At 54.6% G+C, this 57,671-nt stretch carries 51 protein-coding genes (2 of these 51 cut by a window edge); 28 read left to right on the top strand and 23 right to left on the bottom strand.

The window, feature by feature from the left end; genetic code table 11:
• On the top strand, positions 1-252 hold the final stretch of the coding sequence (locus AYI87_RS15770; protein WP_144203677.1) for a DMT family transporter. Its footprint begins 669 nt before the window's first position; only the last 252 of its 921 coding nucleotides appear in the window; the start codon falls outside the window, past its left edge; its stop codon occupies positions 250-252.
• Between the two features lie 7 nt (positions 253-259).
• Here the strand turns inward: AYI87_RS15770 and AYI87_RS15775 are convergent, their stop codons facing one another.
• The 5 genes from AYI87_RS15775 to AYI87_RS15795 all read right to left on the bottom strand — a co-directional run bounded on the left by AYI87_RS15775 (position 260) and on the right by AYI87_RS15795 (position 6,167).
• On the bottom strand, positions 260-1,699 hold the full coding sequence (locus tag AYI87_RS15775) for a methyl-accepting chemotaxis protein (RefSeq protein ID WP_144203679.1): 1,440 nt from the start codon (positions 1,697-1,699) through the stop codon (positions 260-262).
• A 143-nt stretch (positions 1,700-1,842) separates the two neighbouring features.
• Complete coding sequence (locus tag AYI87_RS15780; protein ID WP_260865157.1) at positions 1,843-2,505, bottom strand: phosphatase PAP2 family protein; 663 nt, start codon at positions 2,503-2,505, stop codon at positions 1,843-1,845.
• Positions 2,506-2,776: 271 nt separating this feature from the next.
• Entirely contained in the window at positions 2,777-4,783 is a 2,007-nt protein-coding gene (locus AYI87_RS15785; RefSeq protein WP_144203682.1) for a flavohemoglobin expression-modulating QEGLA motif protein, read from the bottom strand.
• Positions 4,770-5,804: a glutathione synthase gene (gene gshB / locus AYI87_RS15790; protein WP_011866696.1), complete on the bottom strand. Its 1,035-nt coding sequence runs from the start codon at positions 5,802-5,804 to the stop codon at positions 4,770-4,772. The genes AYI87_RS15785 and gshB overlap by 14 nt, the downstream gene beginning before the upstream one ends.
• A gap of 3 nt (positions 5,805-5,807) precedes the next feature.
• Positions 5,808-6,167 (bottom strand): DUF413 domain-containing protein, encoded by a 360-nt coding sequence (locus AYI87_RS15795; RefSeq protein ID WP_144203684.1) that lies wholly within the window; start codon positions 6,165-6,167, stop codon positions 5,808-5,810.
• 152 nt (positions 6,168-6,319) lie between these two features.
• Here AYI87_RS15795 and AYI87_RS15800 point away from each other — a divergent pair, with 152 nt between their 5' ends.
• Positions 6,320-7,204, top strand: a complete 885-nt coding sequence (locus AYI87_RS15800; RefSeq protein WP_144203686.1) for a LysR family transcriptional regulator — start codon at positions 6,320-6,322, stop codon at positions 7,202-7,204.
• A 43-nt stretch (positions 7,205-7,247) separates the two neighbouring features.
• Here the strand turns inward: AYI87_RS15800 and AYI87_RS15805 are convergent, their stop codons facing one another.
• From AYI87_RS15805 to AYI87_RS15820, 4 genes are all read right to left on the bottom strand, one after another.
• Complete coding sequence (locus AYI87_RS15805; RefSeq protein ID WP_144203688.1) at positions 7,248-7,364, bottom strand: MetS family NSS transporter small subunit; 117 nt, start codon at positions 7,362-7,364, stop codon at positions 7,248-7,250.
• Positions 7,361-8,872 carry a sodium-dependent transporter gene (locus tag AYI87_RS15810; RefSeq protein WP_144203690.1) on the bottom strand — a complete coding sequence of 504 codons (1,512 nt, stop codon included), beginning with the start codon at positions 8,870-8,872 and terminating at the stop codon, positions 7,361-7,363. The genes AYI87_RS15805 and AYI87_RS15810 overlap by 4 nt, the downstream gene beginning before the upstream one ends.
• Before the next feature lie 157 nt (positions 8,873-9,029).
• Positions 9,030-9,950 carry a ketopantoate reductase family protein gene (locus AYI87_RS15815; RefSeq protein ID WP_144203692.1) on the bottom strand — a complete coding sequence of 307 codons (921 nt, stop codon included), beginning with the start codon at positions 9,948-9,950 and terminating at the stop codon, positions 9,030-9,032.
• The gene (locus tag AYI87_RS15820; protein WP_011866691.1) at positions 9,947-10,327 is read right to left on the bottom strand and encodes a VanZ family protein; all 381 of its coding nucleotides are present in this window, start codon (positions 10,325-10,327) and stop codon (positions 9,947-9,949) included. The genes AYI87_RS15815 and AYI87_RS15820 overlap by 4 nt, the downstream gene beginning before the upstream one ends.
• Positions 10,328-10,748: 421 nt before the next feature.
• Here AYI87_RS15820 and AYI87_RS15830 point away from each other — a divergent pair, with 421 nt between their 5' ends.
• Entirely contained in the window at positions 10,749-11,234 is a 486-nt protein-coding gene (locus tag AYI87_RS15830; RefSeq protein WP_011866690.1) for a YajQ family cyclic di-GMP-binding protein, read from the top strand.
• A 120-nt stretch (positions 11,235-11,354) separates the two neighbouring features.
• On the opposite strand, the gene AYI87_RS15835 is transcribed toward AYI87_RS15830, so the two are convergent.
• The 4 genes from AYI87_RS15835 to AYI87_RS15850 all read right to left on the bottom strand — a co-directional run bounded on the left by AYI87_RS15835 (position 11,355) and on the right by AYI87_RS15850 (position 14,632).
• Positions 11,355-12,776, bottom strand: coding sequence for an AmpG family muropeptide MFS transporter (locus AYI87_RS15835; protein WP_186300651.1), 1,422 nt, complete (start codon positions 12,774-12,776; stop codon positions 11,355-11,357).
• 145 nt (positions 12,777-12,921) lie between these two features.
• Entirely contained in the window at positions 12,922-13,254 is a 333-nt protein-coding gene (locus AYI87_RS15840) for a hypothetical protein (protein WP_144203695.1), read from the bottom strand.
• A 207-nt stretch (positions 13,255-13,461) separates the two neighbouring features.
• Positions 13,462-14,046, bottom strand: coding sequence for a peptidylprolyl isomerase (locus AYI87_RS15845; RefSeq protein ID WP_144203696.1), 585 nt, complete (start codon positions 14,044-14,046; stop codon positions 13,462-13,464).
• Between the two features lie 19 nt (positions 14,047-14,065).
• Positions 14,066-14,632, bottom strand: coding sequence for a YajG family lipoprotein (locus AYI87_RS15850; protein WP_144203697.1), 567 nt, complete (start codon positions 14,630-14,632; stop codon positions 14,066-14,068).
• A gap of 209 nt (positions 14,633-14,841) precedes the next feature.
• Between AYI87_RS15850 and AYI87_RS15855 the strand changes: the two genes are divergently transcribed.
• Positions 14,842-15,894, top strand: a complete 1,053-nt coding sequence (locus AYI87_RS15855; RefSeq protein WP_144203698.1) for a DUF2804 domain-containing protein — start codon at positions 14,842-14,844, stop codon at positions 15,892-15,894.
• A gap of 75 nt (positions 15,895-15,969) precedes the next feature.
• A complete protein-coding gene (locus AYI87_RS15860; RefSeq protein ID WP_144203699.1) occupies positions 15,970-16,872 on the top strand; it encodes a sterol desaturase family protein in 903 nt (300 codons plus the stop codon).
• Positions 16,873-17,077: 205 nt separating this feature from the next.
• On the opposite strand, the gene AYI87_RS15865 is transcribed toward AYI87_RS15860, so the two are convergent.
• Positions 17,078-18,283 (bottom strand): methyltransferase, encoded by a 1,206-nt coding sequence (locus tag AYI87_RS15865; RefSeq protein WP_144203700.1) that lies wholly within the window; start codon positions 18,281-18,283, stop codon positions 17,078-17,080.
• 110 nt (positions 18,284-18,393) lie between these two features.
• Here AYI87_RS15865 and AYI87_RS15870 point away from each other — a divergent pair, with 110 nt between their 5' ends.
• The 18 genes from AYI87_RS15870 (at position 18,394) to AYI87_RS15955 (ending at position 38,938) form a co-directional block, all read left to right on the top strand.
• The gene (locus AYI87_RS15870; RefSeq protein WP_144203701.1) at positions 18,394-19,041 is read left to right on the top strand and encodes an alpha-ketoglutarate-dependent dioxygenase AlkB family protein; all 648 of its coding nucleotides are present in this window, start codon (positions 18,394-18,396) and stop codon (positions 19,039-19,041) included.
• Between the two features lie 129 nt (positions 19,042-19,170).
• Positions 19,171-19,674: an ACT domain-containing protein gene (locus AYI87_RS15875; protein ID WP_144203702.1), complete on the top strand. Its 504-nt coding sequence runs from the start codon at positions 19,171-19,173 to the stop codon at positions 19,672-19,674.
• A 125-nt stretch (positions 19,675-19,799) separates the two neighbouring features.
• Entirely contained in the window at positions 19,800-20,099 is a 300-nt protein-coding gene (locus tag AYI87_RS15880) for a BolA family protein (protein ID WP_144203703.1), read from the top strand.
• A 273-nt stretch (positions 20,100-20,372) separates the two neighbouring features.
• Positions 20,373-20,882 (top strand): S-ribosylhomocysteine lyase, encoded by a 510-nt coding sequence (luxS, locus tag AYI87_RS15885; RefSeq protein WP_144203704.1) that lies wholly within the window; start codon positions 20,373-20,375, stop codon positions 20,880-20,882.
• Positions 20,883-21,460: 578 nt separating this feature from the next.
• Positions 21,461-22,795 carry a Na(+)-translocating NADH-quinone reductase subunit A gene (locus AYI87_RS15890; RefSeq protein ID WP_144203743.1) on the top strand — a complete coding sequence of 445 codons (1,335 nt, stop codon included), beginning with the start codon at positions 21,461-21,463 and terminating at the stop codon, positions 22,793-22,795.
• Positions 22,795-23,994 carry an NADH:ubiquinone reductase (Na(+)-transporting) subunit B gene (locus AYI87_RS15895; protein WP_144203705.1) on the top strand — a complete coding sequence of 400 codons (1,200 nt, stop codon included), beginning with the start codon at positions 22,795-22,797 and terminating at the stop codon, positions 23,992-23,994. Before AYI87_RS15890 ends, AYI87_RS15895 begins: the two co-directional genes overlap by 1 nt.
• A complete protein-coding gene (locus tag AYI87_RS15900) occupies positions 23,987-24,781 on the top strand; it encodes a Na(+)-translocating NADH-quinone reductase subunit C (protein ID WP_144203706.1) in 795 nt (264 codons plus the stop codon). Before AYI87_RS15895 ends, AYI87_RS15900 begins: the two co-directional genes overlap by 8 nt.
• Entirely contained in the window at positions 24,781-25,413 is a 633-nt protein-coding gene (locus AYI87_RS15905) for an NADH:ubiquinone reductase (Na(+)-transporting) subunit D (RefSeq protein WP_011866675.1), read from the top strand. The genes AYI87_RS15900 and AYI87_RS15905 overlap by 1 nt, the downstream gene beginning before the upstream one ends.
• Before the next feature lie 5 nt (positions 25,414-25,418).
• Positions 25,419-26,027 (top strand): NADH:ubiquinone reductase (Na(+)-transporting) subunit E, encoded by a 609-nt coding sequence (gene nqrE / locus AYI87_RS15910; protein WP_011866674.1) that lies wholly within the window; start codon positions 25,419-25,421, stop codon positions 26,025-26,027.
• 48 nt (positions 26,028-26,075) lie between these two features.
• The gene (nqrF, locus tag AYI87_RS15915; RefSeq protein ID WP_144203707.1) at positions 26,076-27,323 is read left to right on the top strand and encodes an NADH:ubiquinone reductase (Na(+)-transporting) subunit F; all 1,248 of its coding nucleotides are present in this window, start codon (positions 26,076-26,078) and stop codon (positions 27,321-27,323) included.
• A 105-nt stretch (positions 27,324-27,428) separates the two neighbouring features.
• Entirely contained in the window at positions 27,429-28,445 is a 1,017-nt protein-coding gene (locus tag AYI87_RS15920; protein ID WP_144203708.1) for an FAD:protein FMN transferase, read from the top strand.
• A gap of 169 nt (positions 28,446-28,614) precedes the next feature.
• Positions 28,615-28,839, top strand: a complete 225-nt coding sequence (gene nqrM, locus AYI87_RS15925) for a (Na+)-NQR maturation NqrM (RefSeq protein WP_011866671.1) — start codon at positions 28,615-28,617, stop codon at positions 28,837-28,839.
• Positions 28,840-29,203: 364 nt separating this feature from the next.
• The gene (bfr, locus tag AYI87_RS15930; RefSeq protein ID WP_144203709.1) at positions 29,204-29,677 is read left to right on the top strand and encodes a bacterioferritin; all 474 of its coding nucleotides are present in this window, start codon (positions 29,204-29,206) and stop codon (positions 29,675-29,677) included.
• Between the two features lie 10 nt (positions 29,678-29,687).
• Complete coding sequence (gene bfr / locus AYI87_RS15935; protein WP_144203710.1) at positions 29,688-30,155, top strand: bacterioferritin; 468 nt, start codon at positions 29,688-29,690, stop codon at positions 30,153-30,155.
• Positions 30,156-30,365: 210 nt separating this feature from the next.
• Positions 30,366-31,445, top strand: a complete 1,080-nt coding sequence (gene dinB, locus AYI87_RS15940) for a DNA polymerase IV (RefSeq protein WP_144203711.1) — start codon at positions 30,366-30,368, stop codon at positions 31,443-31,445.
• 813 nt (positions 31,446-32,258) lie between these two features.
• Entirely contained in the window at positions 32,259-34,745 is a 2,487-nt protein-coding gene (locus AYI87_RS15945; RefSeq protein WP_186300652.1) for a TonB-dependent receptor, read from the top strand.
• Between the two features lie 229 nt (positions 34,746-34,974).
• Complete coding sequence (locus AYI87_RS15950; protein WP_144203713.1) at positions 34,975-36,906, top strand: CocE/NonD family hydrolase; 1,932 nt, start codon at positions 34,975-34,977, stop codon at positions 36,904-36,906.
• A gap of 217 nt (positions 36,907-37,123) precedes the next feature.
• On the top strand, positions 37,124-38,938 hold the full coding sequence (locus tag AYI87_RS15955) for an acyl-CoA dehydrogenase (RefSeq protein ID WP_144203714.1): 1,815 nt from the start codon (positions 37,124-37,126) through the stop codon (positions 38,936-38,938).
• A 330-nt stretch (positions 38,939-39,268) separates the two neighbouring features.
• On the opposite strand, the gene AYI87_RS15960 is transcribed toward AYI87_RS15955, so the two are convergent.
• Both AYI87_RS15960 and AYI87_RS15965 read right to left on the bottom strand, forming a co-directional pair.
• Complete coding sequence (locus AYI87_RS15960; RefSeq protein WP_144203715.1) at positions 39,269-42,553, bottom strand: carboxyl transferase domain-containing protein; 3,285 nt, start codon at positions 42,551-42,553, stop codon at positions 39,269-39,271.
• Positions 42,550-44,259, bottom strand: coding sequence for an AMP-binding protein (locus AYI87_RS15965; RefSeq protein ID WP_144203716.1), 1,710 nt, complete (start codon positions 44,257-44,259; stop codon positions 42,550-42,552). Before AYI87_RS15965 ends, AYI87_RS15960 begins: the two co-directional genes overlap by 4 nt.
• Before the next feature lie 523 nt (positions 44,260-44,782).
• Here AYI87_RS15965 and AYI87_RS15970 point away from each other — a divergent pair.
• Positions 44,783-45,511, top strand: coding sequence for a TetR/AcrR family transcriptional regulator (locus AYI87_RS15970; RefSeq protein WP_144203717.1), 729 nt, complete (start codon positions 44,783-44,785; stop codon positions 45,509-45,511).
• 175 nt (positions 45,512-45,686) lie between these two features.
• On the opposite strand, the gene AYI87_RS15975 is transcribed toward AYI87_RS15970, so the two are convergent.
• From AYI87_RS15975 to AYI87_RS16005, 7 genes are read right to left on the bottom strand one after another with little or no spacing between them, the layout of a single operon-like run.
• Positions 45,687-47,813 (bottom strand): 3-hydroxyacyl-CoA dehydrogenase NAD-binding domain-containing protein, encoded by a 2,127-nt coding sequence (locus AYI87_RS15975; RefSeq protein WP_144203718.1) that lies wholly within the window; start codon positions 47,811-47,813, stop codon positions 45,687-45,689.
• A gap of 32 nt (positions 47,814-47,845) precedes the next feature.
• Complete coding sequence (locus AYI87_RS15980; RefSeq protein ID WP_144203719.1) at positions 47,846-48,592, bottom strand: SDR family NAD(P)-dependent oxidoreductase; 747 nt, start codon at positions 48,590-48,592, stop codon at positions 47,846-47,848.
• A 14-nt stretch (positions 48,593-48,606) separates the two neighbouring features.
• Entirely contained in the window at positions 48,607-49,374 is a 768-nt protein-coding gene (locus AYI87_RS15985) for an SDR family oxidoreductase (protein ID WP_144203720.1), read from the bottom strand.
• Between the two features lie 4 nt (positions 49,375-49,378).
• Complete coding sequence (locus AYI87_RS15990) at positions 49,379-50,416, bottom strand: phosphotransferase family protein (RefSeq protein WP_186300654.1); 1,038 nt, start codon at positions 50,414-50,416, stop codon at positions 49,379-49,381.
• Positions 50,413-51,663: an acyl-CoA dehydrogenase family protein gene (locus AYI87_RS15995; protein ID WP_144203722.1), complete on the bottom strand. Its 1,251-nt coding sequence runs from the start codon at positions 51,661-51,663 to the stop codon at positions 50,413-50,415. The genes AYI87_RS15990 and AYI87_RS15995 overlap by 4 nt, the downstream gene beginning before the upstream one ends.
• Before the next feature lie 11 nt (positions 51,664-51,674).
• Positions 51,675-52,349, bottom strand: coding sequence for a histidine phosphatase family protein (locus tag AYI87_RS16000; protein ID WP_144203723.1), 675 nt, complete (start codon positions 52,347-52,349; stop codon positions 51,675-51,677).
• Between the two features lie 20 nt (positions 52,350-52,369).
• On the bottom strand, positions 52,370-53,554 hold the full coding sequence (locus AYI87_RS16005; RefSeq protein ID WP_144203724.1) for an acetyl-CoA C-acyltransferase: 1,185 nt from the start codon (positions 53,552-53,554) through the stop codon (positions 52,370-52,372).
• A gap of 187 nt (positions 53,555-53,741) precedes the next feature.
• Between AYI87_RS16005 and AYI87_RS16010 the strand changes: the two genes are divergently transcribed.
• From AYI87_RS16010 to AYI87_RS16025, 4 genes are all read left to right on the top strand, one after another.
• Positions 53,742-54,638: a LysR family transcriptional regulator gene (locus AYI87_RS16010; RefSeq protein WP_144203725.1), complete on the top strand. Its 897-nt coding sequence runs from the start codon at positions 53,742-53,744 to the stop codon at positions 54,636-54,638.
• A gap of 768 nt (positions 54,639-55,406) precedes the next feature.
• Positions 55,407-56,060: a DJ-1/PfpI family protein gene (locus AYI87_RS16015; protein WP_144203726.1), complete on the top strand. Its 654-nt coding sequence runs from the start codon at positions 55,407-55,409 to the stop codon at positions 56,058-56,060.
• A gap of 89 nt (positions 56,061-56,149) precedes the next feature.
• Positions 56,150-56,476 carry a hypothetical protein gene (locus AYI87_RS16020; RefSeq protein WP_144203727.1) on the top strand — a complete coding sequence of 109 codons (327 nt, stop codon included), beginning with the start codon at positions 56,150-56,152 and terminating at the stop codon, positions 56,474-56,476.
• Between the two features lie 532 nt (positions 56,477-57,008).
• Positions 57,009-57,671, top strand: partial view of a hypothetical protein gene (locus tag AYI87_RS16025; RefSeq protein ID WP_144203728.1) — the 5' portion only. 1,494 nt of this gene lie beyond the right edge of the window; 663 of the gene's 2,157 nt are visible here — the first part of the coding sequence; its start codon is at positions 57,009-57,011; its stop codon lies beyond the right edge, outside the window.

Consider the following 57,671-nt stretch of genomic DNA (forward strand, 5'->3'; position numbering starts at 1 on the left):
CAGACCCTGGCGGCCCTGTGGCGTCGGCCTAAGTTGACCTTGGCTATCAGTGTGACCAGTTGTCTTGGCTCCATCGGCTGGTTCAGCGCCATGGCCTTGCAGGCGGTGCCCTATGTGAAGACATTAGGCCAGGTAGAGGTGTTCTTTACCCTAATCGTGGCGGGGAGTTATCTGAAGCAGAAGGTGAAGCCGAAGGAGATGACCGCCTTGCTGCTTATCGCAGTGGCGGCCATCTTAGTCATCTGGGGATGATGCGGACTTAGGCTGTCTGGTAGCGGGCGAGGATCTTACCCAGGCTCTCGGAGGCCTGTGACAGCTGACTGACGCCGATCGAGGATTGGTTGGCCAGCTCCTTGATCACGTTGGCCTGCTGGCGTATCTCACTCAGCTCGGAGGCGATATCGTTGGCCACGGCGCTCTGCTCCTCCGAGGAGGCGGCGATTTGGAAGCTCATGTCGATAACCGATTGCGACGACTCGTTGATGGCGCTGACGTCTGTGCCTATCTCGGTGATCAGCGACTGGCTGGATTCGGCCTGCTTGACCGTGCGCTGGGTGATGTTATCTATGTTGTTGGTTTCCTGCTGCAGGTTCTCGATCATTGCCTGAATTTCCACCGTGGCCGACTGAGTGCGGCTGGCCAGGGTTCTCACCTCGTCGGCAACCACGGCGAAGCCGCGGCCCATCTCTCCGGCGCGGGCGGCCTCAATGGCGGCGTTCAGTGCCAGCAGGTTGGTCTGCTCCGAGATGGCGTTGATTGTGGTGATCACTTCGTTGATCTTGGTGGCATTCACCTTGAGGGTGCTGACCGAATCTGAGGTCTGCTCGATAAAGCCAGACAGCTGCTCGATATCCTTGATCGCCTTCTGTACGCGCTCATAGCTCTGACGGATTGACTGTGAGTTTTGCTCCACTTTCTCCACCGAGCTGTTGGATATGTTCGACACCTCACCGGCTGAGGCCGTCATCTCCTCCATGGCGGTGGCGACCGAGTCGAGAGAGAGGTATTGCTGCTCTATCTGGCGCTCGCTCTCCTGATTCTCCGAGGCGAAGGAGCTGGCGGTGTGATGCAGGGTTTCGGCATTATCTTTCACCGTGACCACAAGCTCGGTGAGCGTGTCCATGGCGTTGTCCAGGGCACAGCCTATGGTGCCAAATTCGTCGCGACCCGGGTGAAAGCCCAGGCGTGAGGTGAGGTCACCCTTGGCGATATTCTTGGTGGTGGTCCATAGCACCCAGAGGGCGCCGCCGATGAAGGTGGCGTTCCAGTAGAGCAGGACGGCAAACGGCAGTAACCAGAGATAGGTGAGCAGCAGGCTGTAGAGGGCCGATTGTTTGGCGTCGCGCTCGTGGCTGGCGACATTCTGCGTCAGCGACAGGTTTTGCCCCGCGGCGCTGCGCACCACGGCGGTGACGCTGTCTTGGCTGCGGCTTGAGCTTGCCTGGCCGCTGGGCTGGATATTCAGGCTGGCAAACTTATCGGTCTGGCCGCTGGTTTCCAGGGCGCGCACCATGCCCGATAGCTCACCTTCCAGCGCCGTCATCGAGGCTTGCTCTATGGCATCTATGCTGCCTTGATAGCGGCTGACGCCGATGCAGGTGATGGCGATGAAAAACAGCGCCCCAATGACCCAAAATTTATCGTTAATAGACATCTTGATGAAGAGTTTGTCTATGGTGCGAAAATTAACTTCTCTCATAGTTTTTTTCCGTCTCGAATTAAGGCTGAGGCCTTAGACAATAGTAGAATAAAATGCGGCGACATCCTTAAAATTACGCCTTTTTTACCAATAAATACAGGATGGTTTAACGTTTTTTTTACATAGATTGCGGCGCACCTGTTCTAGGTCAAGCTTGCCATTCGTCCCTTGAGGGAGTTGTGTAGCGTCAGCGCCAATTGGCTGGCCAGCAGACCAAAGCTAGCCCCAGCCAGCAGATCCCCGAGAAAGTGATAGTTGAGGCTCAACTGTCCGCTGATGACGGCAAGCATGCAGCCAAGCCAGAGGGGCAACAGCTTAGGCGTGTGGCGCCAGAAGGTGAAGGCGAGGGCGAAGGTCAGCAGGGCATGTCCCGAGGGGAAGGAATCATAGGCGAGTCCCTGGGCAAAAGGATGAAACGCCTCAATACGATCGGCTACCCAGGAGGGATTATGGCCATCGCCTAAACTTATCCAGCTCTCAGGCCAGGTGCGGCCAAAGAGCAGTTTGGCGACCCAGCGAATCGAGAAGGCCAGGGCCAGGGTGAGCACCAACTCAATGGCCAGGGCCTGGAACCTGGTGCGAAAGCGCTCGCTGATGCAGGCGAAGATGGTCAGCCCTGCCAGAAACTCCAGTAGCAAGGGCGTCTTACTCAGAAGCTTTAGTGCGGGGTGTGACAGCTGCTGGGCGTGCATCAGATCCGCCAGCTGGCGATCGATAAGGTGAACCGAGATAAGCACCAGGGTAAGCAGCAGGCCATAGAGGAGCAGGGCGCCCTTGACGCTACTGGGAAATAGATGTTTTAGCATGGAATTATGCATCTTTGGGAGAAAGCTCTAGCCTAAGGCAAATCCGAGTGCTTGCAAAGTTTGCTACCTCACACTCTGCTTATTTTGGGCTGCTTCTTGCAGCAGTTGTTGTAGCACTTGTTCACAGTGCTTGTCAGGGGATAAGAACGGGTGATGTGAGACGTGAAAACTGAGCATTGAGAGAAAAGAGAAAAGAGAAAAGAGAAAAGAGAGCAGAGGATAAGTAAGCGTCATGACGGCAGGGAGTTACCTTGCCGCCATGACGAGCGACTTAGAAAGGGGTCGCTAAGCTGCGCAGGCTCTCGATCAGGTAGTTGAGGCTAGGGCTCTCTTCTAAGTTACTGGTCGGGATGACGTTGTACTTAGGCGGAACCAGCCAGTCGCGCTGCACCAACTCATCGAGCAGATCCAGGTATTGCACGCTGGTCTTACCCACGAGCAGGTTGTCCAGGCTGCGGGTCTTGGAGAGGTGTAACATATCCAGGAAGCCGCTCAGGTAGAGGTGGTCCTTAGTGAAGCCGCCGCCGCGATAGACGCGGGCCGTGGTCACGAAGGCATCATCCTTGTCCATCTCCAGTTCATCGATGAGATAGCTGTAGGTGAGATAGAAGTCCTGCTCTTTGAGCATTGAGTCTACTGCCAGCACGCGCGCCGCCAGGGTGTTGAGGCGTGAGTGGGCCATGAAGCCCGCCTTAAGCTCGGCCAGAATCGCCAGGCCTTCCTGGGTATAGGTAGAGCCGGGCAGCCCCAGACGCAACACCTTAAGCGACTGCTGTTTGGCGTTGAGCGTGGTAGCCATATGCACCCCAAGCTCATGCTGGATCAGCCGCTGCACCTCGCTCTCATGGAACTGGGCATGGGTGCTGATCGCCAGCTGCGCCGGATTTGAGCTGACCATGGCGCGGGCAACGATGGCGCCGCTGAGGCCAATCTTACAGCGCATCTGCCACTGCTCGGCGCTCTGCTTCATCATCTCGCACACCTGATGGGCATCCAGGCTTTCCCCTCTCTCTTCGGGGATCTCCTTGGCGTACAGCAGGAACTTGGCGTTGGCGATGGCGCTCTTATCCGGGCGGCCATGGTAACGCAGCGAGTTGTAGACGAAGCCTTCCTGACCGACACTGGTCAGGAGATCTATCTGTTCGCCCAGCTTGTTAACGATATCCTTATAGAGCTGCTTGAGCGCGGGATCGGCAATATTGTCTATGGGCAGACGATAGAGACGATACTTGAACTCGTTGGCATCGATAGGGAGCTGACGATAGGCAAAATTTGGCTTGAAACGACTCGGCGCCTTCATGAAGCGTCGACGCTCGGCCGCCAGGTTGGTCGGGTTGACATACTTCAGCGTGTCGACCTTCTGTGCCAAGCGGAACAGGGCGGCGTCTATCTCCAGCACCTCGGGCTCGATGGCGCTGCTGAGCATGTCGGCGCTACGGGTCTTGCTCTGGCGATTGAGCTTACGCTGGAAGTAGGCGCTGGTGGCGCTAAAGGCGTTCTTCAGGCCCAGTTTGAGATCGTCCAGCACTATGGGGTAGACCTCGCCGGTCAACTCATCCATGAATACCTTCTTGATCTCCGTCGGCAGCACTAAGGTGCGGTCGAAGCGGGCGTTGGTGTGGGCGATCAGGTAGCCGCGGCCCTCGAAGGCCACGTCCAGCTCGGCGTCCACCTCTACGTTGGGCAGGGTGATGGTCTTGAGTTCACGTTGGAACTTGTGGACCACGGTGCCCCAGCGCTCCATATCGATCTGTGAGGTGCCTATGTTAAACACCGGCGTCGCCTTCTCGATACGCTTGTAGTTGTAGGAGTGCAGGTCGAACACGATCACCATGCCGAACATGCTCTCTAACTTGGCGATTAAGGCCTCGTAGAGTCGATAGAAATCCTGGTGTTTGGCGTGGCTGATGGCGCGCTGTTTGGCGCTTAGCGGCTTGCGCCACACTTGCTTCATCCAGGCGGACTTGTAATAGGTACTCAGGCTCTTAGGGCGATTGAGATCGTACTCAAAGCGCGAATCGCTGCCCGCCAGGGTAATGGGCTGGGAGGCGATCACCTCGTCGGTGAAGGGATCTTCCTCGAAGTAACGCTCCTCTGCGCTCAGCTGACATAATTTGATCAGCTCTGGGCGCAGGTTGTGCCCCGCGTGAATCGCGGTGCACACTACGGGCAGATACTCTTGGATGGTGATCACACAGCCGGAGGAGGCCAGCTGGCCTGAGAATGTCTCCCCGCGTTTAATCAGGGAGAGCATCTGATCGAGACTATAGATTTGCATTTTCTACCGCTTGACGATATGCACTCTTACGTTGCACCAATAGCTCTTTGGAGTTGATGATGTTTTCGGCGAAATCGATCACCTGCTTCTGCAGGCGGACGCGGTTAAGCTTGTTGATACGGGTGATGCCGCCCGGGCTGAGGACGTTAACCTCGACCAGCTTGTTGCCGATCACATCCAGACCGGTGAAGTAGAGACCGTCGCGCACCAGCTTTGGGCCGATGGCGGCGCACAGCTCGCGCTCTTCACGTGTGATTGTGTGTCTGACCACACTGCCGCCGGCATGGACGTTAGATCTGAACTCGCCAGAGGCGGGTACGCGGCGCATGGCGCCAATAGGCTCGCCGTTGAGCATCAGGATACGCTTGTCGCCTTCCTCGGCGCCTTCGATGTAATCTTGCAAGATCACATAGTTGCTCTGCTCGTCGGTGCCGATATAGAAGTCCAGCAGCGAGCTGAAGTTTTGGCGAGCGCTCTTTTCGATCACGATAACGCCATGACCGCCGAATCCGTTGAGCGGCTTGAGGATCATCTTATCGCTTTCGCTCTCTTCCAGCACTCGTTGCAGATAGTCGCGATTCTTCGACACGTGGGTGGCTGGAATGTACTGGCTTGCCGCACCGCTCATGCTGGCGGTGTAGAGTTTGTTGTTAGCGACTCTTAACCCTTCTAGATCGTTGATGATCAGGGTGTCACCCTTTACCGAATCCAGGAAGTTAAGCGCCAGGTTATCCAGCGGCGGATTGGCGCGCATAAAGATGCAGTCGAAGCCGGCCATGGGCAGGCGCGCCTTATGAAATTCGGCGGAGCGGTAAAAGCGGGGAATGTTGTCCGATATTTTCATCCCTTTCTTGATGATTTGACAAAACCCGTAGACACTACTGTCACGAATGGTCAGCCCACTGGTTGTGGTGATGGCAACGGTATGACCACGCTGCGCGCACTCATGAACTAATCTCAGGGTGGTATCGGTTTCAGGATCGATACGCTCCCACGGGTACATCAAAAAACAGATGTGCATTCTTTAAGCAACCTCATCTTCTGGGGGAGATTCCACATATTCATACTGTTCAACACGCTTGTTACTCGTGCTGTTTAGGGTGTGGAACTTTTTTGGTTCGCGGGTAAGCTTAGTGTATTTCAACCATACATGCTCAAGCTTGGTATTAGCCTTGTTGGGGTGTTTTAGTACCTTAACAAAGTGTTTTTCCTCTGCAGTTTCAGGCTCAAGATCGCCTGCTTCAAAGGCCTGCATAGTATCGCCATATAGGCTCAACAATTCAGCTTCAGACAAGGTGAACTCTCCGGACTTACTGAAGCCGCGGGGAAAGTTTTTGTCATCAAAAAAACGCTTTTGACCAAAACGAAATGAATCTTCTGACATAACAACCTCTCACTGTGATAGCAACGCTGTAACTACAGGGTTTTTCGATCGCGAAATTATGATTTTTGTCGTTAAAAGAGAAACAAAACTTTTTTATCGTCACCATTAGGATTAGTTGTTATTCTCTCGGTGAAATTGACTGAGAGAATAAAATGGACGTCAAAGTATTTAAGACCTTTTTAGAGGTGGCCAGAACCCGGCATTTCGGCCGTGCGGCGGAGAATCTCTATATCACTCAGGCGGCCGTGAGCGCCCGTATTAAGCAGCTGGAGTCCTTCTTCGACTCCGCCCTGTTTGTGCGCAATCGCAATAGCATTCAACTCACCACCTCGGGTGAGCGTCTGGTGCCCTATGCCGAGGTGATGGTGAGTACCCTGGAGCAGGCGAAGAACGAGTTGGCCCTGACCAACCATAAGGCGTTGCAGCTGACCATGGCGGGGACGCCCAATATCTGGGATGCCTATCTGCAGCACTGCCTGAGTAAGGTGACAGATGCCTTCGGCGGCTATGGCTTCCTGGCCGAGGCGCTGAGTCGCGAGCAGCTCAACCGTAATCTGCTGGAGCGAACCCTAGACATGGCCTTCGCCTTCGATCCGCTTAAGTCCGAGGAGCTGGTGTGTAAGCAGGTGGCCGACCTTATCCTGGTGTTGGTCTCGACTCGCCCCTGCGATCAGAGCGAGGCGCTGAGCGATAAGTATGTTTATGTGGATTGGGGCACACGTTTCGCCTCCGAGCACGCCGAGCGCCACTATCGTATGCCGCCACCTTATCTGCGTACCTCCACCGGGCGTATCGCCCTGGACTTTATTCTGGATAAGGCGGGAGCGGCCTATCTGCCGCTGTCGATAGTCGAGCCGTTTCTGCAATCTAAGCAGCTCTATCGGGTAGAAGGGGTGGAGCCCTGGAATCGTCCCATCTATCTCTCCTACCGTAAAGACAGCGGGTCACTGGAGGCGATCATCAAGATTGAGGAGCTGGTCAAGGAGATAGACCCTCTGACCGCCTTCAGCCTGCAGCAGATAGGTCAGTTGGGCTGATCTGCTTGAACTGACTCTTATTGAATGAGTAATAGGGGGCCGGCTAATCGTCGGCCTCCTCTTTTTGTTTGCGTTTGATGGCGATGGCGATACACAAGGCGGCGCCGCCCCAGGTCAGCGTCAATGCAAACAGCATCATGATAAGGGCGCTGTGACTCATGTTTTACCTCCTGGATGTTGGTCTGGATAGCCAGGCGACTTGCTGGTGAAGTTGATCAGCACGGCAAAGAAGAGCATGGTGCCCACCAGGCCCCAGCCTAAGAAGAGCTGATCGGCAATGGGGTAGTCGCCATAGCCGTTGACTAAGGTGTTGTAGAGGTTCTTCGCCAGTATGGTGGCCAGAATCGCCGGGCTGATGAAGCGCAGGCAGATCACAAACCAGCCGCCGACCCTAAACTCCGAATTTTCATTGGCATGCTGGTGGATCACTGTCACCTTGAGCAGCCAAGTGATGATCACCAGTTCCAGCAGACAGCTGAGCAGCAAGGCGATGTTGTTGATGAAGTAGTCCACCAGATCCAGCAGCAGTAGGCCACCATTGGTGGCAAAAGCCATGGAGACTAGATAGCCCAGGCTACACACCAACACGGCTGCGGGCTTGCGGCGCACATGAAACTTGTCGATCACCGCACTGGTCACCGCCTCTATAATGGAGATGTGGGAGCTTAATCCGGCGATCACCAGGGCGATGAAGAAGAGGGGGCCGAGAATATAGGGCGCCGGCATCAGGTTGATGGCCGTGGGTATGGTGACAAATGCCAGGCCTATGCCCGAGCTGACTACCTCGGTCAGCGGTTTCATCTGTTCCTCTGCCATATAGCCGAGCACACCGAAGATCAGAATCCCCGCCAGAATCGAGAAGCCGCAGTTGATCAATACCGTCATGAAAGCGTTGTTGTTGATATCCGCCTTGCTCGGCAGGTAGCTGGAATAGGCGAGCATGATGGCGAAGCCGACGCTGAGGGTGAAGAAGATCTGGCCGTAGGCGGCGGACCAGACCTGGGCATCCAGCAGGCGGCTAAAGTCGGGCTCGAACAGGTAGTTGAGCCCAGACAGGGCACCGGGCAGAAACAGGATGCGGCCGATAAGGACCAGCACCATGATAAACAGCATGGGCATCATGATCTTGTTGGCACGTTCGATCCCTCCTTTGACTCCGGTAAAGACCGCCATGAAGGTCATCAGCCAGGCGATGCTCATGGCGATCGCTATGCCGATTTGAAACTCGCCCAGGTGGGAGGGGGAGTTGTTGCCGAGTTTAAGGTAATGATTGAAGAAGAAGTCATTGGGATTGTCTCCCCAGGCTTGGCTGAAGGAAAAGCCGAGATAGGAGAGGGTCCAGCCTATGATGGCCACATAATAGACGGCGATCACCGCGGCGATAAACACCTGAAACCAGCCGAGCCATTCGAGTCTGAAGCCGAGGGTGTGGCCGAGCTGGGCGAAGATGCGCGGTGAGGTCTTCTTTATCTTATGGCCCAGGCTAAATTCCATGATCATAAAGGGGATGCCGGCGGTGATCATAGCGAATAGATAGGGGATGAAGAAGGCGCCGCCACCGTTGTCATAGGCCATGTAGGGGAACCGCCAGATGTTGCCCAGGCCGATGGCCGAGCCGACCGCCGCCAAAATAAAACCTACCCTAGAGTTCCACTGCTCTCGTTTCATCGATCACCTCGAGCCACGCGCCTTTTAAGAATAATTCTAGACGCTTATGTCGAGGTGGGGCAGAAATTGTCCTGCCCGGTATGGCTAGAGAGTTGGTTAGAGAGCTGACTAGAGAGTTGGTTAGCGAGTTGGCTAATGTGCAGGCTAGTGTATGGCGTTAGCTGCCCTGCTCAAGGGATTTTAGCTGGTGGTAGAGGGCCTGGTTGGCTGGTGTGGCTATGCCGTGCTCGGCGGCGCGGCTCAGTAGGTAGCCGGTGATCGCTTCGATCTCCGTCTGGCGGCCATGGTGGATATCCTGATGCATGGAGGAGTAATTACTAGCAGTAAGCTGGATCACCTGATAGACCCGCTCGGTCAGCTGCGTTTGGTTAAGTGCTATCCCATCGGCGTTTGCCACGCTAACTACCTCCTGGACAAGTGCATGTATGGTCGGCGTAAATTTAGCACCGGCCAGCTTGCCGTTGCGGCAATCGTTGATGGCGGTCAGCGGGTTGATGGCGATATTGATGGCGAGTTTCTGCCACAGCATGGGCAGAATGGGCTCGCACCACTCGCTGTTGTGAATCGCCCCAAGCAGCGCCCGGCGTAGATTGTCCGCAAGCCTTGGTCCCTGGGCGTGACCAACTTGTGTCAGCCCGGATCCGGTTTGTCTGATCTGCCACCTCCCCTGTTTCAGGGCGCCTTGGGAGGTGGTCCCCAGGCTTAGGCCACGACCAGCTAGATGGGGCGCCACGCTAAGGTGAGGGCCTAGGCCATTGTGCAGCAAGAGGATGTGGGCATCTGTCGGGAGGGCATCTAATAGTGGCAGCAGGGCCGTCTCGACTTGGTAGGCCTTGACGCAGACGATCAGCAGCTCGCAGTTGGCCAGCATCGATTTGTCGATAAACTTCGCCTGGCGTGTAACTGTCTCGCCATCGAGATTGGTAAATTCCAGCGTCTGGCTATCCGCGCTTGCGTCTCTACCAAGCAGCGCGGGCGAGAGTCCATAGGCTGATAGCTGCTGGAAGAGCAGCTGACCTATGGCGCCTGCGCCCAGGATCACTATCTTACCCGTATGAGTCATATCACTTGTCGTCATGACTGGGTCTTAGCCCGGGTTTTACCGATCACGGCGGCTTTAATATAGCGGCGGTAGAGCCAGAGGCCGAAATAGAACAGCAGCACACCCACCATGTCGGCGATGAAATCGGCGCTAGAGGCGCTGCGATAGGGCAGGCGCGACTGTACCAGTTCGATGAAGAGGGCATAGCCGGCCAGTATGCCTGCCAGGCTGTACCACTTAGGTTCGAAGGCGAGATGGGTTAATAGCGCCAGGCAGAAGAAGCTGCCCAGATGGCCAAGCTTATCCATGTGCGGGATCACTTGTGGGTAGTTAGGGCGGGAGAATACCAGGTAACTGATCACTATGATGGCAAGAAGAAGCGCTATCTTAAAAAAGGTTTTTCGAGAATTCACGGATCGCTTAGGTTGAGTGGTTTTGCCCAATCATAGGAAAATGTCATCTTAAAGTCATTAAGAAACGCCTGTTGTAACATTAAGAATTTTTGGCGCTCACAGGCCCGAGCGGGTAAACTAGCGGGCAGATAAAGTAGCTAGGGCCTGTTGAACTTTTAAGTTTAATTTTTGTTCATTCTAAACGCGTTTTGCGCGAGGCGAGAACCATGAAGCATAGTTGCTCTATGTGAATGGCGAACAACAAAGCGCGGTGTGCGTTTAGATGAACCCGTTGGGCAGCGTTTGTAGGCCATTTCTACAGCGTTATCGCCCGTTTGTGTAGAATACTACACGACACAGGCTCTGCCTTGTATAAATCACCTGCAAACTGCTGCAAAAACAAACAGCAAAGATCAACAGGCCCTAATAGAGGATGATAAATATGCCTTCGATGGATATCGTATCGGAAGTGAACGAAGTTGAACTGCGTAACGCCGTAGACAATACGCGCCGCGAACTGGATAGCCGTTTCGATTTTCGCGGTGTCGAGAGCGAAGTCTCCTATAAAGATCATCAGGTGACCCTGTCATCTGAGTCTGATTTTCAGTGCCAGCAGATGGTCGACATGCTGCGCAACCAGCTGAGCAAGCGTAACGTGGACCCAGCCTCTATGGACGTTGCCGAGAAGGCGATTCACAGCGGCAAGACCTTCTCGCTCAAGGTGACCTTTAAAGAGGGGATCGACAGCCTGGTGGCCAAGAAGCTGGTGAAGCTGATTAAAGACAGCAAGCTTAAGGTGCAGGCGGCGATTCAGGGCGACTCGATTCGAGTGACCGGCAAGAAGCGTGACGATCTACAGGCGGTGATGGCGATTGCCCGCGAATCGGATCTGGGCCAGCCGTTCCAGTTCAATAACTTCAGAGACTAATTCTCGTCTATTTCAGGTTAATGAGCGTTAAGCTCTGATTAAAAAGCCCCGCCGATGAGCGGGGCTTTTTATTGCCTGTTATCGAGACGAGTGGGCGTTGGCTACTTATTTGTCTCTCGCTTACTGGTCTCTCGCCTGCTGCACATCTGGCGAGTTCAGGGGCTCGGCCTGCTCGTCGCCGTTGGGATGGGGGGCGTATTTCTGTACCAAGACAATCAGCCCCAGCACAGGGAAGCCGATGACGCTGGCGGCAACGAAGAAGTTCACATAGCCGTAGGCATCGATATATTGGCCCGAGAAGCCCGCCACAAACTTGGGAAACAGCAGCATGATGGAGGAGAGCAGGGCATATTGGGTGGCGCTGTAGCCGCTGCTGGTCAGGCTGGAGAGATAGGCGATAAAGGCGGCGGTGGCGACTCCGGCGCTGAAGTTGTCGATGGAGATCACCACAGTCAATAGCTCTAGGTTGTAGCCGATCATCGCCTGATAGGCGAAGAGTAGGTTGGTGACCGCCACCATGAAGGCGCCTAAGAAGAGGATCTTCATGGTGCCGTAGCGGGCCAGCAGCATGCCGCCGGCGCCAGCGCCCACCAGGGTCATGATTAAGCCATACACCTTACTGAGGGTGGCTATCTCCGTCTTAGAGAAGCCCATGTCCACATAGAAGACGTTGGCCATGATCCCCATGACGATATCCGAGATCCGGTAGCAGGAGATCAACAGCAGGATCAGTATGGCGCTGCGGCCGTAACGTTTAAAGAAATCGATGAAGGGCAGTATGCTAGCGGTATAGAGCCAGGAGGCCGCCGCAGCCACGGGCCTGGGGTAGCGCTCTGATAGGCTCTGCTTCAGGTCTGATTCTATCTGGTCCGCCTCCTTAGCCTCGACCTTGGGCTCGCTGCTCAGTAGGGTGGTGAAGATACCGATAAACATCAGGCCCGCCATCACCAGGTAGGCAGTCTGCCAGGAGGTGAGATCATAGGTCTCGCTATTGGGGTCGACCCAGGCGGCAATGGTCAGGGCGCCGGCTGTGGCGACAATCATGGCGCTGCGATAGCCCACCTGATAGGCGGCTGCGAGGGCGGCCTGCATCTTCTGCGGCGCCGATTCGATGCGAAAGGCGTCGATCACAATGTCTTGGGTGGCCGAGGCGAAGGCCACCATGAGGGCGAACAGCGCCAGGCGCTCCAGGTCGGCCAAGGGGTCACTCTGGCTCATGCCTAAAATGGCGAGCACTAACAGCATTTGTGCGAAGAGCATCCAGCCGCGGCGCCGTCCCAATATTCTGGTTAAGAAGGGCAGCGACATGCGATCTACCAGAGGCGACCAGGCCCACTTAAAGCCATAGGCGAGGGCTATCCAGCTGAAGTAGCCGATGGCGGTGCGATCTATGCCTGCTTCCCTTAGCCAAAAGGAGAGGGTTGAGAACACCAGCATCAAGGGCAGACCGGCGGAGAAGCCGAGAAACAGCAGGATCAATACCCGCTTGTGAAAATAGATGGTGAGGGCGTCTCGCAATCGGGAAACTCGGGATGCAATCAAAATAGCAGTCGGCGTTGTCAGGCTAGGTGGGGTTAGCTTAAACGCTGGAGCCGCAAATAAAAAGTGAAAAATCCGTCATGAAAAAAGCCCAGTCCGGAAAGACTGAGCTTGGCTTTTTTTCGAATTATCTTAATAAAGATAGTTGCTATGACATTGAGCTTGGTCTGGTACCGATACAACAACTTGGGCAGGTGCCACCGAGACTGAGAAAATCGCAGCAATCGTCAATCTGCTTTCGCAAGAACTGATTGCCCCGTATGGTCCAGTCGGGCCACCTGTCGAAGGCGTGTATCAAGTGCCAAAACACTCGCTCGATATCGGTTTGCGCATCACCCTGATGATTGAACTGTGCCCACTCTTCTAGGGTGTCCCATAAGTAAAGCTGGATCTCATTGAAATCGAGTTGATTATTTAAAAACGCTTTTCCATATTGAGCCAGCTGGGGCGCTTTATTATCGATGAACTCATTGGGTGTCATCGTCCGCCTCCTTGCTACTACAGGCCTAAGTATAGCCAGTGGATTGAACGCCAGTTGTCTGAGATAAAAAATTTAATGTTCTGATTTATGGCACTTTAATGAAAGAAACATCAATCTTGAATTAAAGTGCCATTAATTTTGAATGAATGCAAAGTCTTATAGTTTTCTTAAACTAGCAGAATAGGTTCTCAAACCTGCAGACACGATTTACTGTCTCGGTAGCAGGGTCGCCTTCTTGAGGATGATCGGCTGCACCGGGAAGTCGGGCCAGCCCAGCTTGGTATTGATCTGCGTCTCTACCTCGGCCATGGCTTCCAGCACTTCCATCCCCTCGGTGACTTCACCGAAGACGGCATAACCCCAGCGACGCTTAGAGGGGTCAAGACGCTTATTGTCACCTACGTTAAAGTAAAATTGCGCGGTGGCCGAGTGAGGATCGTCTTCGCGAGCCATGGCGATGGTGCCCAGGCCGTTGCTCAGGCCATTGCCCGACTCGTTAACGATAGGCTTGCCATAGGGCTTCTCTTCCAGCTTGGGATTGAGGCCGCCGCCCTGAACCACGAAACCTGGGATGATGCGGTGAAACAGGGTGTTGTCGTAGTGGCCTTTGACCACATAGGTGAGAAAGTTATCTACCGTGATGGGGGCACGCTTACGATCCAGCTCGACCACTATATTACCCATGGTGGTTTCCAGTTTGACCTTGGGATAGATGGTGTCGCTCTGAATGTCCAGTGCCTGCGCTAGGCTGGAAAAAGCGAGTAATAGTAGGGCGCCAAGCCAGATTCTCATGTGAACTTCCTTATCTTAGTTATTGTTGGATGAACTGGTTGAGTTCGGGGTCGTTGATGATCTTTGCGGTCAGATCGCCGAGCAGATCGTTGACCGACAGCTCCAGGGTCGCAAAGTCTGCGCTAAAGGGGCCCGACACCAGGTTACGGGCGGTATAGCGCTTAGTAAAGGTCTTGCTTTCGTTGCTGGCGATCACATTGATGATGATATCGTTGGTCGCCTGATAGCCGAAGGTGGTGTCGCTGACATCGGTCAGCAGCTTTTCCAGTTGCAGCTGCATATGGTTCACCGAGCTAGGATCGATGCGATATCCCGCCTTGGTAAAGCCGTCGCGAAACACTTGCTCCAGCTGACGACGGGGTGACTCAGATGGGCTCACCAGCCTGGCGGCATCCCCTTCATTATTAAAGCGGGCAATGAAGTTTGCTGAGCGGGTGTCTATCATCTCGATGGCGACGGGCTTGGCCGGGACCCCTTGGGATTCAATCGCAGGCAACTGCGGATTGAGCGCCATATGGGTCGGCGTATGAGAGGCGCAGCCAAATAGCAGGCCAGCACAGGCGATGATGGGAATAAATCGTTTCATAGCGGAAAATCATGCTGTAAAAAGGTGGCATCAGCATACCAGAATCTTCATTGGATGCCAGTGGGAGACCTGTTTGTTAAGGCTTTGTTGCTCGCCGGGGTTTTAACTTAAACCAGAAAGCGTTAGAGTAAAAATTCCACTAAAAAGGTGCGGTCAAATGGCCGTCAGCCCGATAAGAACGATAACAAAGAGAAGAAAGATAACAAGCAATGAAGATGGATATTCAACCCAGCGCGGTGCAGACCCTGGGGGCGCCGGATAGCCTGATCTCAAACTCGGGCCAGGTGCAATATGGTCACTTCGATGGCCCGGTCAAATCCTTTGGCCTGGAGCACTTTCGCTATACCAATGTGATGGACAAGCCTGCCAGTCATCTCGCGCGGCATTTTCATTTCAAGCAGTTCCAGTTTGTCTCTGTGGTGACGCCAAGGTATGTGATTGGGGTCGCCATCGCCGATATCCGCTACGCCGGTACAGGTTTCTGTTACCTCTATGACATCAAGGCCAATCAGCTGGTGGAAACCACCTGGCTCAAGCCCCTGGCCATGGGCTGCCAACTGGCAGATTCCCCTTGGGCCGGCAGGGCGCAGCTCGCCAGTGGCAAGGGTAGGGTGACCATAGAGATCGTCGAGGGGGTTTGGCAGCTCAACATCGACACGGCGCAGATCAAGGCCGAGTTGGCGCTTACACCTATGCCCCTTAGCTTGCCCATGGCCATGTGTAACCCGACAGGTTATAGCGGCTGGACCTATACTCAGAAGCACAACGGCCTCAAGGTAGGCGGCAGCCTCACCATTCATCACGAGCCACAGCCCCTCAACCGCGCCTTGGCGGGCTATGATTTTTCCGCCGGTTATATGCGCCGTGAGACCAGCTGGCGCTGGGCCAGTATCAATGGCTATCAGGGCGATGATTTGCTCGGCCTCAACCTGGCGGCGGGGGTGAATGAGACCGGCTGCAACGAGAATGTGTTTTGGGTCAACGGCGAGCGTCATCTGCTTGGACCTGTGCATTTTGCCTTTAGCCGCGCGCCCGAATCCGCTGATGATGCCAGCTGGCAGATAAGCTCCCAGGACGGCCGGGTGGCGCTCAACTTCCGCCCGCTGAATCGCCGCCAGGAGAAGCTCAATCTCTGGTTGCTAAAGAGCAACTTCAGGCAGTATCTGGGCTATTTCGACGGCGAGATCCGCGACGGCCTGGGACGTACTCATCGTATCGATAATCTGCTTGGCTTAACCGAAGATCACTTTGCCCGCTGGTAGGGACTTTGCCCGCTGGTAGGGCATGCTTAGGAAATAACTTAGGAAATAACTTAGGGAATATAAAGGAATAATTAGATGGATTTTAATTCACTCATCACGCACCCCGAAGTGCTGTTACTGGTGCTGGCGCCGCTGTTTTTTGTCTGTATCCTGGCCGAGTGGTATCTGGGGGACCGTCGTGGCCGTCTGCCCGATAATGCCCGCTATTATCTGCCCGAGGTGCTGTGTAACTTTACCCTGGCGGGCCTGCATCAGGGAGCGGATATTCTCACCGGGCTATTAATAGCCAAATTATATCTGTGGGCGTTCGACTGGCGCCTGCTAGATATTCAGATGGGACTGGGCAGCTTTATCGCGCTTATCATCGCCCAGGACTTTTGCTACTACTGGTTCCACCGCGCCAGCCACAGGGTGCGCTGGATGTGGGCGGCCCACGTGGCGCACCATAGCTCGGAGCGAATGAACTTCAGTACCGCCTTCAGGCAGAGCCTGATGTACCCCTTAGCCGGCATGTGGATCTTCTGGTTGCCGCTGGTGGTCGTCGGCTTCGATCCTAACTGGGTGGTGTTTGCCGTATTGCTTAACTTGGGACTGCAGTTTTTCGTCCATACCCAGGCAGTGAAAACCCTTGGGCCGCTGGAGTGGCTGTTTAATACACCTTCCCACCATAGGGTGCATCATGGGCGCAATCCTCAATATATAGATAAGAACTACGCCGGCGTGCTAATCATCTGGGATCGCCTGTTTGGCACCTATGTAAAGGAAGAGGAGACGGTGGAGTATGGCATCACCAAGCCGGTGAACAGCTTTAATCCCCTGGTCGTTACCTTTAGCGAGTGGAAGGCGATGTTTAGCGAGGCTTTCGCGCCCGGGTTAAGCCTTAAGCAGCGCCTTGCCCTGATGTTTGCGCCGCCGGCGGCGCCCGAGCCGCAAGATGAGATTGATGATACCGAGCCCGAGCATAAGCTTGCCTCCTAAAAGCAAGGTTAATAAAAGAATCGCTTGTTCATCTAGGGAGAAAAGAAGTCTCTGACTAACCGCTAAGCTTCACTCATAAAAAACAGGGGCCAGGCCCTGTTTTTGTGTCTGCACGTCAAGTTGCGAGCAGGTCAAGTGACTAGCTGGTTAAGTCGTTTGCTGGTCAGGTCATGTGCTGATCAGATTCGTTCTGCAGGCCAAGCCATCAGCTTTGATGGTCCGGCTCGTTCACATCTTTAGCCGGTTTAACCGGCTCTTTCGCAGACTTGATAGCCCTCAAGATGACAAACTTGCCGTTAGAGGCGGCCGTTTCGCAGTTTTTAAAGATCCGCTTGAGCTTGACGTGATAGCCCAGATGACGATTGCCCACCACCTGCAACATGCCGCCCGGTCTGAGCTGGTGGAAGGCATCTAGAAACATCTGCCAGGCGATATGATCTGTAATAGCCTCGCCCTGATGAAAGGGGGGGTTACAGAGCACCAGATCCGGTTTCACCTCATCGCCCAGGTGGGTCAGGCAGTCGTCCCAGTGAAAGTGTCCCTGAGGTATGGCTTGCTCTGGATTGTCGAGCTTATTCGCCTGCCAGTTTTGTCTCGCCGAGGTGATGGCCATCTCTGAGTCATCCACGAAATGAACCTCAGCGTCCGGATAACACTGCTTGGCCCTCAGCCCCAGGATGCCGTTGCCGCAGCCGAGATCCACTATGGTGTCAAACTGGCCTTCAGGCAGATTGTCCAGCATGATGCGGGCGCCGATATCCAGCTTGTTGGCGGCGAAGACATTGCTAAGGTTGCTGATGCTGAGGTTAAACTCTTTCACCGGCCAGCTCACCTCGCTCGGTAGCGCTCTGGGTTTGCCGTCGGCGATACAGGTGATCACCCGGGTCTTCTTCCAGGCCAGGCTAGCCGAGGCGGGGCCTAGGTACTTAGCTATGGTCTCCAGCAGCGCCTTATTGATCGACTTTGCCTTGGCGCCGATATACACAGGGGTGTTGGGCGCCAGAGACTGAGACAGGCGCTGCAGCTGGTGGATAAAATAGTTGAGGTTCTTCGGCAGCTTCATCAGCACCAGGTTTAGGCCTTGGGGCGGCAGCTCGCGGCTGTTGAGCCAGGTGAGATTGCTATCGCTTAGCCGATTGGCTTTGAGGTTTTGCAGCGTGCCTAGCTGGCTCGTCTTGGCGTCTGTCTCGACCCATATGGGCCATTCGGCCGCCTGGGCCGTGAGGGCGGCGCACAGGGCGCCGAAGCTGTCGTTGATGACGGCGGTGTTATCAGCCTTCTGCTCAATCTCTATTAGGTGTTTTATCAGGTGTTCGTCCGCCGCGTCCCAGGCCTGCAGGTTAGAGACCTGATTGGCGGGATAACGGGAGAGACTCAGCTCGATATCGGCAACGGAGAATTGAGTTGTCATGGCTAGGCTGCTACTTTGAAAATTGGGGCGGCGATTATCGCAGATTTGCCCCGCGAGGTATATGCCTGGCGACGTGTGAGTTAGGTGTCTAGGCGAACAGGAAGAGACAGATGCAACAGCAAGGGTTTGGGTTTGAAGATATTGGCGACGAGGCCAAAGATGAAGGGGCTGTTAAGCAACAGACTCTCAGGCCGCCTATTACCCTGATCCCGGGATATCTCAATCAGGCCCAGCAAAACGCCTTGCTTGATGAGGCCGAGCACTATCCCTTCAGCCGACCAGCGCTGACACTCTTTGGCCGCACCCATCCCATCCCCAGACGTCAGGTATGGTTTGGCGACTATGGCTGCGATTATCTCTATTCTGGCCTCTTCATTCGCGCCGAGCCCTGGCCCAAGTATGCCTTGCGCCTGCGGGAGAAACTTCAGCGAGACTTTGGCCTGATCAGCAATGGTGTGCTGGTCAACCATTATCATGATGGCAGCGACACCATGGGCTGGCACAGCGACGATGAGGCAGAGATAGTCCCGGGCTCGGATATCGCTTCTGTCACATTAGGCGCCAGTCGTCCCTTCTTTCTGCGTCATACTCAGAGCAAGACCAAGGTCGAGCTGATGCTCAATAGCGGCGATCTGTTGATCATGCACTGGCCCATGCAGTTGAGCTGGCAACATGCGCTGCCGAAAAGGGCCAAGGTGAACCAACCTAGGCTAAACTTGACCTATCGGCATTTAATTCCACACTTTCATCAGGGATAAAGTGATCGCGCCGAGGCGGGAAGTGTAAGCTAGCTCTCACCTTTGCAGGGATGAAAGTTTTATTCTCATCGTGAGCAGGTGTGTCGCACAATGTCTGTGGGACCCGATAATCACCAGAAGGAGTTGCTTATGAATAAGATGTTCGTGACCACGGTAACGGGTGTCGTTACCCCTGGGGTTGTTAAGGCGATGGCTAATCTGACCCGCGAGGCAGGTGGCGAGTGGTTAAGCAGCAAGGTGATCAAGATGGATGCCTGGTTTGCCGCCATGATGAAGGTGGCGATCGCTCAGGAAAAGGTGGCCGACCTGCAGGCCGATTTTGTGCAGCAGTTCCCCGAACTTGTCTTTAGTTTCAGCGATATGGCCGAGGTTTTGAGTGAGCACACCCGCAGCTTGAGATTTAATGTGGACTGCTCAGACAGGCCGGGGCTGACGCGGGAGATAGTCGATATCCTCTCTAACCTGGATCTCGAGGTTGAGCAGATGGAGTGCAACCGGGTCCATGTCTCTACCCTGGGGCAGACGGTATTCTCGGCCAAGTTGGCAGTATCCGTGCCCGATGAGATCAGCGGCGACAGCGTTATCGAGCTGTTGGAAAACGTCTCCCAAGATGCCAGAGTCAGCCTGACCTAAGCTTGAGGCAAGGGCTGTGGGTTAAGTGATCGCCTGCGGAGTCTGGGTGATGGAGAGTTGATCTTTGTTGCCACTCACAGTACTCTGCGGCCACTTAAGTTTTCTATTCGATAGAGACGATAGCCATGTCAGTAAAACAGCAGATAATCGATACGCTCACTCAAGTCTTAGCCCCTGTGCATCTTGAGGTGATCAACGAGAGCGACAACCACCATGTGCCGCCAAATTCCGAAACCCATTTTAAGGTGATCGTCGCCAGCGCCGTGTTCGAGGGCCAGCGTCTCATCGGCCGTCACCGCGCGGTCAACGAGGCGCTCAAGGCGCAGTTCGACGCCGGGCTCCATGCCCTGTCTATGCACACCTTTACCCCCGAAGAGTGGGACCAAGAGGTGCAGGTGCCTAACTCGCCCAAATGTAAGGGCTAAAAGCGTACAGGCTAAAAAGGACTAGCGCCTAGGCCCTTCTTGGCCGTAATGACGCATGAGATTGCGCCAAACGAAGACCACAGTAGGTTAACGCCGCTGTGGTTTTTTGCTTTCAAGGCGTTGAGCTAAGTTCACTTTACTTTCCCCGGCACCTACCGCATATTGTGTAGGTCTATCGCGGCGCAAGGGAACACCCTGTCGTCGCACGCCATACTGGTGCTCGGCATGTTGGCATATAGATAGTTTGAGCATCACCATTTTGGGAGAATAATAATGCCGTTACTCGATAGCTTCACCGTAGATCATACCCGCATGAATGCCCCTGCCGTGCGTGTCGCCAAGACGATGACCACCCCCAAGGGCGATACCATTACCGTCTTCGATCTGCGTTTCTGCGTGCCCAATAAGGAGATCCTGAGCGAGCGCGGCATTCATACCCTAGAGCATCTCTTTGCTGGCTTTATGCGTGACCACCTCAACAGCGATCGTGTCGAGATCATCGATATCTCGCCCATGGGTTGTCGCACCGGTTTCTACATGAGCCTCATCGGAACGCCGAAAGAGGCGGAAGTGGCCGAGTGTTGGTTGGCGGCCATGGAAGATGTGCTCAAGGTGAAGCAGCAGTCTGAGATCCCTGAGCTGAACGAATACCAGTGTGGTACCTATGAGATGCACTCTTTGGAGCAGGCTCAGGAGATCGCCAAGAACATCATCGCCGCCGGGGTGAATGTGAATCGCAATGATGACCTTAAACTCAGCGATGAGATCCTAAAGGGTCTGTAACTCCCTCTCGGGATTTGACGTCATCTGAGTGGTAATCTGAGCGGTAAAATGTCATAAAAAGCAGCTTAGGCTGCTTTTTGGCTATCTGCATCGTCTTTTTAGCGGTTGTCGGTGGTCCGTATGGGGCTAGTGATGGTCAAATTGGCGCCAACTTCTGCCTGAGTTAGGCTGGTTGTGTGGTTAAACTTTAGTCGAACAGTCCGGCTTTTTGCCGATTTTTTATCCGTTAAAAAAGGGCGAAAAAAAGCACGTTTTAGGGGGCAATTTTGCTTCGCAAATCCATATAACCCTGCTAGGACAGGGGGCTAAATTAATTTCCGTTTACCTAAATCATAAAAATCTCTCGAACTGTGATCTACTCCTCACTGTAAAAATCCCCGCATCCCTTTTAAAACACCCGTATTTTTCATGGCGATAAGCAATTATTTACGGTAAAATGCGCCCGACCAGCGTGATTGCGATCGCATTTCTGTAATAAATCTGCGCTAGCTCAATGCGATAGCTGATGTTTGAAATCTATCTCATTTAGCAGGAACGCGACGCATTATCTTTCCTTCATAAACGTAGTGCTTGTGGATATGATTACAATAAAGAAAGGATTGGACCTGCCTATAACAGGTGGACCAGAGCAAGTTATCCATAATGGCCCAGCCATTAAACACGTAGCTACTTTGGGTGAAGAGTATATTGGCCTGCGCCCCACGATGAAGATCAAAGTGGGTGATAAAGTGCAGAAAGGTCAGGTGATTTTTGAAGACAAAAAGAATCCTGGCGTTAAATATACTGCTTTAGCCAGTGGCACCATCTCAGAAATTAACCGGGGCGCCCAGCGTGTTCTTCAGTCTGTCGTGATCGAAGTTGAGGGAGACGACAGCGTTTCTTTCGCTAAGTACGATGCCGCAGCGTTAGACACCTTAGAGCCGCAACTCGTACGCGACAACCTGATCGAATCAGGTATGTGGCCTGCATTGCGCACGCGTCCTTTCAGCAAAGCACCAGCAGTTGACTCAACGCCTGCCGGTATTTTTGTGACCGCTATCGACACCCAACCGCTTGCTGCCGATCCTGCCGTTATCATTAACGAGCACAAGGAAGACTTTGCCAATGGCTTAAGAGTCCTTGCACGATTGACAGAAGGTAAGGTGTATCTGTGTAAGGCGCCAGGAGCCGATATTCCTGCGGCCAACGCACAAGTCGAAGAGTTTGCCGGTCCGCACCCTGCGGGTCTTGCTGGCACTCATATCCATTTTGTTCTGCCTGCATCGGCTAAACGCACCGTTTGGCATGTTGGCTATCAAGATGTGATCGCAATCGGTCAACTATTTACTACTGGTGAGCTAAACTCTCAGCGCGTGGTTGCGATTGCGGGTCCTAAGGCGCTTAAGCCTAGACTCGTACGCACTCACAGTGGCGCCTCTATTGCCGAGCTTACTGCCGGTGAAACTGCCCAAGGCGATGTACGCGTTATCGCAGGTTCTGTGCTTTCTGGTAAGACAGCCACTGGCCCACACGCCTACTTGGGACGTTTCTTTAACCAGGTTTCTCTGCTTGAAGAAGGCCGCGAACAAGAATTTATCGGCTGGGCGATGCCTGGTGCCAATAAGTTCTCTATCACGCGCGCTTTCCTGGGTCACCTGTCACCGTCTCGTCTGTTTAACATGACGACCAGCACAGGGGGCTCTGACCGTGCCATGGTGCCTATCGGCAACTATGAGCGTGTTATGCCTCTCGACATTCTTCCTACCATGCTATTGCGTGACCTGGTGTCAGGCGATACCGACGGCGCAGCTGCCTTAGGCGCGTTAGAGTTAGACGAAGAAGATTTGGCACTATGTACTTTCGTATGTCCTGGTAAGTATGACTACGCGTCGTACCTACGCGACTGCCTAGATACGATTGTGAGGGAAGGCTAATGGGCTTGAAACAGTTTTTCAAAAGTATTGAACCCCAGTTTGAGAAGGGCGGGAAATACGAGAAATGGTATGCGCTGTTCGAAGCGGCATACACGGTATTTTATACCCCAGGTCACGTAAACAAGGGTCGTACCCATGTGCGTGACAACTTAGACCTGAAGCGTATGATGATTACGGTTTGGGCCTGTGCATTCCCTGCGATGTTCGTGGGTATGTATAACGTGGGTCTTCAGGCACAAGATGCCTTGCTCGCTGGCTTTGCGACGCCGGATACCTGGCAAACTGCATTGTTTGGCCTGTTCGGTACTGAGCTGACGGCTGATTCGGGTGTTGCTGCCCTGATGTGGTACGGCGCCTGTTGGTTCCTGCCTATCTACGCGGTGACTTTCGCCGTGGGTGGTATCTGGGAAGTCCTGTTTGCAACAGTACGTGGCCACGAAGTTAACGAAGGTTTCTTCGTTACCTCTATCCTGTTTGCCCTGACACTGCCGGCAACCATTCCACTATGGATGGTGGCGCTGGGTATCACCTTCGGTGTGGTCGTGGCGAAAGAGATCTTCGGTGGTACCGGACGTAACTTCCTTAACCCAGCATTGGCCGGTCGTGCTTTCCTGTTCTTCGCTTACCCGCTAAACATGTCAGGCGACACCACTTGGGTGGTTGCAGACGGTTTCTCTGGTGCGACGGCGCTGAGCCAAGCGGCACAGGGCACTCTGGATTATGGCTTTAACCAAGCTTGGTGGGACGCCTTCCTAGGTTTCATCCCAGGTTCTGTTGGTGAAGTGTCTACGCTGGCGATTCTGCTGGGTGGTCTGGTCATCATCTATACCCGTATCGCGTCATGGCGCATCGTTGGTGGTGTGATGGTCGGTATGATTGCCGTCTCTCTGCTGCTTAACGCTATCGGTAGCGATACCAACCCTATGTTTGCGATGCCTTGGTACTGGCACATGGTACTGGGTGGCTTTGCCTTCGGTATGATGTTCATGGCGACTGACCCAGTTTCTGCGTCTTTCACCAACCAAGCGAAGTGGGCGTACGGTATTTTGATTGGTGCTATGGCCGTATTCATCCGTGTCATTAACCCTGCTTTCCCAGAAGGTATGATGTTGGCCATCCTGTTTGCCAACCTATTTGCGCCGCTATTCGACCACTTCGTGGTTCAAGCGAATATCAAGCGGAGGATTGCTCGTGGCTAGTAATAAAGATTCGTTCGGTAGAACGCTGTTTGTTGTTGTTGGATTATGTTTTATCTGTTCGGTATTCGTTTCTACTGCGGCCGTACTGCTTAAGCCAACTCAACAAGAAAACAAATTGCTTGATAAGCAAAAGTACATTCTTGAAGCCGCTGGCCTGGTAGACACTAAGTCTGGTGAAGTCAGCAAGGCTAAGATCCTTGAGACTTACGACAAGTATGTTGAAGCTAAGCTGGTTGACCTTAAGTCTGGTGACTGGGTTGAAGGCAACGCCGACACATTCGACACAGAGAAAGCGGCTCGCACCGTAGAGACCTCTTTCAAGCCCGAGCACGACATCGCTTCAGTTAAGCGCGTGGCGAACAAGGGCGTGGTTTACCTGGTACGTGATGACGCTGGCACACTACAGACAGTGATCATTCCGGTTAAAGGTTACGGCCTATGGTCAACCATGTACGCCTTCCTGGCCGTTGAGTCTGACTTGAACACAGTTCGCAGCTTGGTTTACTACGACTTTACCGGTTCGGGTGAAACTCCGGGCCTAGGTGGTGAAGTTCAGAATCCTAAGTGGATCGCCAAGTGGAAGGGTAAGAAGCTTTATGATGACCAAGGCAACCTGGCTATCAAAGTGACTAAGAACCCTGCCGTTGCAGAGAGCGTTCACGGTGTTGACGCATTATCGGGTGCAACACTGACCAGTAACGGTGTACAGCACTCACTGGATTTCTGGTTGGGTAAAGAAGGTTTTGCACGTTTTCTTGAGAAGGCGCGCAACGGAGGACTGAGCTAATGGCTGACGCAAAAGAACTTAAACAGGTTCTGACTGGACCTATCATTAGTAACAACCCGATTGCGTTGCAGATCCTGGGTGTATGTAGTGCCCTGGCGGTAACCAGTAAGATGGAAACTGCCTTGGTAATGACCATAGCTCTGACTGCCGTAACGGCCTTGTCTAACTTGTTCATCTCTATGATACGTAACCACATTCCAAGCAGTGTGCGTATTATCGTTCAGATGACCATTATCGCTTCACTGGTGATCGTGGTTGACCAGGTACTGCAAGCTTATGCCTATGATGTGGCTAAGCAGCTGTCGGTATTCGTGGGTCTGATCATCACCAACTGTATTGTAATGGGCCGCGCTGAAGCTTACGCGATGAAGACGCCGCCTATGATGAGCTTCATGGACGGTATCGGTAACGGTCTGGGTTATGGTGCCATCTTGTTGTCAGTTGGCTTCGTGCGTGAATTGTTTGGTAACGGTTCGCTATTTGGTGTCGAGATCCTAAGCAAGATCTCTGAGGGTGGTTGGTATCAGCCAAACGGTCTGCTTCTGCTGCCACCAAGTGCGTTCTTCCTGATTGCATCGTTGATCTGGATTATCCGTACCATCAAGCCAGAGCAAGTTGAAGCAAAAGGATAAGCGTAATGGAACATTATATTAGTCTATTAATCCGTTCTGTTTTCATTGAAAACATGGCGTTATCCTTCTTCCTTGGTATGTGTACCTTCTTGGCTGTGTCTAAGAAAGTCACCACGGCCATGGGCTTAGGTGTTGCCGTAATCGTGGTATTGGCAATTTCAGTACCTGTTAACCAAATCATCTATCAGGGTATTTTGGCTCCGGGCGCCTTGGCCTGGGCTGGCGTACCCGATGCGGACCTGAGCTTCCTTAAGTTCATCACCTTCATCGGTGTGATCGCGGCGCTGGTTCAAATCCTTGAGATGGCATTGGATAAGTATTTCCCACCGCTATACAACGCGCTGGGGATCTTCCTACCGCTGATCACAGTAAACTGTGCGATTTTCGGTGCGGTTTCTTTCATGGTTGAGCGTGACTACAACCTGGGTGAAAGTTTAGTGTTCGGCATAGGTTCAGGTATCGGTTGGGCACTTGCGATTGTGCTGCTGGCCGGTATCCGTGAGAAGTTAAAATATGCTGATGTCCCTAATGGTCTGCGTGGTCTAGGTATTACCTTCGTGACTGCGGGTTTGATGGCGCTAGGTTTCATGTCGTTCTCAGGTGTGTCTCTTTAATAGAGACACCTTAACGGCTTCTGATTTTGAACCTTTAAGGATAAGTTAATGGGTATTATTGAATCTACTCCAATCGATGTATACCTCGGTGTGAGTATGTTTACAGCCATCGTACTGGTCTTGGTGTTGGTGATTCTGTTCGCCAAATCAAAACTGGTACCAAGTGGCGATATTACTATCGGCATCAATCATGATGCGGATAAATCAATTAAAACACCTGCGGGCGGTAAACTACTGGGCGCTCTGGCTGATAACGGTATCTTCGTATCTTCAGCCTGTGGTGGCGGTGGTTCTTGTGGCCAGTGTAAGGTGATCGTTAAGTCTGGCGGCGGTGACATTCTGCCAACAGAACTCGACCATATCTCAAAGGGCGATGCCCGTAACGGTTGTCGTCTGTCTTGTCAGGTTAACGTTAAGTCAGATATGGAGATCGAACTGGAAGAAGAGATCTTCGGTATCAAGAAGTGGGAATGTGAAGTTATCTCTAACGATAACAAGGCAACCTTCATTAAAGAGCTTAAGCTGGCTATCCCTGATGGCGAGTCTGTGCCTTTCCGTGCCGGTGGTTACATCCAGATCGAAGCACCTGCGCACCATGTTAAGTACGCCGATTTCGACGTGCCAGCAGAATACCGTGGTGACTGGGAGCACTTTGGCTTCTTCAAGCTAGAGTCTAAGGTTGATGAAGAGACAATCCGTGCGTACTCAATGGCGAACTATCCTGAAGAGGAAGGTATCATCATGCTGAACGTACGTATCGCGACGCCGCCTCCACGTAACCTGTCACTGCCTTGCGGTAAGATGTCTTCATACATCTGGAGCCTGAAGGCGGGCGACAAGGTGACTATCTCTGGTCCATTTGGTGAATTCTTCGCGAAAGATACCGATGCCGAGATGGTATTCATCGGTGGTGGTGCAGGTATGGCGCCTATGCGTTCACACATCTTCGACCAGCTCAAGCGTCTTAAGTCTAAGCGTAAGATGAGCTTCTGGTACGGTGCGCGTTCTAAGCGTGAGATGTTCTACGTTGAAGACTTCGACGGCCTGGCGGCTGAGAACGATAACTTCGTATGGCACGTGGCCCTGTCTGACCCGCAACCCGAAGATAACTGGGATGGTTACACAGGCTTCATCCACAACGTATTGTATGAAAACTACCTACGTGACCACGATGCGCCAGAAGATTGTGAGTTCTACATGTGTGGACCTCCAATGATGAACGCGGCCGTTATCGGTATGCTTAAAGATCTTGGCGTTGAAGATGAAAACATCCTGCTGGATGACTTCGGCGGCTAAGCAATCATTCTTGTGATATTATTGCCGTGATTATCGTGCTCCCTAAGGCGCCCAAAGGCCCTTAGGGAGTGTGTTACCGGGTTATCATTAAGGACAATGGTCAATATGTATAAGACCTTTATCAAGGGGTTAGTCCTGGCGGGACTAGCCTTTTTTATTTCGGCCTGTAGCCAACCTGTCAAGATGATTGCTATGTCTGGACAGACCATGGGCACCACCTACCACATCAAATTTGTCGGCGATAAACAGATGCCCGACGAGCAGCTGCTGCAGGCGGAGATCGACCTGGCGCTGGAGCAGGTGAACGATCAGATGTCCACCTACCGCAAAGACTCTGAGCTGTCGCGCTTCAATCAGATGACGCTCGAATCTAGCCTGACGGTATCGCCAGACACGGCCAAGGTAGTGCAGACGGGGATCGACCTCTATCGCAAGACAGATGGCGCCCTGGACATCACCCTGGGGCCGCTGGTAAACCTCTGGGGCTTCGGTCCCGACAAGCGTCCGACTCGCGTGCCAAGCGCCGAGCTGATCGCCGAGACCAAGGCCAAGACGGGTATCGAGTATCTCAAGGTCGATGGCCTCAAGCTGAGCAAGACCAATCCTGCCCTGTATGTTGACCTTTCCTCCATCGCCAAAGGCTTTGGGGTCGATAAGGTGGCCAAGCTGCTGAGTAAGTATCAGCCTAAAGGTTATCTGGTGGAGATAGGCGGCGAGATCAGCCTCTTCGGCGTTAAGGCGGACGACAGCCCTTGGGTGATCGCCATAGAGCAGCCCGATGAGGATGAGCGAGTGGCGCAGCAGGTGATTGAGCCGGGCAATATGGCCATGGCAACCTCTGGCGACTATCGCAACTACTATGAGGAGGAGGGGCAACGCTTCACTCATATTATCGACCCGCGCAATGGCTACCCCATCGACCACAAGCTTGCCTCGGTGACCGTGCTGGCCAAGGAGAGCATGATCGCCGACGGTTATGCCACCGCCATGATGGTGCTGGGCACAGAGGCCTCGCTGGCGCTGGCCGAGCGTGAGCATCTGGCCATCATGTTGATCGAGAAGCAAGCGCAAGGTTTCAAGGTCTACTATAGCGATGCCTTTAAGCCCTACGTGGGTTTGTGATAGAATATCGTCCATCGGTGCGCCGGCCCGCTAAGCATAGTGGCAATGCGCACCTTTGAATGCAGTCTTGCATGTCGGTTGATTAGCTTGCCAAATAGCTATTCAACTAGTTAGCGAATGGTTAGACACATAAGCGATACAGCCAACTTATGTGTATCTGGAGTCAGTGATGAGCACTTTTTTAGCGGCTTTTGTGGTATTACTACTGTTTTTCGTTCTTATGTCTATCGGCTACCTGGTGAAGCAGAAGGCGGTTGCCGGCAGCTGCGGTGGTCTGGGTGCCCTGGGTATCGAGAAGGCCTGTGACTGTGACGACCCATGCGATAAGCGTAAGGCGAAGATGGCCGAAGAAGAGGCCCGTCGCGAGAAGCTGGCCAAAGATCGTATCATCTAGCCCGCGCCTTTTATGCGCTATTATTAAAGGTCCCATTCGGGGCCTTTTTGTTACCCCTGTTTTCTCATCACTCTTTACCAAAACATCTTTCCACCCAGACTTCTCTCTACCCAGACTTCTCTCTACCCAGACTTCTCTCTACCCTGGCTCGTCTTCACCTAGACTCATCTCCGCCCTAGCGCCTTGCGCTTATTATCGCCCTTAACACTCTGGATTTATTATCTTTAATCGCCTTGGTAATCAAAGCGCGAATGAAAACGATTTTCTTTGATAACTAATTGAAACTTAATGTTTATTTGTAATTGGGAGAAAATTGCTCTAGGCTTAAATATTGATTTAGATCAAATCTTACTAAGGAGATCAAATGAAGGGTCATCCGAACGTCATTCGTCAGTTAAACAAGATACTGACCTTCGAATTGACGGCCATCAACCAGTACTTCTTGCACGCACGCATGTACAAAAATTGGGGTCTGGAAGAGCTCAATGAGAAGTGCTACAAGAAGTCGATCAAAGATATGAAGCATGCCGACAAGCTGATCGAGCGGGTGCTGTTTCTCGAAGGCCTGCCTAATCTGCAACAGCTTGAGAAGCTGCGCATAGGTGAGAACCCGGAAGAGATGTTGCAGTGTGACAAGACCATGCTCGAAGAGCAGCTGGTCGAGCTGCGCAGCGTGATCGCCCTGTGTGAGACGGAGCGAGACTATGTGAGCCGCGAGATCCTCGAGGACCTGCTCGAAGATGAGGAGGAGTATCTGGACTGGATCGAGGCGCAGCAAGATCTGATTAAGATGACGGGCATTCAAAATTACCTGCAGTCGCAGATGAAATCTGAATAGGGAGAGAAGCATGAAAGGCAATCAGGAAGTGATCGACACCCTCAACAAGCTGCTCACCGGTGAGTTGTCGGCGATGGATCAATACTTTGTCCACGGCTTGATGTATGAAGACTGGGGGCTTAACGAACTGCATGAGCGGATCTCCCACGAGTCTGACGATGAGCGCGAACACGCCAAGAAGCTGGTCCAGCGGATTCTGTTCCTCGAGGGCACGCCAGATGTGGCTAGCCGCGAGGCGCTGAACATAGGTAAAGATCCCCAGGAGATGCTGCAGAACGATCTCAACTACGAGTATCAGGTGGCGGCCAACCTGCGTGAAGCCATCGCCCTGTGCGAGGATAAGCAAGATTACGTCTCTCGCGAGCTGTTAGAGGTCTTGCTGGAAGAGACAGAGTCTGATCACATGTACTGGCTAGAGAAGCAGCTGGGCCTCATCGACAAGATTGGCCTGCAGAACTACCTCCAGTCTAAAATGTAAGAGACTGTTATATAAGAAAGAGGTAAGGCCTTGTATGTAAGGTGCCAGGCACAAGGCTCAAGGCATTAGCCATTCGGTGCCATGAGATAGCGATAAAGCCACCCTAGGGTGGCTTTTTGCTGCCTGTCGTCTGACGCATAGCTGTCGTTCATCGCGAAGTGATTGAATACTGTTTAAATGTACAGTATTCTTGGCGGTGGAGGTATTAAGGTGAAAAAGATTATTCATGTAGACATGGACTGCTTCTTTGCGGCGGTCGAGATGCGTGATTTTCCCGAGCTCAGGGGCAAGCCCATTGCCGTGGGTGGACGCAGCGATCGCCGCGGCGTCATCAGCACCTGTAACTACGAGGCGCGCAAGTTTGGCGTGCGCTCGGCCATGGCCTCCGCCTATGCCCTCAAGCTCTGCCCGGATCTCATCTTGGTGCCCGGCCGCATGTCTGTCTACAAGGAGGTGTCGGCGCAGATCCGTGAGGTGTTTGCCCGCTACACAGAATTAATCGAGCCGCTCTCCCTGGATGAAGCCTATCTGGATGTCAGTGACTGCACCCAATACCAGGGCTCGGCCACACTGATCGCCGAGGCGATTCGCCGGGAGATCTTCGAGGTGACAGGGCTCACGGCCTCTGCCGGCATCGCGCCGGTGAAGTTTCTGGCCAAGATAGCCTCGGATCTCAATAAGCCCAACGGCCAGTATGTGATCACTCCGCAGATGATCCCCGAGTTTGTGAAGACACTGGCGCTGATTAAGATCCCCGGCGTCGGTAAGGTGACCGCGGCAAAGCTGGAAACCATGGGATTAATTACCTGCGCCGACGTGCAGGCCTGTAGCCGTCAGAGCCTGATGGAACGCTTCGGTAAGTTTGGCGGCGTGCTCTATGACAGGGCGCTGGGGATAGACCCCCGCGGCATCTCGCCCCACAGGGAACGTAAGTCTGTCGGTGTCGAGACCACGCTCGCCAAAGATATCTACACCTATGAGCAGTGTCAGGCGGTGATGCCTCAGCTGATCCAGGAGCTGTCCGGGCGCATCAGTCGCAGCGCCAAGTCGCGCCGCATTCACAAGCAGGTGGTTAAGCTCAAGTTCGACGACTTCAAACAGACCACCATAGAGCAGCGTAGCGACGAGGTCTCGGTGAAGCTGTTTTACGATCTGCTTAAACAGGCGCTAGAGCGCCGCGCGGGGCGGGGTATTCGCCTGCTGGGGGTGTCGGTCGGACTCGAGAGTGAGGCGGTGGGGGCTGGGCTGGATGAGGAGGAGCATGGGGCGCAGATGGATCTCGGGTTTTAGCGTTAACCCTATTAACCCTATTAACCTTATTTGGCTCGTAGCTTGGACGGTTATTGCGCCAGGTTAGATTTTTGAAGCTTTACGCTTCATGGCAATCTAACGCCTGTCCGGCGGGGGTTGTGCAAGCACAGCTTCGCGCTCGCGAACGAGAGGCATGGATGCCGAACTGGCATTTAAACACGGATGTTATCTGAATATGTCCCTATACGCTCCGCGGCGACGTCCTGTCGCCGAGGGTCAAAAGCCTGCTTACACCTGTATCTTCTATCTCTTCGATTTGACCTTTTTTATTTCCAATGGTTTGGCGCGAATTGGCTTTAACTCTTTGTAACAGCTCCGATGAGCACGGTATTTGGGCCAATCATGGGGCTGTTTTCCTCTCTCTTTCATGAGGTTTGTCCAGGTGTGGCAGAGTCTGGTTTGCTTAAAAAACGAGCCCCTTCAAGGGATAGGGGTTTTTAGGGGAGCTATGGGGGCAGATGAATGATTCATCATCACCATTATGAATGTTACACAATCATTATAATAAATTTAAAAATTGGTAACTCGCTCCATATACTCGATTCTAACAGTCTTTGCTTATGTTTGTGGCCTGATGTACCGCGGGGGGAATAGGTGCTGTGGCAATAAATATTGCAGTTAGTGCAGGACTCGGTAGGGAGGTGCGGCTGATTTCCACATCGCCAACATCCTAATAAATATAAAACGTAATAAAGGAAGGATAGGATGATGGAAAAGTACATTAAAACTAATCACTTATTACGCTCCCGAGCAGCAGTAAGTCGGAGCAACATGAAGCTGAGTTGTTTGGCTATGGCCGTTTTTGGGGCCATTTCAGGTCAAGTTTTTGCTGAAGAAGCGCAGGCGCCAGAAGAATCACAGGATCAGAAGGCCAGCGCGTTTGAAGTCATCGAGGTGACGGCGCAGAAACGTGTGCAACGTATGCAAGATGTCGGCATCGCGATCTCCGCGTTTAAAGCCGATGAGCTAGAAGATCTCGGTGCCTATCAGGCATCGGCCCTGGCGGAATTTATCCCCAACATGGAGGTCGCCGTCTCTGACGATAGCGGCATCCCCATCTTCGTGATCCGTGGTGTGGGTCTACAGGACTACAACACTAACAATACACCTAACACGGCAGTGGTCGTTGACGACGTCTATCAGCCCTATGGCATCTATAGCGCCTTCGCCATGTTCGATACCGATAGGGTAGAGGTGCTCAAGGGGCCTCAGGGCGGTCTGTATGGACGTAACTCTACCGGCGGCGCCATCTCTTTCTCCTCTAAGCGACCAGAGCTTGAGACTACGGAAGCCAATGTCGCGGTGGATTACGGCAACTATAACTCGCTCAACATCCGCGCCGGCGCTAGTCTGCCACTGGGGGAGATCGCCGCGGTGCGCCTCGCCGTGCAGTCAGAGACCAGCGACGGTTACTACTACAATACCTATCTGAATCGCGACCAGGGTGGCAAAGATAAGCAGCAGGCCCGCGTTACATTGCATCTCGAACCCACAGACTATTTTGCGGCAGATCTCAGATATACCTATGGCCGTGACACCTCAGAGGCGTCGATCCCCGAGGTCACAGGGTTATTAGACAGCAACGCCTATTGGGAGGGACCGTTGGCGGACTTCCCCGGCTTGCCATCGATGAATATTCCCTACAATCAGGATGGTACACCGGCCTATTGTGACGCCGTGTTGCAAACCGGTATCCCGGATGCCAGCTGTATCAACATGAACCGCGCCAGCGCCGATGGCGACCCATACAGCGGCGCCGATGCCAGGGTGCACCCCAACGATGACACCTACCATTCGGTGTCGTTAAACATGAACTGGGATTTCTCCGATTACTCGCTGACCTCGATCACTAACTACACCCAGATGCAGTTTAAGCATCGCAATGGTGTCGGCTCTGTCGGCATGGGCCCTGGTCAGGATCAAGAGGCCTGGGAGCAAGCCAGCCGTGACTATGACCGTCTCAATGGTGGTGACCTCAACGAGATGTATGTCACCCAGTATGACTCTGATACCAGCTCGTGGAGCCAGGAGCTGCGCCTGCTGTCCAACTATGGTGGCAATTTCAACTGGATGCTGGGTCTGGTGTATGCCGAGGATAACCTGGACGACCTGAGAAACTGCTCCTTTGCCGCCAACGTCTATGCCGACTGGGTGCAATTCCCTGGGTGCGGCACCATGGCCTATACCCAGGACACTAAGGTGACCTCAGGCTACGCCCAGCTCACCTATGCCATCAGCGATACCCTGTCGACCACAGTGGATCTGCGTTACACCCAGGAGAAGAAGGATTATGTCGGCGACGTGTTTGTCAACGATGGTACCTGGATCTGTACCGTAAATGGTCTGAATACCACAGACCCAGACAGCGACACCTACTGCGCCAACTTCATTGGTTGGGACCCAGTAACCGGCCGTTACGATCTGGCACGCGCTAATCAGTCTCACTATGACGAGAGTGACCCGTCATGGAAAGTTAACCTCGACTGGAAGGTCACCCCGGATACCCTGTTGTATGCCAGTGTGGGCAGCAGCTTTAAGTCCGGCGGCTTCTTCGGTGGCTTCCTGACCAATCCAAATGCCATCCGCCCCTACAAGCCGGAGCGCAACAATGGCGTCGAATTGGGCTTCAAGTCGACCCTGGAAGACTATCGCATTCAGCTCAACGGCGCGGCCTTCTACTACGACTACCGTGACTTCCAGTCGGCTATTCAGGAGGTCGATCAATCAACCGGTGGCGTCTTTAACGGCCTGCGTAACCTGGGTGACGTTATCATGCAGGGCGCCGAACTGGATCTGCGCTGGATGGCGACCGAGGACTTAGAGATCCGCGCCGCTATCGGCCTGCTCGATACCGAGGTGGATAGGGTCAACAAGTTTGAGTCTGCCGACGTCGGCATCACCAACATCTTCGGTGAAGTGATCGACATTCAAGGCAATGAACTCAATAACGCGCCTAAGTTCAGTGGCAACCTGATCGCCCGTTATCACTTTAACCTGAATGCTAACCTGGACGGCTTCGTGCAATTGGATGCCTCCTTCAAGGATGACTACTGGCTGTCTGTGTCTAATGAGCCTATTTATCGGCAAAAAGGCAATACCTTAGTCAACGCCAGAATGGAAATATTCAGTCCCGATGATAATTGGAGTGTGGCACTGTGGGGGCGCAACCTGACCGATAAGACCTATCGTACCAGCTTCTACCTGGATGGTTTGGACAGTGGCTATAGCGAATATAACGCGCCGCGAACCTTTGGAGTAAGCCTGTCTTACAACTACTAAAGCAAAGCTTTTCCCCGGCGTCCCTGACTTAAAGACTGCACACTGTCGTCAGGGAGCCGCTTTTTATTCCTTCCCTGGCGATGTGTCTGCATCGCCAGGCCTCGAAGGCGAGGCAGAAAGGGATAACTCTGTGCTAAGGGATAACTCTGCGCTAAGGGATAGCCCTTGGGGGGAGATGGCTTAAGTTGGTGTAAGCGCAATAAGATCAATAACAGATAGGAAATGAGACATGGAACAAGTTAGGGGAAAACCACAGCGCGCCGCTTGCTGGCTGGCCGCCGGCCTGTTGACGATTTCGGCAGGCGTTACTATTACGCCAATCATCACGCCAATCATAGTGCCAATCGCCGCGGCCGAGTCTGCAACAAACCAGTCTGGGCAGAGCGAACAGGCTCATAAGGAACATAAGAAGGTGTCCAGCTTTGGCCACTACAAAGGCTATTCCCAGGAGCGTTTCGACGGCTGGGTGACCAGCTCTGAGTATATCACCACACGGGACGGTACCCGGCTGGCGGCGGATATCTCGCGTCCGGCCAACCAGGGCGTGGTGACACAGGAAAAGCTGCCTGTACTCTGGACCTATTCGCGCTACCACAGGGAGTTTGAACCGGGAGTCACCAATATAGAAGACGATGCCATCTTGCAGCGTCTCGCCAGGCACGGCTATGTGATTGTGAGTGTAAATGTGCGCGGTGGCGGCGCCTCTTTCGGGCGTTATCAGGGCCTATTTAGCGCGCCTGAGACCCGCGATGCCTATGATGTCATCGACTGGTTGTCCAAGCAGGCGTTCAGCGACGGCAACATTGGCATGTATGGCCTCTCCTATATGGGAATTAGCCAGTACATGGCCGCCAGCACCAAGCATCCGGCGCTTAAGGCCATCACCCCGGAAAACGGCTATTTTAACCTCTATGACGCGGTTCGTCGTGGCGGCATATTGCGTCAGGATCTGCTAGAGAGTTGGGGCAAGGGCACCCAATACCTGGATAAGGAGCGTAAGCCCACGCCGGTGGATGCCGACACAGATGGCACTTTGGCGGCGGCCGCCGTGAAGGAGCATGCCACCAACTTCGACCCTATAACGCCACTTGGTGCGGCGAAGCTGCGCGACGCTACCGCGCCCGAGTTTGATTGGTATAAGGATATGCCCTCTGCGATAAACGTGGCCCTCAATGAGTCCGGTGTGGCCATCTACCATTTCGGTTCCTGGCATGACCCCTACACCACTGACACCTTAGTGCATTTCGAAAACTATCACGGCCCGCAGAAGATGGCCTTTGGTCCCTGGTCTCACATTACTAATAACCAGGCCGAAAAGCTGGAGCGTGATAGGGTATATGGCGCCGAGTTTCAGCGCTGGTTCGATTACTGGTTGAAGGGGATCAAAAACGGCGTGATGGATGAGCCGCAAATTCATGTGGCTGAGGTGGATACCATGCGCGAGCAGTGGCAGTGGATCTCCCTGTCCCAGTTCCCTCTCAACAAGCCGCGCACCAGCTTCTATTTTGGCGAATCCAGCGCCAAGAGCGGTTTGGTGACAGATCACCTGCTTTCTACTCAGGTGCCGGTTCTGTCGACTCAGCAGCCTGATGCCAGCGCGTTACTGGCCTATCAGGTCAATAATCTGACCACCACAGGAACGGCAACTCGCTGGGATTCCAACTTTGGCACTCAGGTGAACTATCCGGATATGGCGGCCAATGATGGCCATTCGCTGACCTTTACGACGCTGCCCCTTGAGAAGGATATGGTGATCGCCGGCATTCCGCTGGTCAAACTCTTCGTCTCGGCCAGCACGCCGGATGCCGATGTCTATGCCCTGCTGGAAGAGGTGGAGGCCGATGGTCGCTCCAACTACATCACAGAAGGCAATCTGAGGCTTTCTCTGCGCAAGGAGCATAAGGCACCCTGGAACAACCTGGATATCCCTTGGCATCGCGCCTTAAAAGCAGACGAGCAACTACTGACGCCGGGGGAGGTGGTCGAAGCCAACTTCGACATCATGCCCGTGGTGTATCGCATCAATAAAGGCAATCGTCTGCGGGTCGCCATCATGGGCGCTGACAAAGACAATATGGAGGCGCCGCCTTATCCCGAGGCGCAGCTCTCCTTAAGCGTCGGTGGTGCCAAGGCATCGCAAATCGCCTTGCCACTGATGTAGCGTGCTAATCCTAATGGATGATGACACGGCGGAGATAATGCCGCCGTTTCATCACAGATTTTACTGAGTATATCGGGTATCGGCACAGGCCAGGATACCCAGGTTATACCGGCCGGGCAGCGCTTGCCTTCGCGCCACAGCGCCCTCACTCGTGAGGGCTTTGTGCCAGAGTGCGGTTCACAAGGCCAACTTTCGCAGCCGTTAATGGAGTTTCTTTATGACAGTACCACTACTCAATGCCCGCGACATGGATTTCCTGCTATACGAATTCCTGGACACAGAAGGACTACTGCAGCGCCCCCGTTATTGCGAGCACAGCCGCGAGGTGTTTGACGCCACCCTGGAGACGGCAAAAACCATCGCCGAGAAATACTTTGCCAATCACAACCATAAAGGGGACGAGCAGGAGCCGACCTTTGACGGTGAGAAGGTGCAGATGATCCCGGAAACCAAGGAGGCCTGGGATCATTTTGCCGATGCAGGCTTTCTGGCCGCCCACTATGACTTCGAAGACGGCGGCATGCAGCTGCCAGAGATCATACTGCGCGCCGCGATGGCCTACTTCAGCGCCGCCAATACCGCCACCGCCGGCTATCCCTGCCTGAGCCTGGGGGCGGCTAACCTGATCCAGAGCTTTGGCAGCGATGAGCAGAAGGCCAAATTTATTCCCCCCATGCAGGAGGGCCGCTTCGCCGGTACCATGGCGATGACAGAGCCGGGTCAGGGCTCGGCGCTGGCGGATATCACCACCAAGGCAGTGCCACAGGCCGACGGCAGCTACCGGATCACGGGCCAGAAGATGTTTATTTCCGGTGGCGATCAGAGCATCACAGAGAATATCATTCATATGACCCTGGCGAAGATCGAGGGCGCGCCTGCCGGCGTCAAGGGGATCTCCCTGTTTATCGTGCCTAAGTTCCTGGTCAATGACGATGGCTCCCAGGGGGAGCGCAACGATGTGGCCCTGGCCGGTCTACTGCATAAGATGGGCTTTCGCAACACCACCTCTACCGTCTTGTCTTTTGGCGAGAAGGGCGGCGCCGTGGGTTACCTGGTCGGCGAGCCTCACAAGGGGCTCGCCTACATGTTCCAGATGATGAATGAGGCGCGCATCTTCGTCGGCAGCACGGCGGCAGTGCTGGGCTACCAGGGCTTCAATGCCTCCCTAGAATACGCCCGTGAGCGTCCCCAGGGACGTCTGCCATCGAACAAAGATCCTGAGTCCAAGCAGATCCCTATCGTGCAACATGCCGACGTGCGCCGCATGCTGCTGGCGCAGAAGGCCTATGTGGAAGGTTCGCTGGCGCTGTGTCTGTATGCCAGCTCGCTGTTTGAAGATAGTCACACGGCGGATACTCAAGAGGCCCGTCAGCAGGCCTTCATGCTGCTGGACCTGCTGACGCCCATCGTTAAGTCCTGGCCCTCAAAGTACGCCCTAAAGGCCAACGATCTGGCCATTCAGGTGCTCGGTGGCTCGGGTTATATCCGCGAGTATCCGGTGGAGCAGTATTATCGCGACAACCGCCTCAATCCAATCCATGAGGGCACGGAGGCGATCCATGGCCTGGATATCCTGGGGCGCAAGGTGCCTATGGGGAACATGGCCGCCTATGAGCTGTTCGTGAAGGCGGTGGAAGCCACAGCCGCCGAGGCCGCCACAAGAGAGGCGACGGCCGAGATGGGGCTCTCTCTGCTCGCGGCGCTTGGCAAACTAAGCAGGCTCAATGCCGTGCTGTTGCCCATGCTGGCCAAAGACCCTGATCTGGGCCTGGCCAACGCCACTCTGTATCTGGACGTGTTTGGCCGCATTACCGCCAGCTGGATCTGGCTACAACAGGCTAATATCGCCGCGGCCAAGTTGGCCGAAGAGGGCTCTCTGTCTGTCGATGACGCCAACTTCTACCAAGGTAAGCTGCAGGCGGCGCGCTATTACCTGGAGTGGGAACTGCCTGAGATCGACCCGCAGATCGCCCTGCTGGAGAGTTATAACAGTGTGCCCTTCGATATGCAGGACGCCTGGTTTCAGACCTAGGATTACTCAAGGGCTGTCTATGGCGTGGCCTTAGATAATCCATAGCAAACAATGCCAGTTGCGTGTGCTCATCGACTGGCATTTTGCTATCTGGCGCCTAGGTATTGCTCGAGTGCACAGATTGCCCTGGCAGCCCGCTGTCGGCGCCGAGTTGTGTGCTGACTGGGGAACTTATAGGTGATAGTGGGAAGTGATAGTGGGAGGGGGCGCAGGCATTGAAGACGCCGGTGCCAGGAGAGAGGGATAAAAAAAAGCCAGCCTGTGCGTCGCACTGACTGGCTTTGGGCTTATCTGATACCGGTAAAATGAGTTGTTTGACAGCCTTAGGATTTACCAGGTATCGATACAGTTACGTTTCTTGCCGCTGCGCTTCTCGGGTTTTGGCAGGCAGGCCAGGCCGCGAACGATCCACTCACGGGATTCCATGGGATCGATCACCGCATCCAGCTCCAGATAGCTGGCGGTATTGATGGCGCTGCCATGGCTGTAGAGCTTATCCACCATGACCTTGAAGGTGGCTTCGCGTTCATCTGGGTCGGCTATCGCCTCCAGTTGTCGCTTGGCCGCGATACGCACCGCACCTTCTATGCCCATGGCACCAAACTCGCCACTTGGCCAGGAGGCGGTAAACACTGGTGCGGTGAAGCCGCCTCCCGTCATCCCCATGACGCCCAGGCCATAGCCCTTACGCAGCACCAGGGCGAACAGAGGCACAGTGCTGTTAGCGCCGTGGACGAAGAGGCGGGAGATATGGCGCACCGTGGCGCGTTTTTCCGACTCAGGGCCCACCATGAAGCCCGGGGTGTCGCACAGGGAGATCATAGGAATGTCGTGGGCGTCACACAGCTGGATAAAGCGGGCCAGTTTGTCGCCGGCATCGGCATCTATGGCGCCGCCGAGGAAGCGTGGGTCGTTGGCGTACAGGCCGTAGGCCTTGCCCTCGATACGCACCATGGCGGTGATCATATTCTTGGCAAACTCGCGCCTTAGCTCCAATACCGAGTCCTTGTCACACAGGGTGTCGATCACTTCACGAATGTCATAGATGGCCATGCGGTTCTCGGGGATCAGGTGGCGCAATTTGCGCTGATCCGCCACTTGCCATTCGCTCAGATCCCCCTGGAAGTAGGAGAGATACTTCTTGGTGACCGCAACCGCCTCGGCCTCATCCTCTACCAGGATGTCGATCACCCCGTTGGGGCTGAGTACCGACGGCGGCCCAACCTCTTCGGGTTTATAGACGCCCAGGCCGCCTCCTTCGATCATCGCAGGCCCCGCCATGCCAATGCTGGCCTGACGGGTGGCGATGGTGAGATCGCACACGCCGTAGAGGGCCGCGTTACCGGCAAAGCAGTTACCGGCGGCGATACCCACGGTGGGCACCAAACCTGACAACTCACCCAGGGAGGAGAAAGTGTGCAGGTTTAGGAAGGCCACACCAGGGTAGTCGGTATCCGAGGGGCGCCCACCGGCCCCCTCGGCGAAGATCACCAGTGGCAGTTTCCACTTCTTACAGAGTTCCAGCAGGCGGTCGGTCTTCTTGTGGTTGACCAGGCCCTGTGAGCCCGCCATGACTGTGTAGTCGTAGGACATCACGGCGCAGCGCGCGGCTTCATCGCCGAAGCTATCGGCGTTGACTGTACCTATGCCGGTGATTTTGCCATCGGCCGGGCTGATCTCCACCAACTTGTCGATGGCATGCTTCTGCCGCTGGGCGGCGATGGCCAACTGGCCATATTCGTTAAAGCTGCCTTCGTCGAGGAGATCGCTAAGGTTTTCCCGGGCGGTGCGCTTGCCCTCGCGATGGCGTTTGGCCACGGCCTCGCTGCGGCTCTCATCTAAAGTCTTGTCCCTGCGGTCGAAGAACTCGGCCAGGTTAGCGCGGATATAATCGAGATCGATTTCCATCTCGGTCTGACCGCTGCTGACCGAGACCTCGCCCGGCTGAATCACCGCCAGGATCTGATGCTCGTCGATCACCTCGCCGATATTGCCGGTTAGCACCTCGGTGACGATACCTGCGTGTTCAGATTTTACCGGGATCTCCATCTTCATCGCCTCGATGACGGCGATCTCCTGGCCGGCGTATACCTCGTCGCCAGACTCGATATTGACCTGCACCAGCACGCCTGCGGTGGGAGACTTGACCCCTTCACAGCCGGCGGGAATGTTCACCGCCTGCACCGTTTCTTGCTGGTCGCTGGCGATGTTGAAGAAGTGCTCGTGGTGGTCATCATCGGCCAACAGCTCGGCCATGTGCGCCTCGACGAAGCGGGTGCTGAGGCGGTTGTGCTGCACCTCTTCACGCTGCAGCAGGTTCATCAGCAGCGCCTTGTTGCTCTGCACCCCGTCGATATTCAGGGCCTTGAGGCTGAGGTAGACCTTGTTCAGCGCGGCGCCATAGTCTTCGCCCTTGGCGATGATCTTGGCGCCCAATGAGTCGTAGCTGGGGCTGACCTTGTAACCTGCGTACAGATAGTCATCCACGCGCACGTTATGGCCGTTAGGTACCTGGTAGGCTTTGATCACTCCAGAGGCAGGCTTAGTGCTGCCGTCAGGTAACATCTGCTCCAGGTTGATGCGGGCCTGAATGGCGCAGCCGCGTTTGACCGGTGCTTCAGTCAGCGACAGCTCCGCCAGCGTCTTACCGGCGGCGAGTAGTATCTGTAACTTGACCAGGTTCAGGCCGGTGATCTCTTCGGTGATGGTGTGCTCCACCTGGATCCGTGGGTTGATCTCCATGAAGTAGAACTTGCTGTGATCGTCTGCGTCCAACAGGAACTCGAAGGTGCCAAGGCCCTGGTATTTCACGTCGCTGGCGAGCTGCAATGCCGCCTCGATGATCGGCATGCGCGTCGCGTCGTCTAGGCTCGGGCTGGGGGCGATCTCCAGCAGCTTCTGGTTGCGGCGCTGCAGCGTGCACTCGCGCTCCCAGGCATGCACCGCGGCGCCCGTGCCGTCACCCAAGATCTGCACCTCGATGTGACGGGCGTGTTGCACCAGTTGCTCCACATACAGCTCGCCGCTGCCGAAGGCGATAATTGCCTCCTCGCGGCACTGACGATAGGCCTCGGCCAGATCCTCATAGCGGCTGACGGGACGCATGCCGCGCCCACCACCGCCCGCCAGGGCCTTGATCATCACGGCAGCGCCATCACCCAGGCTGGTGAAGAAGGCTTGCACCTCTTCCAGACTGCAGGGCTTGTTGATGCCGCCGGTGAGCGGTGTGTCTGAGCGCAGGGCGGTTTCCCGGGCGGTGGCCTTGTTGCCCAGCAGGTCTAAGAGCTCGGCCGATGAGCCGATGAAGCAGATCCCTTCTTCCTGACAGCGACGCGAGAAGCTGCTGTTCTCAGACAGGAAGCCATAGCCTGGGTGCACGGCATCACACCCATGGGCCTTAGCCACGGCCATCAGTTGCTCGATATCCAGGTACGCCTTGACGCCGCGGCCCTGGAGGGTCACGGCCTGATCAGCCTTCTTGGTATGCAGCGACTGACTGTCGTCTTCGGCGTAGATTGCCAGGCTGTCGATGCCCATATCGGCACAGGTCTGTGCGATACGGATAGCGATTTCACCTCGATTGGCAATCAGGATCCGATTAAAAACACGTGTCATAAACTTTTCTCCAGATCCACCTTACGGATCTTGCCGGTGGCGGTCATAGGTAATCTCTCTTGGATGCGGATCTCAGGCACCTTGAAGATGGCCATGGCATTCACACACCAGGCCTGCAGGGACTCTTCGGTCTCATCGCAGCCGGGCTTTAGGGTAACGAAGGCCACGGGCACCTGACCCTTGCGCTCGTCGGGGCGACCGACGACGCCGCATGAGGCGATGGCCGGATGTTGGCCCAGCATGCTTTCCACCTCGGTGGGGAATACGCTCATGCCGTTGACCTTGAGCATCTCCTTGCGGCGGCCCAGATAACGGAAGAAGCCTTCCTCTGTGATCATTCCCAGATCGCCGGTGCGGTACCAGCCACCCTCTTCAAACAGGTTTTTGTTCAGATCTGGCTTATTCCAGTAGCCCGTGAGCAGGGTTGGGGTGCGGATCTGAATCTCGCCTTCCACGCCCAGGGGCATGAGCTCGCCAGTGACAAAGTCACAGATCTTGATCTCTGTGCCGGGGACGGGCAGGCCAAGGAATGCCGGGTCGAAGGAGAGATCCATGTCGTCTACCTGGAAGCCGCGAGTGAAGGTGTCGCAGGTGTGGGTCTCAGTCATGCCATAGGCCACCTCGAACAGTGTGGTGCCGGTCAGCTCGCGCCAACGTTGACGGTAGTCTCTATTCAGTTTCTTGATGAAGGAGATGCAGGGCACTGTGGTTAGCGAGGTGAGGTCGAATTGGTGGAGCTGAGGGTGGTTGAGGATCTCATCCACGCTGTCTATCAGCATGATGGTCATATTCACCTTGTGGTGGTGAACCAGTTCCATAAAGGCCTTGGTATCCCAGCGGGCCATCAACACCAGAGTCGCGCCCGAATACAGGGGGAGCAGTAAGCCTGTGTCTTCGCCGGCAATCCAGAACTCCGGCAAGAAGCTGAGCATCACCAGATCTGTGCCTTCGGGGCCGACCTCACCAAAGGTGACCGGATAGTAAGAGGCCATGGTGCCTATCATGTTGCGGTGGGTGTGCATCACGCCCTTGGGCATGCCAGTGGTGCCGCTGGTGTAGTTGATGGCCGCAAGATCGTCCAGCGCCGGGATATAGTCCAGCACTTCCTTAGAGGCGTTATCTATCGCCTCGAAGAAATCGATAATGCCATCTGCCAAGGGGGCTTTGGGGATCTCAAACAGATCAGGCAGCACGGCGGTGATGGCGCGGGGCCTGACATCGGTATAGCTGGTGGTGATGATGTGCTCAATGCCCAGCTCCTGACAGACGGGGCGCATGGTGGGCAGCAGGGCGTCGTAGCTTAGGGCGACCTTAGGTTGACTGTCACCCAGCTGGTGGCGAAGTTCCATCTCTTTCGACAGTGGGCTCACCGGCATGTGCACGGCGCCGCACTTTAAGATGCCGAGAAAGGCGATGTGAAACTGCGGGCAGTTGGGCATGAACACGGCAACACCGTCACCCTGGCCCACGCCAAGCCCTCTGAGGACGTTAGCAAAGCGGGTGCTCATCTCATCCAACTGGGCGTAGGTCAGCTCATAGCCGTAGAACTGAATGGCCACCTTGGTAGGGGTGAGCCTCGCCCAGGCGGAGAGATACTCGGTGACCGGCTTTTCGCCATGGGGATAGATGGGCTCCCGTGGTGTGCCTTTGGGCCATCTAGCGGCTTGGAGTGCTTTGACCTGCTGGAGATAGGTTTGCTCGTTCATGTTTCTGCCTCGCTATTGTTGTTATGGGCCGGTACCGGTCATATCGTGCTAACTCGTGATTAGCCCTAGGGCACCACCTGGCGTTTTCGATTCAAGTCAACCCAGTCCTTGCAGCCGGAGCCGTTAACTGTCCTGCTTGAAATTTCTTATAGTCTTGTTGACGCTGAAGCGCCGTATCCCGCGGCCGTTTAGACCATGATTTTGGTCGGCAGCCATCTGTGGATTTCGGCATTAGGCATTACTTATACAGCAAATGTATAATTACAGTAACTATAAAAATATGTCAATTATGATGTTAATACTTACGACTTATTGTTAAATTAATTTACATTTAGGGTTGTGTGGACGTGACATCTCAGAGGCGAGACCGGCTTGGCGACGAGCTAACTAAAGTTCGTTTTATCAAGGCAGTAAGTTAGAATGCCGGGATATTTTTCATGTGCTTTCGAAAAAAAGCGTTTTTAAGAAAAGTGTTTTCGAGAAAAGCGTTTTCACTTGAAGCGTGCTCAAGGCGAGGTTTTAGGTGGCGGACGATATGGCAGAAGGTAAGGCTGAGGGGAAGGTAGAGGGCATGGCAGAAGATAAGGCTGGCGTTAAAACTGAAGGTAAGAGAGCCGAGATGAGTCTAAGAGAGCGTAAGAAGCAGCAGATGCGTCAAACCCTGCTGGATATCGCCGAGGAGCTTTTTTCGACCTTGCCCTTCGAGGAGGTGATGGTCGATGAGATCACCGCAAGGGCCAATATCAGCCAGAAAACTTTTTTCAACTACTTTCCCAGTAAGGCACAGTTGCTGGAGGAGCTGCTGCTGAGCTGGTTGCGCCAGGTTAACCTCTGGCCGCTGCATACCGAAGGCGTGACAGATATTCGCTCGGCGCTAGTACCGCCAAATTTGCCTCAAATTCAGGAGTGGGTGATTGCCCATCGCCATGTGTTGCAGATGATCATGCGCCACACAGAGTTATTTTCTTCAGTCTATTATTCGTCTCAGGTGCCTGCCGGCAAAAATTTGCTGTTCCCGCCCGAGTATCGTCAGCCGCGGGTGGACAGGGTCAAGTGGGCACAGGAGTTGGGGCTCATACGCGGCGATATCGCTCCACAACTCGTCTGTGAGATGTATGACCTGCTTCGTGTCGATATAGTGCAGCGTTGGCTCTGTATGCCCGACGAACAGGCTAACGGCGAGATTTATAAGCGCACCTACGAAGAGATGGTGGCCATCTTCTTCCGCGGACTGCAGCCCGACAGTAACTAGTCTGAACCAGGCCGGTCGTCAGTTAGCTTGGTGATCGCCACTTCTTGTTTGGTGCAAAGCCAGCCTCGGGTAAATCCCTCCACGACGAAAGCGCGCCCTATGGCGCGCCTTACCTTTTAACAAGTATCTACTGGCCGCGAGTTAGCTACACGGCCATTCACCGATTAACCGCCTGCTAAGCCTGGTATTGGGCGAAGGTCTTGCCTTCTCTCACCAGCTGCTCCAGCAGGGACGCAGGCTTAAACCACAGCTCTCCCTTATCCAGGGTGTCGCGGTACTTGTTCAGCGCCGTCAGCACCGTCTCCAGGCCTATCTCGTCGGCATACTGCATGGGGCCGCCACGGAAGATGGGGAAGCCGAAGCCGTAAGCCAGCACGATATCGATATCGCTGGCCCGCAGGGCGATGCCTTCCTCCAGGATCCGCGCCCCTTCGTTGATGATGGGGTAGATGGTACGCTCGAGGATCTCCTGGTCGCTTATCTGCTCAGGCGAGCGGCGGGTCACGCCGAACTCCTTGGCGGCCTCTGCGGCCAGTTCCAACACCTCCGGGTCCTCCTGCTTGTCGCGTCCCTCATAGATATAGAGGCCGCGACCCGTCTTCTGGCCATAGCGCTGCTTGGCGTAGAGCTTGTGCAGTATGGCGAAGTGGCTGGGATCCAGATCTGTGGTGAACGCCTTGCGATCTTCCCGGGTCAGGATACCCACGTCGATACCGGCGAGATCGACCATTGAGGGCAGCCCCATAGGCATGCCGAACTCTGTGTGTACCTTGTCTATCTGCGCCGGACTCGCCCCTTCAAGGATCAGCGACATGGACTCTCGCAGGTAAGAGTCGGTCGCCCGGTTACCGATAAAGCCCCAACAGACGCCTGAGACCACAGGGACTTTCTTGATCCGCTGTGCCAGCTGCACAGTGGTGAGCAGGGCATCCGGCGCCGTCTTGTTGGCGCGCACTATCTCCAGCAGCCTCATCACGTTCGCCGGGCTGAAGAAGTGCAGGCCGAGCACGTCCTGAGGGCGAGAGGTCATCGCCGCTATCTCGTCGACGTCCAGGGTGGAGGTGTTGGTGGCCAGTATGGCGCCCGGTTTACAGGTGGCATCCAGGGTCTTAAATACCTGCTTCTTGATCTCCATCTTCTCGAACACGGCTTCGATCACCAGGTCGACATCGGCGATGTCGGCATAATCTGTGGTGCCGCTGAGCAGCGCCATACGCTCATCGAGCTGGGCCTGACTCAGTTTGCCCTTCTTCAGGGTGTATTCGTAATTCTTGCGGATCACCCCAAGGCCACGCTCAAGGGCCTCGCCGTTGAGATCCAGGATCTGTGTGGGGATCCCCACGTTGATGAAGTTCATGGCGATGCCGCCGCCCATGGTGCCAGAGCCTATCACCGCCACCTTGCGGATCTCGCGGGTCGCCGTGGTTTTAGGGTCTATGCCAGGGATCTTGGCAACGCCACGCTCGGCGAAGAACAGGTGTTGCTGGGCGCGGGCCTGGGGCGTATTCAGGCACTCCATGAAGAGCTGATGCTCACGCTTAAGGCCCTCAGAAAGCGGCAGTTCACAAGCCGCTTCCACCGCCTGAATGCAGCGCTCGGGGGCGTAGTAGCCGCGGCTGCGCTTAGCAATGGCGGCGCGAAACTCGTTAAAGATCTCGCTGCTGATATTGCTGGTGTCGACACTCATCTCGAAGCAGCTGCGCTTAGGCTTGTGCTGCGCGACCAGGTCTTGGGCAAAGTCGACCGCGGCCTGGATGAAGTCGCCACCTTCTTGATACAAATTATCGATCACCCCAGCATCCAGCATAGCCGCCGCTGCGAGGGGACGACCACTGGTGATCATCTCAAGGGCCAGTTGAACGCCGCCGATGCGTGGCAGACGCTGGGTGCCGCCGGCGCCGGGCAGAATGCCTAAGTTAACTTCGGGCAGTCCCAGCTTGGCCGCAGGCAGGGCGATGCGGTAGTCGCAGGCCAGCGCCAGCTCACAGCCGCCGCCAAGGGCCAGGCCGTTAATGGCGGCGACAACCAGCTTGGGAGAGTTCTCCAGGGCATCGCATACCTGGGGCAGGTTGGGCTCGGCGAGGGCGTCGTCGGAAGAAAACTCGCTGATGTCGGCGCCGCCGCAAAACAGCTTACCCGAGGAGGCGAGCACTATGGCGTCGACCGACTCATCGGCTTCGGCTCTCTTGAGATCGGCCAGCAGGTGGGTGCGCAGCGCCAGCCCCAGGCTGTTGACCGGCGGCTGGTTGAGTACGATGACGGCGGTGCGTCCATGAATTTGATACAGGGTGGCGTTCGTCATAGGGATACCCTTGTTATTGTTGTGAATGAGGATCAGATGGCAGAGACGCCACCATCGATGGCAATGGCCTGGCCTGTCATAAAGCCGTTGTCCGGGTTGACCATGTGCAGCATGGCGCTGACCACTTCGTTTGGCTCGGCCAGGCGGCGCATGGGCACGGCGCGGGTCAGCTGCTCGATAAGTGCGGGATCGACCCCCTCGGTTACCATAGGCGTCGGGGTGAAGAAGGGGCAGATAGCGTTGACCCGAATGCCTTTGGCGGCAAACTCCAGCGCCGCGGTGCGGGTGATGCCCACCACGGCATGCTTGGCGGCCACGTAGGGGGTCAGCTTGGGGGCGCCGTTAATGCCGGCCATAGAGGCGACATTTAGAATCGCTCCGCACTTATGTTGCTGCATCAGGGGGATCTGCGCCTTCATGCCGAAGAACACCCCCTTGGTATTGATGGCGAAGCTAAGGTCCATGTCGGCCTCAGTGGTGTCCAGCAGGCTCTTCATGGGCGCAGAGATACCGGCATTGTTGATGGCGATATCCAGGCGGCCAAAACTCTTTTCGGCCAGCTGAGCCAGGGCTTGCTGATCGGCCTCTATGCTCACATCACAGCGCAGACCGACCGCGCACTCACCCAGTTCGCTGCACAGGGCGTCGAGCGCCGTTTCATTAATATCGCCCAGCACCAGCTTGGCGCCCTGAGGGGCCAAACGCTGGGCCAGCAGCTTGCCAAAACCGCTGGCGGCGCCTGTGATCAGCACCACCTTACCTTCAAAATTCGACTGCATTGATTCTTCCTCTGTTAGAGCGTCAGGCCGCCATCCACCACCAGGGTTTCCCCCGTGGTGTAGCTGCTGGCATCGCTGACCAGGTAGAGCACGGCGCCAGCCATCTCGCTGGGCACGGCGTGGCGGCCCATGGGGATCCTGGCGATCAGCTGCTGATAGATCTTGTCGTTACTGAACAGGGCGCCGGCAAACTGGGTCTTGGTGAAACCAGGCAGCAGGGCGTTGCAGCGGATCCCAAGCGGCGCGCACTCCTTGGCAAAGGCCTTGGTCATGCTGACCACGGCCGCCTTGCTGATGGAGTAGATCCCCTGCATCTCGCCGGGCTGCAGCGCATTGACCGAGGCGGTGTTGAGGATCACCCCGTGGCCCTGCTCGCGCATCATGCGACCCGCGGTGACCGACATAAAGAAGTAGCCCCTCAGGTTCACCTCCATGGTCTTGTTGAAGGCATTGAGATCCGTATCGAGGATATGGCCGAAGTAGGGGTTGGTGGCGGCGTTGTTGACCAGGATATCCAGCCTGCCGTGTTTGGCCTGGATCTGCTCGAAGGTGGCCTGGATGGCCTCGAGATCCCCCACATGACAGGCCATCGCCTCGGCGCTGCCGCCATTGTCTATGATCTGCTCGGCCACCGCCTGGCAACCTTCGGTCTTGCGGCTGGCGACAATCACATGGGCGCCATAGGCGGCCAACAGCTCGGCGATGGCGGCGCCTATGCCGCGACTGGCACCGGTTACCAGGGCGATACGCCCGCTTAGGTCAAACAGTGATTTATTATCCATGGCGTTACTCCTTTATCTGATCGGCGATGGCTTCCAGCGCCATTTCCGCCAGTGGCCCTACATGCTGGCCCAGCTCGGCGGCGTTCTTGTTGGAGGCATTGCCATCGATGGCGCGCTTGGCGACGCCCTGGATGATGGCCGCCAGGCGGAAGAAACTAAAGGCGATGTAGAAACCGAAGTTGTCTATCTTGTCTATGCCGGTGCGTTGGCAGTAGCTGGCCACATAGGCCTGCTCATCTGGGATCCCAAGCTCGCCCAGATCTTTGCCGCGAAGGCCTGACACTGTGCCTATGGCGGGCATGCGCATCTGCATGCAGAGATAGCCAAGATCGGCAAAGGGGTGGCCCAGGGTCGAGAGCTCCCAGTCCAGCAGGGCGACGGCTTTTGGCTTAGTTGGGTGGAACATCAGGTTGTCCAGTCGGTAGTCGCCGTGGACCAGTGATACCCGGCCATCATCTTGTGGAATGTTACTGCCCAGCCAGGTCATCAAGGCTTCCATCGCCTCGATATGACCGGTCTGCGAGGCGCGGTATTGGCTGCTCCAGCGGTCGAACTGGCGCTGGAAGTAGTTGCCGGGCCGGCCGTAATCGCTAAGGCCCACCTTGTGGATATCGACGCTGTGCAGCGCCGCTAATACCCGGTTCATCTCATCGTATAGCTGGCCACGCTCCTCGCGGCTCACCTCGGGTAGGGCGGCGTCCCAATAGATGCGCCCCTCGCAGTACTCCATCAGGTAGAACATTGAGCCTATGACGCTGGTGTCTTCACAGAGGTGATACACCTTGGCCACCGGCACATCTGTGTCGGCCAGCGCCTTGAGCACCCGGTACTCGCGATCCACCGCATGGGCGGATTTGAGCAGCTTGCCCGGTGGCTGGCGGCGCAGCACATAGGTGCCAGACGCCGTCGTCAGCTTGAAGGTGGGGTTAGACTGGCCACCGGCAAACTTCTCGATCTGCATTGGCCCCTTAAAGCCGGCTACATGGGCCTCAAGATAGGGCTGGAGTGTGTCGAGATCCAGACTCTCTACGGCGCGGCTCATGATACGGCTCTCTGATTTTGGCTGCCGAGGTTAGCGGCATGAATGTCGCGGGCCAGGTTACGACCCAGCTGCATCATATGCACCTGGTCCGGGCCGTCGGCCAGACGGATGGAACGGGTTATCGTGTAGGCCTTTGCCAGGAAGAAGTCCTGACTCAGACCACCGCCGCCGTGGATCTGAATGGCGCGGTCGATAACGGCGCAGCCCATGTTGGGGGCGACAATCTTGATCATGGCGATCAGGTCTTTGGCGGCCTTGTTGCCGCCCTGATCCATCTTTGCCGCCGCCTTGAGGGTCAGCAGGCGAGCTTGCTCGATCTCGCAGGCCGACTTGGCGATGGTTTCACGTACAGACTGTTGCTTGCTCAGTGGCTTGCCGAAGGCGATGCGGGTCTCGGCCCGTTCACACATCTGCTCCAGCGCGCGCTGGGCCAAGCCCACGGTACGCATGCAGTGGTGGATGCGGCCTGGGCCGAGGCGGCCTTGGGCGATTTCGAAGCCGCGTCCTTCACCCAGCAGCATGTTGCTTACCGGCACGCGGACATTGTCGTAAATCACCTCTGCATGGCCCTCGGGGGCATCGTCATAGCCAAACACTTTCATGGGGCGTACGACCTTGACCCCTGGGTTGTTGGCCGGCACCAGTATCATAGACTGCTGCAGGTATTTGTTGCTGTTATCGGGATCTGTCTTGCCCATCACGATATGGATCTGGGTGTGATTGTTACAGGCGCCTGAGATATACCACTTGCGGCCGTTGATCACATACTCGTCGCCGTCGCGGACGATGGAGGTCTCGACGTTGGTGGCATCGGAGGAGGCGACATCGGGTTCTGTCATGGAGAAGGCCGAGCGGATCTCGCCATTTAGCAGGGGCTGCAACCAGCGTTCCTGTTGTTCCTTATTACCGTAGCGGGCCAGCACCTCCATGTTACCCGTGTCTGGCGCGCTGCAGTTAAACACCTCTGAGGCCCAGTAGACTCGGCCCATGATCTCGGCCAGGGGCGCATATTCAAGGTTAGTCAGGCCTGGACTGAATTCACCATAGACTTGGGGTAGGAAGAGGTTCCATAGGCCGGCGTCTTTGGCCTTGGCCTTCAGCTCGGTAAGGATGGCCGGTGACTCCCAGCGATCGCCTTCTTCGACCTGTTGCTCCCACAAGGATTCGTTGGGGTAGATGTGTTCATCCATGAAGGCCAGCAGACGTTCGCGCAGCGCTTGTACTTTGGGTGAGAATTCGAAGTTCATGGTAGATTCCTTTAGCTGTAGCTGACCGAATCCCATCTGTCTGGGCGATCCAGATGGGGGGTGGCATTGATGCCAGTAACATAGGTGGTAGTTTCAGAGAAATAACAGTGGGTGATCCCCGAGTTCTTGCTCTGTAAATTTAAGTTGATAACCGTCTGGGCACCAAAGCCCATGATTTGGCTCAGGGCAACGCTGATGGCGCCGCCCGAGGTGGCAACCAGTGTGTTGCCCTTAGACTGACTGCGGGCAAAATCCAGCCCGTCGGCCACCCGCTGCTGAAAGGCCTGCCAGCTTTCCAGCGGCACCTCGGCGGGCAGGGCGTTCTCCGACCAGGCCAACATGGCGAGCCTGAGACAGGAATACACCTCGCGGGGATTGCGCCAATCTTTGATGGCGTGCTGCGGGTTTGCCTCGCCGAAGCCTTTCAGTAGCGTCATAAAGTCAAACTCATTGAAGCCAGGGTGGCATTCAAATTCAAGGCCGTGCCCAAGCCCTTGGCAGATCGCCTCGGCCGACTGGCGATGGCGCGCCATATCGCCGCAGATGATGCGCTCGAAGCGGACGCTGCGCTCTTTGAGGTACTCACCCAACCAGAGGCACTGCTGGGTGCCCAGGTTTGAGAGCTGATCATAGTTGGCGCTGCCAAAGGAGGCCTGACCGTGGCGGATAAGATAGAGCGCTGCCATCAGTCTTGTTCCGAGTCCTGTTAGGCGACTTCAAACAGGCCGGCCGCACCCATGCCGCCGCCGATACACATGCCGACGACCACATATTTGACGCCGCGGCGCTTGCCTTCGATGAGCGAATGGCCCACCAGACGCGAGCCTGTCATGCCGTAGGGATGGCCGATAGAGATACCGCCGCCGTTGACGTTGTAGCGGGCGGGATCGATACCCAAATGGTCGCGGCAATAGAGCGCCTGCACCGCGAAGGCCTCGTTGATCTCCCACAGCCCGATATCATCTATGGTCAGGCCGTGCTGTTTCAGTAGCTTAGGGATGGCGTAGATGGGGCCTATGCCCATCTCTTCCGGCGCGCAGCCAGCCACCGCAATGCCGCGGTAGATGCCAAGTGGCGCCAGACCACGCTGCTCGGCCAGTTTACGCTCCATTACCACACAGGCGGATGCGCCGTCGCTGAGCTGGCTGGCGTTACCCGCAGTAATGAAGCCACCTTCGATCACAGGCGCCAGATTTTGCAGGCTCTCCATGGTGGTCGATGGGCGATTACACTCGTCGCGGTCCAGGGTCACCTCCTGGTAGGAGATCGCCTTGGTCTCACGGTCCTGAATCGCCATGGTGGTGGTGAAGGGCACGATTTCGTCGTCGAAGTAGCCGGCTTCCTGGGCGGCCGCGGTACGCTGCTGCGACATCAAGGCATAAATGTCCTGAGCCTCGCGGCTGACGCCATAGACCTTGGCGACATGCTCGGCGGTCTTCAGCATTGGCATGTAGGCGTGGGGCTCGAATTGCATCACCTTGGGGTCTGCGTTATCGGCGGCCCACTTCATATATTCATTCTGTACGGCGGTGATGTTTTCCTGGCCGCCGGCAACCACTATCTGCTGTTGATCGACGATGATCTGTTTCGCGGCCATGCCGATGGCCATCAAGCCCGATGAGCATTGACGGTCTATGGTCTGGGCCGAGACGGTATTGGGTAGGCCGGCGGCAAGCACGGCGTTGCGGGCGATGTTCATCCCGGCGGTGCCTGCGGTGAGCACCGTGCCCATGATGGCATCATCTATCTCGCCGCCCTCGACCCCGGCGCGCTGGACGGCGTGCTTGATGCAGTGGCCCAGCATGGTAGGGGACTTGGTGTTGTTTAACGATCCGCGAAATGACTTTGCCATCCCGGTGCGGGCGGTGGATACAATTACGGCTTCTCTCATCTTGGACTCCCTAAACTAGTAGCGGATTGATGCTCAATCCTCGCATCTTCAATAATGGTTTAGACCGTTCGTTGGCGATCTTTGCGTTGAAAAAAGTATAGTGGCTGTACTAATATTTACGTACTTTATTATTTTGATACCTTGCTATTCATGTGATGTATATATCCAGCTGCCAACGGGAGCGCCTATGCGCCTGCAAAATGTTGATTTGAATCTGTTTGTGGTGTTCGACGCCATCTACACCGAACGCAACCTAACCCGGGCAGCCGAGCGCCTCTGTATCACTCAACCCGCAGTTAGCAATGCCCTGAGCCGCCTGCGAACCAGCCTCAACGACCCCCTGTTTATCCGCACCCCCAAGGCCATGATGCCCACGCCCGTGGCAGAAAATATGATAGGCCAGGTGCGTGAAGCCCTGAAGCTGCTGAGCAGCAGCATGCAGCTTGGGGACAGCTTCGACCCTCTGCTCGCAGAGCATCACTTTCAGCTGGGCATGTTCGATGTGACCGAGGAGACCATGTTGCCATCCCTGCTTGCCGCCTTGCAGGTGCATGCACCCAGGCTGTCTATCTCCAGCTATCCGGTATCGCGGGAGGAGATGCTTAAGGAGTTTGTCTCCGGCAGGCTGGACCTGGCCATCGACGCCCCCATAGTCACCCATCCCGACCTTTACCATCATCCACTGGTTACTGTGCCCTATGTGTGCCTGGTGAGGAAGGAGCATCCTGAGGTTGGCGACTCCCTGACGTTGGATCAGTATTTGGCCCTCTCCCATGTTCATGTCTCCAGCCGCCGTCAGGGGGTAGGTTATGTCGATGCGGCGCTTAACCGCCTCGGCAAGCATCGCAACATCCAGGTGCGCACCAAGCATCATCAGGCCGCGCCCAAGCTGGTGGCCGAGACGAACCTGGCGACCACGGTCCCCGAGAGCCTGGCGAAAAATACCGACCTTAAGGTGCTTAAGCTGCCCTTCGAGGTGGAGCCGATAGAGTGGCATCTCTACTGGCATCGCAGCGCCGATCAGGATAACGCCAACCGCTGGTTGCGGGAGTTTATTACTGCCTTGATGCAGGGGCAGGGGTAGTTTGGCGAATGTTCGCCTGCCATTTTTGGTGGTGATACAGGGGGGAGCGTTGACCGTTATGTATGTTGGTAGGATTCGCGAAGGTCACACCTTCATTTTTATCTAACGCCTGCCCGGCGAGGGATGTGCAGATACGCCTGTGAGACGCCGTGAATAAATCCCTTTAGGCTCTGCCGAAACATCCATGTTTCGGAAGCTCACTGGCGTATCTGCACTAAGTTAATTCGTTTCTTCGATTTGATTTTCTTTGTATTTCTGCGGGGCAAGAACGGGCTCATTTGGCGATTTGCACTATCAGGGCGGTGACCTTCCGAGGCAGGGACGCCGAGGTAGAGCACACAGGGAGGTGCTTGATACGTGTCACCGCAGGGATAGTGCAAATCGGCATTAAAATGCCATGTGATGCTACCTATATGGCAAATCTATTGTCGCTTTTATCCAAATAGTTCTTGGCAAAATTTTTCGAGATTCTCACTTCATGGCAACCTAACGTCGGCCCGGCGGGGGCTCTTGATTGAATAAGTCGTAAGGCTGAATTTTTCGATATCTGGGTTTGAACTGGGGGAGGCTCGGATTTTTTGAGTGCTTTCTTAGTTGCTTGTGAGATATAACTCTGATAACCAATTGCCGCTATTGAATAAATTGGTTTTTAGGCGGCTGGGTGTCGCCTCTTTGATGTTCACGCTAGCTTGCGGCTACATAGATATAGCTAACTTCACAGTAAGGCGTGACTCGTTTCATGGCTAAGTGGTTAAGGGTACAGGGATTATGTATAAAGTTGGCATCGTGTTGTTTGATGACTTTACCGATGTAGATTTCTTTCTGATGAATGACTTGCTGGGAAGAACCTCTGATAGCTGGACGGTCAGGATACTCGGCACTAAACCCGAACATCATTCACAGCTAGGGATGACAGTGAAGACTCATGGTCATGTGTCTGAGATAAAGGATCAAGATGTCGTTCTCATCACCAGTGGTTACCGCGGTATTCCCGCGGCGTTGCAAGATGAGAATTTTATGTCTGCCTTAAAGCTCGACCCGAGCAGGCAGTTGATTGGCTCTATATGTGCGGGCTCCTTTGTGCTTCATGAGCTGGGGTTACTGAAGGGAAAGAAGCTAACGACAAACCCAGATGCTAAGGCGGTTCTACAAGGCATGGGCGGTGATGTTCAGGATCTACCCCTGGTGATAGAGGGGAACATAGCAACCGCTGGTGGCTGTCTTTCTCTCCTCTATCTAGTGGGCTGGTTAGCCGAGCGTTTGTTCGATTCAGTGAAACGCAAACAGATCCAGAATCAGTTGATCCCCGCTGGGCAAATGGAGATATTCGAAACGCTTATTTCTGAGACTATCCAATCGGCCGAAGCCGCCTATGAGCATCGCTCAGCGTGTGAGAATGATGCCGAGTCTTTGGTGGTTTAGGGAGTAAGGTGCGCTTAGGCGTTAGCTGGTAAGCGTAAGGTTCAGAAGTAAGTAAATGGAGTTATATGAATTTTCTGAAGCAATTGATCATGAAACCACTGGAAGGCTATCTAGAGCTAACTGCTTGGTTAATCTTTGCATGGCTGTACTTTCAAATCGTACTTTCTGCAACCGCAATTTTTTGTATGTTGAGTGTATTTGGATTTTATCTTTTTGACTTCGAAACGGCCTTAAATATCTGTTACGGCACAGCTGGTATCGGCGCTATTGCGGGTGTTGTTTGGGCCGAGAGAATTCGTAAAACACTCGGAATCATTACTTTTCATGCGTACCTTCTTTCAACTCCCGAAATAGAAGGTTGGCGTGATAAACATGGATACGTCATTCGTAAATGGAAAAAACAGGGGAGTCATTAGGGCGTCCTGTTTGATTAGCATTTGGTGACATGCTGTACGTCTTCAGACCTGCATGGATGCTGGAGAGGCGATTGAAGGTCGTACCTTCGCTGTAATTAATAGCCTGCGGCTCGCTTTTGTGCAGATACATCTGCTACACGCCGACTCTTTATTTCAAAGAGAGTCGTCCGTGGAGGCTCGACGATGGCATCTGACCTACATGGATGTTGGGAATGCCAATAAATGTAGGGAACATTTTTGGCCATGCCGCCGAGGGCCAAAAACGTGTTTACACTGGATATCTAACGTCTCTTTGATTTGGCGGTATTTGGTGCGAGTAGCGAACCTAAAGGCTGGGTTATTATTGCCCCAAAGCTTGTTTCGCATGACTGAACTAGCTTTGCTTGGTACTGTTCTGTTAACCAAATTTCAGTAATGATACAAAGTGTCTACGATATCTGTGGCGATTCACACCTGCGATCAAAGTCAATTAAACCTTTGTTTTTTTATGCTTTAATGATCCAATATCACTGTCAATTGATTGGGCTTGTTTATGATTATTAACCTAGGCTATAGCGATATAATTCACATTTTTGTTATGCCAAAACCCGATAGCAACCCAGTATCCCCATTTCAAGGATTTACAACGAACATTTTTTCTGATGAATACCATGCAACTTTGGCAAAGATCTCCAGTTTACCGATGAATGTCATGGAAGTTTATATGAGTAGAGAGGAGTTGATAAAGTTCCGAAGTGACGTTGGTGTGCCGTCGGTGATGCTCCTAGATGCTGAAGTATTGCCTAAGAGGATTAATATGTTCAAACACCATCCCTTTGTGTTCATCACTTGCCTAAATGATGAGGTAGATCTTGTTAGAAGTTTGGAGTTGGACTTTGATTACCCCCCTACAATTGTCGGTATAGACGAGGCTGTTGATGTAAAACTGGATAATTTTAATGTTTACTTGCTTGATGATCTATTACTCGAAAGGATGCAAGAAGTCCTGAAGAGCGAAGTTTTACCGAGCGAATTTAAGGAATACGTTGCAAACCGAGAGCCGAGAGACAAAGTTGAAACAACTTTGAATTTAACATCACGAACACACGCAGTTACAAGACCCAATGAATCCGTCTTGTTAAGCTTAGGGTATAAATTTCAGGATGAAGACCGTTTAGTTGGTGGGGCTGACAAACAGATATTCATTGATGCAATG

Origin of the sequence: Shewanella sp. KCT, from assembly GCF_007636505.1 — a bacterium.
In the GTDB taxonomy this organism is placed as follows: Bacteria; Pseudomonadota; Gammaproteobacteria; order Enterobacterales; family Shewanellaceae; genus Shewanella; species Shewanella halotolerans.

What these genes read in the sequence shown, in the direction of transcription:
- AYI87_RS15945 (WP_186300652.1), top strand. Translation starts at nt 32,259, where the DNA reads ATGGCCGTTTTTGGGGCCATTTCAGGTCAAGTTTTTGCTGAAGAAGCG.
- AYI87_RS15990 (WP_186300654.1), bottom strand. Translation starts at nt 50,416, where the DNA reads ATGAGCCGCGCCGTAGAGAGTCTGGATCTCGACACACTCCAGCCCTAT.
- AYI87_RS16005 (WP_144203724.1), bottom strand. Translation starts at nt 53,554, where the DNA reads ATGAGAGAAGCCGTAATTGTATCCACCGCCCGCACCGGGATGGCAAAG.
- AYI87_RS15785 (WP_144203682.1), bottom strand. Translation starts at nt 4,783, where the DNA reads ATGCAAATCTATAGTCTCGATCAGATGCTCTCCCTGATTAAACGCGGG.
- AYI87_RS15850 (WP_144203697.1), bottom strand. Translation starts at nt 14,632, where the DNA reads ATGAAACGATTTATTCCCATCATCGCCTGTGCTGGCCTGCTATTTGGC.
- AYI87_RS15775 (WP_144203679.1), bottom strand. Translation starts at nt 1,699, where the DNA reads ATGAGAGAAGTTAATTTTCGCACCATAGACAAACTCTTCATCAAGATG.
- AYI87_RS15780 (WP_260865157.1), bottom strand. Translation starts at nt 2,505, where the DNA reads ATGCTAAAACATCTATTTCCCAGTAGCGTCAAGGGCGCCCTGCTCCTC.
- bfr (WP_144203710.1), top strand. Translation starts at nt 29,688, where the DNA reads ATGAAAGGCAATCAGGAAGTGATCGACACCCTCAACAAGCTGCTCACC.
- AYI87_RS16010 (WP_144203725.1), top strand. Translation starts at nt 53,742, where the DNA reads ATGCGCCTGCAAAATGTTGATTTGAATCTGTTTGTGGTGTTCGACGCC.
- AYI87_RS15995 (WP_144203722.1), bottom strand. Translation starts at nt 51,663, where the DNA reads ATGAACTTCGAATTCTCACCCAAAGTACAAGCGCTGCGCGAACGTCTG.
- AYI87_RS15805 (WP_144203688.1), bottom strand. Translation starts at nt 7,364, where the DNA reads ATGAGTCACAGCGCCCTTATCATGATGCTGTTTGCATTGACGCTGACC.
- AYI87_RS15905 (WP_011866675.1), top strand. Translation starts at nt 24,781, where the DNA reads ATGGCTGACGCAAAAGAACTTAAACAGGTTCTGACTGGACCTATCATT.
- AYI87_RS15890 (WP_144203743.1), top strand. Translation starts at nt 21,461, where the DNA reads ATGATTACAATAAAGAAAGGATTGGACCTGCCTATAACAGGTGGACCA.
- AYI87_RS15840 (WP_144203695.1), bottom strand. Translation starts at nt 13,254, where the DNA reads ATGACACCCAATGAGTTCATCGATAATAAAGCGCCCCAGCTGGCTCAA.
- AYI87_RS15870 (WP_144203701.1), top strand. Translation starts at nt 18,394, where the DNA reads ATGCAACAGCAAGGGTTTGGGTTTGAAGATATTGGCGACGAGGCCAAA.
- nqrM (WP_011866671.1), top strand. Translation starts at nt 28,615, where the DNA reads ATGAGCACTTTTTTAGCGGCTTTTGTGGTATTACTACTGTTTTTCGTT.
- AYI87_RS15895 (WP_144203705.1), top strand. Translation starts at nt 22,795, where the DNA reads ATGGGCTTGAAACAGTTTTTCAAAAGTATTGAACCCCAGTTTGAGAAG.
- AYI87_RS15960 (WP_144203715.1), bottom strand. Translation starts at nt 42,553, where the DNA reads ATGACACGTGTTTTTAATCGGATCCTGATTGCCAATCGAGGTGAAATC.
- nqrE (WP_011866674.1), top strand. Translation starts at nt 25,419, where the DNA reads ATGGAACATTATATTAGTCTATTAATCCGTTCTGTTTTCATTGAAAAC.
- AYI87_RS15815 (WP_144203692.1), bottom strand. Translation starts at nt 9,950, where the DNA reads ATGACGACAAGTGATATGACTCATACGGGTAAGATAGTGATCCTGGGC.
- luxS (WP_144203704.1), top strand. Translation starts at nt 20,373, where the DNA reads ATGCCGTTACTCGATAGCTTCACCGTAGATCATACCCGCATGAATGCC.
- AYI87_RS15855 (WP_144203698.1), top strand. Translation starts at nt 14,842, where the DNA reads ATGAAGATGGATATTCAACCCAGCGCGGTGCAGACCCTGGGGGCGCCG.
- bfr (WP_144203709.1), top strand. Translation starts at nt 29,204, where the DNA reads ATGAAGGGTCATCCGAACGTCATTCGTCAGTTAAACAAGATACTGACC.
- AYI87_RS15980 (WP_144203719.1), bottom strand. Translation starts at nt 48,592, where the DNA reads ATGCAGTCGAATTTTGAAGGTAAGGTGGTGCTGATCACAGGCGCCGCC.
- AYI87_RS15795 (WP_144203684.1), bottom strand. Translation starts at nt 6,167, where the DNA reads ATGTCAGAAGATTCATTTCGTTTTGGTCAAAAGCGTTTTTTTGATGAC.
- AYI87_RS15985 (WP_144203720.1), bottom strand. Translation starts at nt 49,374, where the DNA reads ATGGATAATAAATCACTGTTTGACCTAAGCGGGCGTATCGCCCTGGTA.
- gshB (WP_011866696.1), bottom strand. Translation starts at nt 5,804, where the DNA reads ATGCACATCTGTTTTTTGATGTACCCGTGGGAGCGTATCGATCCTGAA.
- AYI87_RS16015 (WP_144203726.1), top strand. Translation starts at nt 55,407, where the DNA reads ATGTATAAAGTTGGCATCGTGTTGTTTGATGACTTTACCGATGTAGAT.
- AYI87_RS15965 (WP_144203716.1), bottom strand. Translation starts at nt 44,259, where the DNA reads ATGAACGAGCAAACCTATCTCCAGCAGGTCAAAGCACTCCAAGCCGCT.
- nqrF (WP_144203707.1), top strand. Translation starts at nt 26,076, where the DNA reads ATGGGTATTATTGAATCTACTCCAATCGATGTATACCTCGGTGTGAGT.
- AYI87_RS15810 (WP_144203690.1), bottom strand. Translation starts at nt 8,872, where the DNA reads ATGAAACGAGAGCAGTGGAACTCTAGGGTAGGTTTTATTTTGGCGGCG.
- AYI87_RS15875 (WP_144203702.1), top strand. Translation starts at nt 19,171, where the DNA reads ATGAATAAGATGTTCGTGACCACGGTAACGGGTGTCGTTACCCCTGGG.
- AYI87_RS16000 (WP_144203723.1), bottom strand. Translation starts at nt 52,349, where the DNA reads ATGGCAGCGCTCTATCTTATCCGCCACGGTCAGGCCTCCTTTGGCAGC.
- AYI87_RS15880 (WP_144203703.1), top strand. Translation starts at nt 19,800, where the DNA reads ATGTCAGTAAAACAGCAGATAATCGATACGCTCACTCAAGTCTTAGCC.
- AYI87_RS15845 (WP_144203696.1), bottom strand. Translation starts at nt 14,046, where the DNA reads ATGAGAATCTGGCTTGGCGCCCTACTATTACTCGCTTTTTCCAGCCTA.
- AYI87_RS15860 (WP_144203699.1), top strand. Translation starts at nt 15,970, where the DNA reads ATGGATTTTAATTCACTCATCACGCACCCCGAAGTGCTGTTACTGGTG.
- AYI87_RS15920 (WP_144203708.1), top strand. Translation starts at nt 27,429, where the DNA reads ATGTATAAGACCTTTATCAAGGGGTTAGTCCTGGCGGGACTAGCCTTT.
- AYI87_RS15865 (WP_144203700.1), bottom strand. Translation starts at nt 18,283, where the DNA reads ATGACAACTCAATTCTCCGTTGCCGATATCGAGCTGAGTCTCTCCCGT.
- AYI87_RS15975 (WP_144203718.1), bottom strand. Translation starts at nt 47,813, where the DNA reads ATGACGAACGCCACCCTGTATCAAATTCATGGACGCACCGCCGTCATC.
- AYI87_RS15800 (WP_144203686.1), top strand. Translation starts at nt 6,320, where the DNA reads ATGGACGTCAAAGTATTTAAGACCTTTTTAGAGGTGGCCAGAACCCGG.
- AYI87_RS15950 (WP_144203713.1), top strand. Translation starts at nt 34,975, where the DNA reads ATGGAACAAGTTAGGGGAAAACCACAGCGCGCCGCTTGCTGGCTGGCC.
- AYI87_RS15955 (WP_144203714.1), top strand. Translation starts at nt 37,124, where the DNA reads ATGACAGTACCACTACTCAATGCCCGCGACATGGATTTCCTGCTATAC.
- AYI87_RS15830 (WP_011866690.1), top strand. Translation starts at nt 10,749, where the DNA reads ATGCCTTCGATGGATATCGTATCGGAAGTGAACGAAGTTGAACTGCGT.
- AYI87_RS16020 (WP_144203727.1), top strand. Translation starts at nt 56,150, where the DNA reads ATGAAACCACTGGAAGGCTATCTAGAGCTAACTGCTTGGTTAATCTTT.